This is a genomic window from Lachnoclostridium sp. Marseille-P6806 (assembly GCF_900625025.1).
Classification (GTDB): Bacteria; Bacillota; Clostridia; order Lachnospirales; family Lachnospiraceae; genus CAG-791.
Window position 1 is genome coordinate 346,030 of the sequence record NZ_LR130575.1, and the last position, 57,671, is coordinate 403,700.

At 59.1% G+C, this 57,671-nt stretch carries 45 protein-coding genes, 1 tRNA gene and 1 pseudogene (2 of these 47 only partly in view); 43 read left to right on the plus strand and 4 right to left on the minus strand.

Annotated features, from left to right (window positions below):
* The 17 genes and pseudogenes from E0E20_RS03840 to E0E20_RS03920 all read left to right on the plus strand — a co-directional run.
* Positions 1-191 carry the 3' end of a YebC/PmpR family DNA-binding transcriptional regulator gene (locus E0E20_RS03840; RefSeq protein WP_130836852.1) on the plus strand. Its footprint begins 550 nt before the window's first position, so the window shows 191 of its 741 coding nt (coding positions 551-741); its start codon lies off the left edge, out of view; its stop codon occupies positions 189-191.
* A gap of 198 nt (positions 192-389) precedes the next feature.
* Positions 390-758 (plus strand): hypothetical protein, encoded by a 369-nt coding sequence (locus tag E0E20_RS03845; protein WP_130836853.1) that lies wholly within the window; start codon positions 390-392, stop codon positions 756-758.
* A 56-nt stretch (positions 759-814) separates the two neighbouring features.
* Positions 815-4,120 (plus strand): FtsK/SpoIIIE family DNA translocase, encoded by a 3,306-nt coding sequence (locus E0E20_RS03850; protein ID WP_130836854.1) that lies wholly within the window; start codon positions 815-817, stop codon positions 4,118-4,120.
* Positions 4,121-4,146: 26 nt separating this feature from the next.
* Positions 4,147-4,995 (plus strand): bifunctional methylenetetrahydrofolate dehydrogenase/methenyltetrahydrofolate cyclohydrolase FolD, encoded by an 849-nt coding sequence (gene folD / locus E0E20_RS03855; RefSeq protein ID WP_130836856.1) that lies wholly within the window; start codon positions 4,147-4,149, stop codon positions 4,993-4,995.
* Positions 4,996-4,998: 3 nt separating this feature from the next.
* Entirely contained in the window at positions 4,999-6,432 is a 1,434-nt protein-coding gene (locus E0E20_RS03860) for a chitobiase/beta-hexosaminidase C-terminal domain-containing protein (protein ID WP_130836858.1), read from the plus strand.
* Positions 6,433-6,527: 95 nt separating this feature from the next.
* Positions 6,528-7,409 carry a sulfide/dihydroorotate dehydrogenase-like FAD/NAD-binding protein gene (locus tag E0E20_RS03865; RefSeq protein WP_130836860.1) on the plus strand — a complete coding sequence of 294 codons (882 nt, stop codon included), beginning with the start codon at positions 6,528-6,530 and terminating at the stop codon, positions 7,407-7,409.
* A gap of 124 nt (positions 7,410-7,533) precedes the next feature.
* Positions 7,534-8,925: an NADPH-dependent glutamate synthase gene (gltA, locus tag E0E20_RS03870; RefSeq protein ID WP_130836863.1), complete on the plus strand. Its 1,392-nt coding sequence runs from the start codon at positions 7,534-7,536 to the stop codon at positions 8,923-8,925.
* 67 nt (positions 8,926-8,992) lie between these two features.
* Entirely contained in the window at positions 8,993-9,700 is a 708-nt protein-coding gene (locus E0E20_RS03875; protein ID WP_130836865.1) for a hypothetical protein, read from the plus strand.
* Between the two features lie 118 nt (positions 9,701-9,818).
* Positions 9,819-9,911 (plus strand): annotated as a pseudogene (locus E0E20_RS03880) (23S rRNA (pseudouridine(1915)-N(3))-methyltransferase RlmH); the annotation flags it as partial.
* Between the two features lie 33 nt (positions 9,912-9,944).
* Positions 9,945-10,976, plus strand: a complete 1,032-nt coding sequence (locus tag E0E20_RS03885; RefSeq protein WP_130836867.1) for a PhoH family protein — start codon at positions 9,945-9,947, stop codon at positions 10,974-10,976.
* Positions 10,942-11,460, plus strand: a complete 519-nt coding sequence (gene ybeY, locus E0E20_RS03890) for an rRNA maturation RNase YbeY (protein WP_242622641.1) — start codon at positions 10,942-10,944, stop codon at positions 11,458-11,460. Before E0E20_RS03885 ends, ybeY begins: the two co-directional genes overlap by 35 nt.
* 25 nt (positions 11,461-11,485) lie before the next feature.
* The gene (locus tag E0E20_RS03895; RefSeq protein ID WP_130836869.1) at positions 11,486-13,126 is read left to right on the plus strand and encodes a hypothetical protein; all 1,641 of its coding nucleotides are present in this window, start codon (positions 11,486-11,488) and stop codon (positions 13,124-13,126) included.
* A gap of 181 nt (positions 13,127-13,307) precedes the next feature.
* The gene (locus E0E20_RS03900) at positions 13,308-14,567 is read left to right on the plus strand and encodes an aminoacetone oxidase family FAD-binding enzyme (protein ID WP_165443968.1); all 1,260 of its coding nucleotides are present in this window, start codon (positions 13,308-13,310) and stop codon (positions 14,565-14,567) included.
* A 23-nt stretch (positions 14,568-14,590) separates the two neighbouring features.
* The gene (locus E0E20_RS03905) at positions 14,591-16,303 is read left to right on the plus strand and encodes an NAD(P)/FAD-dependent oxidoreductase (RefSeq protein WP_242622642.1); all 1,713 of its coding nucleotides are present in this window, start codon (positions 14,591-14,593) and stop codon (positions 16,301-16,303) included.
* Complete coding sequence (gene proB / locus E0E20_RS03910; RefSeq protein ID WP_130836873.1) at positions 16,221-17,117, plus strand: glutamate 5-kinase; 897 nt, start codon at positions 16,221-16,223, stop codon at positions 17,115-17,117. The genes E0E20_RS03905 and proB overlap by 83 nt, the downstream gene beginning before the upstream one ends.
* A 46-nt stretch (positions 17,118-17,163) precedes the next feature.
* On the plus strand, positions 17,164-17,763 hold the full coding sequence (locus E0E20_RS03915; protein WP_165443969.1) for a 5-formyltetrahydrofolate cyclo-ligase: 600 nt from the start codon (positions 17,164-17,166) through the stop codon (positions 17,761-17,763).
* 32 nt (positions 17,764-17,795) lie between these two features.
* The gene (locus E0E20_RS03920) at positions 17,796-19,055 is read left to right on the plus strand and encodes a glutamate-5-semialdehyde dehydrogenase (protein ID WP_130836876.1); all 1,260 of its coding nucleotides are present in this window, start codon (positions 17,796-17,798) and stop codon (positions 19,053-19,055) included.
* A gap of 26 nt (positions 19,056-19,081) precedes the next feature.
* On the opposite strand, the gene E0E20_RS03925 is transcribed toward E0E20_RS03920, so the two are convergent.
* Genes E0E20_RS03925 through E0E20_RS03935 form a run of 3 tightly spaced genes read right to left on the minus strand, consistent with a single transcriptional unit; the run spans position 19,082 to position 22,869 of the window.
* On the minus strand, positions 19,082-20,968 hold the full coding sequence (locus tag E0E20_RS03925) for an extracellular solute-binding protein (RefSeq protein WP_130836878.1): 1,887 nt from the start codon (positions 20,966-20,968) through the stop codon (positions 19,082-19,084).
* Between the two features lie 7 nt (positions 20,969-20,975).
* On the minus strand, positions 20,976-21,794 hold the full coding sequence (locus tag E0E20_RS03930) for an ABC transporter permease (protein WP_242622643.1): 819 nt from the start codon (positions 21,792-21,794) through the stop codon (positions 20,976-20,978).
* Complete coding sequence (locus E0E20_RS03935; RefSeq protein WP_242622644.1) at positions 21,778-22,869, minus strand: ABC transporter ATP-binding protein; 1,092 nt, start codon at positions 22,867-22,869, stop codon at positions 21,778-21,780. The genes E0E20_RS03930 and E0E20_RS03935 overlap by 17 nt, the downstream gene beginning before the upstream one ends.
* 283 nt (positions 22,870-23,152) lie before the next feature.
* Between E0E20_RS03935 and E0E20_RS03940 the strand changes: the two genes are divergently transcribed.
* From E0E20_RS03940 to E0E20_RS03995, 12 genes are all read left to right on the plus strand, one after another.
* Complete coding sequence (locus tag E0E20_RS03940) at positions 23,153-24,286, plus strand: lactonase family protein (protein WP_130836885.1); 1,134 nt, start codon at positions 23,153-23,155, stop codon at positions 24,284-24,286.
* 64 nt (positions 24,287-24,350) lie between these two features.
* A complete protein-coding gene (gene aroC, locus E0E20_RS03945) occupies positions 24,351-25,460 on the plus strand; it encodes a chorismate synthase (RefSeq protein ID WP_130836887.1) in 1,110 nt (369 codons plus the stop codon).
* 30 nt (positions 25,461-25,490) lie between these two features.
* A complete protein-coding gene (tgt, locus tag E0E20_RS03950; RefSeq protein ID WP_130836889.1) occupies positions 25,491-26,639 on the plus strand; it encodes a tRNA guanosine(34) transglycosylase Tgt in 1,149 nt (382 codons plus the stop codon).
* Between the two features lie 150 nt (positions 26,640-26,789).
* Positions 26,790-27,137: a preprotein translocase subunit YajC gene (yajC, locus tag E0E20_RS03955; RefSeq protein WP_442911472.1), complete on the plus strand. Its 348-nt coding sequence runs from the start codon at positions 26,790-26,792 to the stop codon at positions 27,135-27,137.
* A gap of 155 nt (positions 27,138-27,292) precedes the next feature.
* On the plus strand, positions 27,293-28,396 hold the full coding sequence (gene leuB / locus E0E20_RS03960) for a 3-isopropylmalate dehydrogenase (protein ID WP_130836893.1): 1,104 nt from the start codon (positions 27,293-27,295) through the stop codon (positions 28,394-28,396).
* A gap of 84 nt (positions 28,397-28,480) precedes the next feature.
* Complete coding sequence (ilvD, locus tag E0E20_RS03965; protein WP_130836895.1) at positions 28,481-30,154, plus strand: dihydroxy-acid dehydratase; 1,674 nt, start codon at positions 28,481-28,483, stop codon at positions 30,152-30,154.
* Positions 30,155-30,177: 23 nt separating this feature from the next.
* Positions 30,178-31,848, plus strand: a complete 1,671-nt coding sequence (gene ilvB, locus E0E20_RS03970; RefSeq protein WP_130836898.1) for a biosynthetic-type acetolactate synthase large subunit — start codon at positions 30,178-30,180, stop codon at positions 31,846-31,848.
* 20 nt (positions 31,849-31,868) lie between these two features.
* Positions 31,869-32,738, plus strand: coding sequence for a L,D-transpeptidase (locus E0E20_RS03975; protein WP_130836899.1), 870 nt, complete (start codon positions 31,869-31,871; stop codon positions 32,736-32,738).
* 32 nt (positions 32,739-32,770) lie between these two features.
* A complete protein-coding gene (serC, locus tag E0E20_RS03980; protein WP_242622645.1) occupies positions 32,771-33,856 on the plus strand; it encodes a 3-phosphoserine/phosphohydroxythreonine transaminase in 1,086 nt (361 codons plus the stop codon).
* Between the two features lie 38 nt (positions 33,857-33,894).
* The gene (locus E0E20_RS03985; RefSeq protein ID WP_130836901.1) at positions 33,895-35,058 is read left to right on the plus strand and encodes a phosphoglycerate dehydrogenase; all 1,164 of its coding nucleotides are present in this window, start codon (positions 33,895-33,897) and stop codon (positions 35,056-35,058) included.
* A gap of 33 nt (positions 35,059-35,091) precedes the next feature.
* Complete coding sequence (locus E0E20_RS03990; protein WP_130836902.1) at positions 35,092-36,330, plus strand: DUF1015 domain-containing protein; 1,239 nt, start codon at positions 35,092-35,094, stop codon at positions 36,328-36,330.
* A 13-nt stretch (positions 36,331-36,343) separates the two neighbouring features.
* The gene (locus E0E20_RS03995; protein ID WP_130836903.1) at positions 36,344-38,461 is read left to right on the plus strand and encodes a GlgB N-terminal domain-containing protein; all 2,118 of its coding nucleotides are present in this window, start codon (positions 36,344-36,346) and stop codon (positions 38,459-38,461) included.
* A 62-nt stretch (positions 38,462-38,523) separates the two neighbouring features.
* On the opposite strand, the gene E0E20_RS04000 is transcribed toward E0E20_RS03995, so the two are convergent.
* Positions 38,524-38,596, minus strand: a tRNA-Thr gene (locus E0E20_RS04000).
* 223 nt (positions 38,597-38,819) lie between these two features.
* Between E0E20_RS04000 and argH the strand changes: the two genes are divergently transcribed.
* The 14 genes from argH to E0E20_RS04070 all read left to right on the plus strand — a co-directional run.
* Positions 38,820-40,199 carry an argininosuccinate lyase gene (argH, locus tag E0E20_RS04005; protein ID WP_130836904.1) on the plus strand — a complete coding sequence of 460 codons (1,380 nt, stop codon included), beginning with the start codon at positions 38,820-38,822 and terminating at the stop codon, positions 40,197-40,199.
* Between the two features lie 111 nt (positions 40,200-40,310).
* Positions 40,311-41,399 carry an aspartate-semialdehyde dehydrogenase gene (gene asd / locus E0E20_RS04010; protein ID WP_130836905.1) on the plus strand — a complete coding sequence of 363 codons (1,089 nt, stop codon included), beginning with the start codon at positions 40,311-40,313 and terminating at the stop codon, positions 41,397-41,399.
* A gap of 193 nt (positions 41,400-41,592) precedes the next feature.
* Positions 41,593-43,722: a DNA topoisomerase gene (locus E0E20_RS04015; RefSeq protein ID WP_130836906.1), complete on the plus strand. Its 2,130-nt coding sequence runs from the start codon at positions 41,593-41,595 to the stop codon at positions 43,720-43,722.
* Positions 43,723-43,724: 2 nt separating this feature from the next.
* On the plus strand, positions 43,725-44,399 hold the full coding sequence (locus E0E20_RS04020; protein ID WP_130836907.1) for a UDP-N-acetylglucosamine pyrophosphorylase: 675 nt from the start codon (positions 43,725-43,727) through the stop codon (positions 44,397-44,399).
* A 15-nt stretch (positions 44,400-44,414) separates the two neighbouring features.
* Complete coding sequence (locus E0E20_RS04025; RefSeq protein WP_130836908.1) at positions 44,415-46,250, plus strand: serine hydrolase domain-containing protein; 1,836 nt, start codon at positions 44,415-44,417, stop codon at positions 46,248-46,250.
* Positions 46,251-46,489: 239 nt separating this feature from the next.
* Positions 46,490-47,302 (plus strand): purine-nucleoside phosphorylase, encoded by an 813-nt coding sequence (locus tag E0E20_RS04030; RefSeq protein ID WP_130836909.1) that lies wholly within the window; start codon positions 46,490-46,492, stop codon positions 47,300-47,302.
* A gap of 56 nt (positions 47,303-47,358) precedes the next feature.
* The gene (locus E0E20_RS04035) at positions 47,359-48,678 is read left to right on the plus strand and encodes an amidohydrolase family protein (RefSeq protein ID WP_130836910.1); all 1,320 of its coding nucleotides are present in this window, start codon (positions 47,359-47,361) and stop codon (positions 48,676-48,678) included.
* Positions 48,679-48,762: 84 nt separating this feature from the next.
* On the plus strand, positions 48,763-50,616 hold the full coding sequence (locus tag E0E20_RS04040) for a MutS-related protein (RefSeq protein WP_165443970.1): 1,854 nt from the start codon (positions 48,763-48,765) through the stop codon (positions 50,614-50,616).
* 19 nt (positions 50,617-50,635) lie between these two features.
* Entirely contained in the window at positions 50,636-51,106 is a 471-nt protein-coding gene (rnhA, locus tag E0E20_RS04045) for a ribonuclease HI (protein ID WP_130836912.1), read from the plus strand.
* Between the two features lie 71 nt (positions 51,107-51,177).
* Positions 51,178-51,615, plus strand: coding sequence for a dUTP diphosphatase (dut, locus tag E0E20_RS04050; protein ID WP_130836913.1), 438 nt, complete (start codon positions 51,178-51,180; stop codon positions 51,613-51,615).
* A 138-nt stretch (positions 51,616-51,753) separates the two neighbouring features.
* On the plus strand, positions 51,754-53,223 hold the full coding sequence (gene gltX, locus E0E20_RS04055; protein ID WP_130836960.1) for a glutamate--tRNA ligase: 1,470 nt from the start codon (positions 51,754-51,756) through the stop codon (positions 53,221-53,223).
* Positions 53,220-55,265, plus strand: a complete 2,046-nt coding sequence (locus E0E20_RS04060) for an ATP-dependent helicase (RefSeq protein ID WP_130836914.1) — start codon at positions 53,220-53,222, stop codon at positions 55,263-55,265. Before gltX ends, E0E20_RS04060 begins: the two co-directional genes overlap by 4 nt.
* A gap of 108 nt (positions 55,266-55,373) precedes the next feature.
* Positions 55,374-57,374: an alpha-amylase family glycosyl hydrolase gene (locus E0E20_RS04065; RefSeq protein ID WP_130836915.1), complete on the plus strand. Its 2,001-nt coding sequence runs from the start codon at positions 55,374-55,376 to the stop codon at positions 57,372-57,374.
* A 20-nt stretch (positions 57,375-57,394) separates the two neighbouring features.
* A protein-coding gene (locus E0E20_RS04070; RefSeq protein WP_130836916.1) for a DUF5662 family protein crosses the window boundary here: on the plus strand, positions 57,395-57,671 show its 5' portion. 281 nt of this gene lie beyond the right edge of the window; 277 of the gene's 558 nt are visible here — the first part of the coding sequence; it begins with the start codon at positions 57,395-57,397; its stop codon lies off the right edge, out of view.

The window sequence follows — 57,671 nt, forward strand, 5'->3', positions numbered from 1 at the left end:
AAGTGAGCCGCGCGCTGGAGGCGGAGAATATTCCGTCCGTCTCTGCCGAAATCACCATGATCCCCCAGAACTATGTGGACCTTGCGGACGAGACCGCGGTGAAAGGGATGCGGCGGATCCTTGATAATCTGGATGATTCCGACGACGTGCAGAACGTGTATCACAACTGGAACGAACCCGAGGAGGACTGATCCGGTTTCTTGGCGGCATGCTTCATATGATTTGTCCGCGGCGGACAGGCACCGGGCAGACGGCGTTTTCACAAACGGAGCCGTCGATGCCGGAACGGCCCCGGAATACAATGACCGGATTTTCTCCGGAAATCCCCTCAGGGCACGGGGATTTCCCGCAGAGGTCCGGCATTGCTGTATACAGGAGGATCGACAGTCATGGAAGAGGAGACGAAAGATACGTTTCCCGGCGCAGACCATAAGGCTGGTGAAGACCGGAAAACGGACGGTGCCGCCACAGAATATACCGAATATGAAAAAATTCCGCCGGAGGTGCTCACCGTCGACCGGCTGATCGGCGCGCGTTTCGATGTCGGGCAGAGAGAGGCGCAGAAACCGGAAAGTGAAAACGGCGGACCGATCGTCAATCCGCTTCCGGAGCCGGTCCGGATCTCCCGCGGCCGCATGGAGTTTGACCATCCGGATGCGGCGGGGGCCGGTGCGCCGTCCGGGAACGGTGCGCCGGTCACGGAACCTGCGTTTACATTCGATGTGGATATCGAAGACGGTGACGATTTCGATATCTGATAAGGAGTGCCTTTCGGCGCGTGCCTCGCATAAGGCGCTTCGGCATGGGGATTATTATGGCAACAGGCAGTCAGAACAACCGAAAGAAAAACGGAACAGCGGGGAGCCGCTCCGGCGCCTCCCGCAGCCGGAGCACGGTCTCGGGGAGAAAGACCTCCGGGAGCCGGAGTGCCGCCGGAAAAGCAGCCCGCCAGAGCGCCGGCTCCCGGAGCTCCCGCCGGACGGCCGGCACACGGAGTGCCTCTGCCGCTCCGCGCCGCAGTGCGTCCGCCGGACAGAGGGGACAGGGGACTTTTTCTTCGGAGGGCATGCTGCCCCGTGAGGATCTCATTCTCATTTTTCTGCTGGCAGGCATGATCTTTCTTTTCTTTGCCAATTTCGGCCGGATGGGAGTGGTCGGCAATGCCGTCAGCGGCTTTTTTTTCGGTCTGTTCGGTTTCTCTCAGTACCTGCTGCCGGTTTTTGTTTTTGTGCTCGCGGCATTCTGGTTTTCCAACCGGGGGCATGAGCAAATCGTGCGGAAGATCGTCTGCCTTGTCGTTCTGTTTCTTTGCTTCGGCATCGCCTGCGAGCTGATGAGCGGAGCTCTTCCGGATGCGGTCAGCTACCGCGCCGCGGAGATCTATAAGCGCTGCAGCACCGGAAAAAGCGGCGGCGGCGTCATCGCGGGCTCGCTCGCCTTTGCTCTGTATCGGATGCTCCGCACCGCGGGAACGGTGCTCATCATGATTGCCGTGGTTCTGGTCTGCTCCGTGCTGCTGAGCGGCCGCTCCCTGGTCGAGCTTTTGCAGCCGGATTACCGCGAGCCGGACGAACGGCGCTATGAGGTTTATGAAGAGGAGGACGCCGGAGACTGGAGCGGTGAGGATGGGCCGGAGAGCTTCCCCCGGGCGGAGGACGGCTCTGCGGAAGAAGATCGCCGCGGACGGGAGCGCATGAAGGAGGATCGGAGACACCGGCAGGAGGAAGAAGATCTCGCCTATGAGGAAATGCTCCGCCGCCGCGAGGCGTCCCGCAGGGAGCGGAGACGCCGGCAGGAGGAAGAACGCTTTCAGCGAGAACAGGAATGGGCGGAGCAGCGGCGCAGGGAAGAGGAGGATGCAAGACGCCGCGCGGAGGAACTCAGGATTGCCGAGGAAAATGAGAGAGAGCTGGCCCGCATCCGCGCGGAGGAGGCCGAGAATGAGCGTGTGCTCCGGAAAGTGGCCCGATACAGCGGCTCTCTGACCGAGACGACGCTGACGGAAGAGACGTCGGAGGCAGAACCGGTACGGGAGGCTTCGGACGCGGGAGCTGCCGGAGCAGCCGGGGCGGCTGTGCTGGCGGCAGGTGCTGCGGGCGTCTTGGCGGAACAGACGACGGTGCATGCGGCCGGGCGGCAGCCGGCGGGATATTTTACCGGCAATGACCTCCATGAAATTACGGTAAGAGGCGCGGATTATACGAAAATTACAGTGAGAGAGGATCTCGGCAGGACCGGTGATGCGCCGTCCGCGCAGAGCTTTTCCGGGATCGGCGTCACGGTGCCTGAGGAAACCTCGCCGGATTATACCTCCGGGGAATTTGCGGACCGCATCATCCGCCATGCCGCGGAGGATGTCGGCGTCATGACACCGGCGGATACTGTACCGGAGAACGTCCCGGATACAGAGGCAACGCTGTCTGCTGAGGGAGAATCGGAGAGTGCGCCGTCTGCCGCCGAAGAATTAGAGGCTCTGGAGCAGATTCAGATCGAGAGAGAGCGGGCAGAGAGCAAAGGCGCGGCTTCATCTGTGGGCGTATCTCACAATTCACCGGCCCCGGCAGGGCATGCCGGTGCTTCCGGATCCGGTGCGCTGTCTGCCGCCGCGGCCCCTGAGGTGAAAAAAGTGCGGCCGCCCTATATCCTCCCTCCGCTCACGCTCCTCAAAGAAGGGGATCACGCCCGGAATCCGGAATCGGACCGGGAGCTTCAGGAAACGGCTCTCCGTCTTCAGAACACGCTCAAGACGTTCGGTGTGGACGTGACCATTCCGCAGGTCAGTCAGGGCCCTGCCGTCACCCGCTATGAGCTGCTCCCGGCGCAGGGCGTCAAGGTCAGCCGCATCGTCTCTTTGCAGGACGACATCAAGCTGAATCTCGCCGCGGCGGACATTCGTATTGAAGCTCCGATTCCCGGCAAGGCCGCCATCGGCATTGAGGTTCCGAACCGCAGCATCCGCGCAGTGGCCCTCCGGGATCTTCTGGAGGCCGATCCGTACCGGAGCTTCCGGGGAAAGCTCGCCTTTGCCGTGGGCAAGGACATCGGTGGAAACGTCATTGTCTCGGATATTGCCAAAATGCCGCATATGCTGATTGCCGGCTCTACCGGCTCCGGAAAGTCGGTATGTATCAACACGCTCATTATGAGCATTCTTTTCCGGTATTCTCCGGAGAATGTCAAGCTCATCATGATCGATCCGAAAATTGTGGAGCTCACGGTCTACAACGGGATTCCGCATCTGCTGCTTCCGGTCGTCACCGACCCGAAAAAAGCGTCCTCGGCGCTCCAGTGGGCTGTACAGGAAATGACAGACCGCTACCGCCGGTTTGCGGAGAACGGCGTGCGTGATCTCAAGGGCTACAATGGGCTGGCAAAGGAGGGGGATGATCTCTCTGTCGAATACCTGCCCCAGATTGTGATTATCGTCGATGAGCTGGCGGATCTGATGATGGTGTCCGCCAAGGAAGTGGAGGATTCCATCTGCCGTCTGGCCCAGCTTGCGCGTGCCGCAGGGATCCACCTCATCATTGCGACGCAGCGGCCGTCGGTGGACGTCATTACGGGACTGATCAAGGCGAACATGCCGAGCCGCGTCGCATTTGCCGTTTCCAGCGGTGTGGATTCCCGGACGATTCTTGATATGTACGGCGCGGAAAAGCTTCTCGGCAAGGGCGACATGCTGTTTTATCCACAGGGCTATCCCAAACCGGCCCGGGTGCAGGGAGCCTTTGTCTCCGACCGGGAGGTGCAGGATGTCGTAAATTACATAAAATATCATAATCCTGCCTACGTCACCGATATGGGCGAGGTGGAGCGGAAGATCGCTTCTCTTCAGAGCGGTCAGGATACCGGCGCTTCCGGCGGCCTCGGCGAGGCCGCTGCGGGCGGACCGGAGATCGACGAGCACTTTGTCGAGGCGGGCTATCTTATTATTGACAAGCAGAAAGCCTCGATCGGCATGCTTCAGCGCGTCTATAAAATCGGCTTCAACCGCGCGGCGCGCATCATGGATCAGCTGAGCGACGCCGGCGTCGTGAGCGGCGAGGAGGGCACCAAGGCCCGGACCGTTCTGATGTCGCGCAGTGATTTTGAAAGCTATATTGAAGAAAACGGGATATAAATCAGACGGACAGGAGAGCGACCGGTATGGCAGAGATCATCGACGGAAAGAAAACAGCGCAGAGCATCAAGGACGAGCTGAGAGCGCGGACAGAGGAGCTGCGGAAACAGGGAAGAGAGGCGACGCTGGCGGTTGTGCTTGTCGGCAGAGACCTCGCGTCGGCGGGATATGTCCGCAACAAGAAAAAGGCATGTGAATACTGTGGCATCCGTTCCCTGTCCTATGAGCTGCCCGAGACGACCTCCGAGCAGGAGCTGCTCTCCCTCATTGCCGGTCTGAATGCGGATCCGGCGGTGAACGGGATTCTGGTACAGCTTCCGCTGCCTCTCCACATGAATGCACAGAAAGTGATCGAAGCGATTTCTCCGGCAAAGGATGTCGACGGATTTCATCCGCAGAGCGTCGGCGCGCTCAGCATCGGTCTTCCCGGCTACCGCTCCTGTACTCCTGCGGGGATCATAGAGCTGCTTCGGCGCTATCATATCGCGATGGCCGGCAAGGAGTGCGTTATCGTCGGGCGCAGCAACATTGTCGGCAAGCCGATGGCCATGTTGATGCTGCGGGAAGACGCCACCGTCACGATCGCGCATTCAAAGACGGCCGACCTCGCGGCGGTAACGCGGAGGGCCGATATTCTGATTGTCGCGGTGGGGAAGGCCGGACTGATTGAGAAGAAGCATGTGAAGCCGGGCGCCGTGGTGATTGACTGCGGAATGAACCGGGACCCGGACGGGACGCTGTGCGGCGATGTGAATTTTGCCGAGGTGGAGGAGCTCTGCTCCGCCATTACGCCGGTTCCCGGCGGCGTAGGACCGATGACCATCGCCATGCTGATGTCGAACTGTCTGGACTCGCTGGCGCTGCAGAGACACTGAGCTATGAAATGTCCGAATTGCGGGGAAGAGATCCCCGAGGGAAAACTTTTATGCGAAAGCTGCGGCCATGAGATCGCCATTGTTCCGGAATATGATACCGTAGAACAGAAGATTTCTGAGAACATGACGCGCATCACGGAGGCGATCGCACGGCAGGAGGCGGCGGAAAGCAGAAGACAGAAGCTCCTCGAGGAAAAGGAACGCAGACACCGCCGCCTGATCCGCATGGAGACGGCAGCCATTGTTTTTCTGCTCCTTTTCGCCGCGGGAACCGGCACGGTTCTCTATTTTCGCCTGCATTCGCAGTCCTATTATGTCGGAGAGGCCTACAAGGCATCACGCCGCGGAGAGAACGACCGGGCGGCGGAGCTGATCGACCGGGCGGTTTCTCTTGAGACGGAGCCCGCCGCGGCTCTCATCATGGAAAAGGCGGATTATCAGCTTCGCGCCGGGCGCTTTGAGGCGGCGGCGGAAACGCTGAAAGCGCTGATTGCCGATCAGGAGGGGGCGCTGTCGGAGGATGAGCTTCACAGAGCCTATGAAGCCCTGATCGATATTTATGCCGCACAGAACCGATACCGTGAGATTGCGGCGCTTCTGGCGGAGAGCAGAGAGAGCATCCGTGAGCTTTTTCCGGATTATCTGGTGTCCCCTCCGATCTTTGATGCGCCGGAGGGAGAATACGAGGATATTCTGTATCTGTCTCTCAGGACGGAATGCACCGGCTCTATTTTCTATACGACAGACGGCTCAGAACCTACCGCGGAGGATCACCTGTATCAGGAGCCGCTTCTCCTGACGGAGGGTGAATATTCCATCGCTGCCGTCGCCGTCAACCGCTACGGTGTATACAGCGACGCCGTGACCATGCACTATGAGGTGGGGACGGCCGTTCCGGATGCCCCGGAGGTGACGACGCGCTCCGGAGGCTACACCTCGCCCACGCTGATCACGGTCAGTCCGCCGTCTTTCGGAACCGTTTACTACACGACGGACGGATCGGACCCCACCGGGGAATCGGAAGAATACACCGACCCCATCGTCATGCCGGCCGGAAGCTCGTTCTATCGCTTCGCAGTCATCGCGGAGAGCGGGGCGAGCAGCGATATCGTCGAGAGACGCTATGAATTTCAGCCCAGCGGAAATCTGTCGATTGAGGAGGGGCCGAACTACATCCTTGTCGCGATGATACGGAGCGGAGAGGTTGTGGATACCGTCGGCACCATCCGGGACGGCAGCGCGCGCTACGCCTATTATTATAAGGGGCTGAAAACCATCGGAAATTACGGCAATTTTTATATTTATTCCGAGATTCTCGTGGATGCCGCCGGGAGCAGTGCGGAAACCGGCAGAAAATTCGCGGTGAATCTGACCAACAAAACGGTCAATCTGTACGATGACAGCGGCGGAAAGGCGGTGCTCACACCATTGGGATAATGATTGCATTGCATCGATTCCCCGAATCATCTAATATATAGAAAATGCGATTTCTGCATAGGAGAACCCGCCGGGACGGCGGGAGGAGAGGACGTATGTACAGAATTCTGGAAAAGGAAAAGCTGTCGGCCAACATTTATCGTATGCTTCTGGAGGCCCCCCGCGTCGCAGAGAACGCGCTGCCCGGTCAGTTTCTGATCGTCCGCGTGGATGAGAACGGTGAGCGCATTCCGCTTACCATCTGCGATTATGATTCCGAGAAGGGAGCGGTCGAGATTGTATTTCAGCCCATCGGCAGCGACACCCTCCGCATGAGCGAGCTGGAGCCGGGAGACAGCTTTCACGATGTTGTCGGCCCGCTCGGCAGGCCGTCCGAGCTCACGGAAATCGATCCGGAGAAGCTGAAAAAAATGAAAATCCTCTTTGTCGCCGGCGGCGTCGGCACGGCGCCTGTCTACCCTCAGCTGAAATGGCTGAAGGAGCACGGTGTTCTGGCCGATGCCATTGAGGGTGCAAAGTCAAAGGATATTGTCATCATGGAGGAGAAAATGAGTTCGGTGGCGGGAAATCTGTATATCACCACCGACGACGGCTCCTACGGCAGAAGCGGCATGGTGACCAAGGTGATTCAGGATCTGTACGACGAGGGGAAGCGCTATGATCTGTGCGTCGCCATCGGTCCGATGATCATGATGAAATTTGTCTGCAAGCTGACGGAGCAGCTCGGAATCCCCACCACGGTCAGCATGAACCCGATTATGGTGGACGGAACGGGCATGTGCGGCGCCTGCCGTCTTATGGTGGACGGAGAGGTGAAGTTCGCCTGCGTTGACGGCCCGGAATTTGACGGCTTCAAGGTTGACTTCGATCAGGCCATGCAGCGAATGAAGCTGTACAAATCCGAAGAGGGACGGGCCATGCTCGAGGCCGAAGAGGGAGATACGCATCACGGCGGCTGCGGCATCTGCACCGCCTGACGGCAGCGGCTTTAGCGGGCGATTTGTGCCTTGATGCAGACGCCCTTGACCGCAGCCGCAGAATCCGCGCAGGCGATTTTGCGGCGCGTGCCTCATATAAAACGCTTCGGCATGGAGGATTCATATGGATATGATGAAGAAAGTACCGGTCCGCGAGCAGGATCCCGCGGTGAGGGCTGCCAATTTCGAGGAGGTATGTCTCGGCTACAATAAGGAAGAAGCGCAGGCGGAGGCTCTCCGCTGCCTGCAGTGCCCGAAGCCGCTGTGCGTGCAGGGCTGCCCGGTGAGCATCAACATTCCCGGGTTTATTGCGAAAATAAAGGAGGATGATATCCCGGGGGCCTACGCGGTCATCGGGGAATCCTCGACGCTTCCGGCGGTCTGCGGACGTGTCTGTCCGCAGGAGACCCAGTGTGAGGGCCGCTGCGTCCGCGGCATCCGCGGCGAGGCGGTCTCCATCGGCAAGCTGGAGCGCTATGTGGCGGACACCGCCCGCGTCATGGGCGTGAGGCCGGAGGGAGCAAAGGAAAAAAGGAGTCAGAACGTTGCGGTGATCGGCTCCGGCCCTGCAGGTCTTGCTTGCGCCTCCGATCTCGCGAAGCTCGGCTACGGCGTGACGATCTTTGAAGCGCTGCACAAGGCCGGGGGCGTTCTGAGCTACGGCATTCCGGAGTTTCGTCTTCCCAAGGAGAAAGTCGTCGACAGGGAGATCGAGAATGTGAAATCTCTCGGCGTCGTCATCGAGACGAACGTCATCATCGGCAAATCGGTCACCATCGACGAGCTGATGGAAAAAGAGGGGTTTGACGCGGTGTTCATCGGCTCCGGAGCGGGACTCCCCAAGTTCATGCACATTCCCGGAGAACAGGCGCTGGGGGTGTTCTCCGCCAATGAGTATCTGACCCGGAGCAATCTGATGCACGCCTATGAGAAAGGCTCCCGCACACCGATTTACCGGGCGAAGAAAGCGGTTGTCGTCGGAGGCGGAAACGTGGCGATGGATGCGGCGAGAACGGCGCGCCGTCTGGGTGCCGAGGTTCATATCGTATACCGCCGCGGCGAGGAGGAGCTCCCCGCACGCCGGGAGGAGGTCGGACATGCCAAAGAAGAGGGCATTATCTTTGACCTGCTGAACAATCCGGTGGAAATTCTGACCGATGAAAACGGCTGGGTGAACGGCGTGAAGTGCATCCGCATGGAGCTCGGCGAACCGGATGCCTCCGGCAGACGGAGTCCCGTCGCGGTCCCCGGCTCGGAATTTGTCATCGACTGCGACTGTGTGATCATGTCGCTTGGAACCTCGCCGAATCCCCTGATCTCCTCTACAACAAAGGGACTGGATGTCACAAAGCGCGGCGGCCTTGTGACAAACGAGGAAAATGAAATGACGACCCGCGAGGGCGTGTTTGCCGGCGGCGACGCCGTGACCGGGGCGGCGACGGTGATCCTCGCCATGGGCGCGGGACGCAAGGCGGCCAGAGGCATTGACGAATATCTGCGGAAACGGAACGCATAACGGGCAGGCGGTTTTACGGCGCGTGCCTCGCACAGGGTGGCACAGGGTGCTTCGGCATGGAGGATTTATGTGGTGTCCCAAATGTCGCAATGAGTATCGGGATGGAATCGTGAAATGTGCCGACTGCGGCTGCGATCTCGTGGAATCTCTCGAGGAATATGACCGCGCCGCGCAGGTGCAGGAGCCGGAGAGGGAGGAACGGGAGGAGGCCGATCCTGTATCCGGAACGGAAACTTCACCCGAAGCTGCCTCTTCGGAGAAGCAGGCTGCGCGGACTTTTGCCTATCACAACAGCATGGAGCGGGCAGAGGAAAACAAATCCTCCGCCTATGCTCTGCTCAGCGTCGGGAGCCTCGGCTTTCTCATGGTGCTTCTCCTCTATTTTGACCATTTGCCGTTTTTCCGTGTGAGCGGCTGGAACCGCTATCTCGTCTGCGGCGTCATGGGCGCGATGTTCATTTTGTTCCTTGTCATGGGTGTCGTTTCGATGCGCTCGGTGCGAGGACTTTGCAGACAGGCGGAATCCGAGCGGTCGCTCGAGGACGAGATCACACGCTGGTGCCGCGATAACCTTGACGCCGCAGGGATTGACACCGCCCTCACGGAAGAACTGCAGGAGCTCCCCGAGGAGCAGAAATATTTTGCAAGAACCGCGTATATGAAGCGCTTCATCAATGAAAAATTTGTGGGCCTCGAGGAGAGCTTCATCGAATATTTTATCGACGGCTATTATGCGTCGCTGTTCGGAGAGACGGAAGATACCCAGGAGGAATAACCCCGGCGGGAGGATGAGACGGATTTGAATGTTGACGTGATCGCCGTGGGCAGGCTCCGCGAGCGTTTTTATCAGGAGGCGGAACGGATACGGAAGTTCTACCGGAACGGCAGCGTTCGTATCCGTTCCGCATCAGCTGATGCGCGTAATTCTTCTGGAACAGATTTACCGCTCATTCCGGATCCTCCGGGGCGAGCCTTACCATAAATAACGGGACGCACGCGGTGCGGAGGATTGACAGCAGGTGACAGAAAAACTGGTTTTGCCGATATCGGCGCAGGAAGATATTTTTGGCAGCCGGGATGCTTATCTCCGCCGTCTGGAGCGTGAGCTCGGCGTGACGGTGGTTCTCCGGGACGGCTTTGTGAGCGTGAGCGGAGAGGAGACGGGCGTGCGCACGGCGCTTCGCATCATGGAACAGCTCGCGGGGATCTCGATGAACGGATCGGATATTGACGAACAGAAAATCGATTATGCGCTCGAGATGAAGAGCGAAGAGCGGGAAGAAAATGTGCTGGAGCGGATCGATCGCACGGTCATCTGCCGGACGGTGAGCGGCAGGCCGGTAAAGCCCAAGACGCTCGGACAGGAAGAGTATATCGAAGCGATCCGGAATCATATGATCACCTTTGCCGGCGGTCCGGCCGGAACCGGGAAAACCTTTCTTGCCATGGCCATGGCGATCACGGCCTTTCAGGCAGGAGAGGTGCAGCGCATCATCCTGACCCGGCCCGCCATTGAGGCGGGAGAGAAGCTGGGCTTTCTCCCCGGCGACCTGCAGCAGAAAATCGATCCCTACCTGCGTCCCCTCTACGACGCGCTGTTTCAGATTATGGGGGCGGAGAATTTTCAGCGCAATCAGGAAAAGGGACTGATCGAGGTCGCGCCTCTTGCCTATATGCGCGGCCGGACGCTGGACAACGCCTATGTGATTCTGGACGAGGCGCAGAACACGACGCCGGAGCAGATGAAAATGTTCCTCACCCGTCTGGGCTTCGGATCCAAGGCGATCATCACCGGCGATCCCACGCAGAAAGATCTTTCGCCGTCTGTCCCGTCGGGCTTTGAGATCGCGGAGCGCGTCCTGAAGAACGTCGAGGGGATCCGCTTCTGCACGCTCACTGCGCGGGATGTGGTCCGTCATCCTCTGGTGCAGAAAATCGTCAAGGCCTATGAGGACTACGACAGCCGCGAGGTAAGGAGCAGACAGCATGAAAAAGCCCGTCATGAAAAAGCTTGTCATGAATACGGAAATAGACGTCGGTCAGCGCTTTGATTTTTCTCTGAAGATCGTTGCGCGGCAGGTGATCCGGGAAGCGCTCAGAGAGGAGAGCTGCCCCTTTGACTGCGAGATTTCTCTTGTCGTCACGGGGGATGAGACGATTCGGGAATATAACCGGACATTCCGGGGGATAGACCGGGAGACGGACGTTCTGTCCTTTCCGGCGCTGTGCTTTGACGCCCCGGCTGATTTTGACAGTGCGGCGGAGGTCGCGGCAGACTGTATCGATCCGGACAACGGCTGCGTCGTTCTGGGGGATATCGTCGTCAATGCGTGCCGCGTGCGCTCACAGGCGCAGGAGTACGGACACAGCGAAAAACGTGAATTTGCTTTTCTTGTGGCGCACAGTATGATGCACCTGTTCGGCTACGATCACGAGACGCCGGAGGAGGCGGAACGGATGGAGCAGCGTCAGGAGGCGGTTCTCGCTTCGCTCGGCATCCGGCGCGGGGAGGCTCCGGCAGCTCCCGGCTGCTGAAAACGCTTCATTATGGAGGATTGAGATGATGATAAAGAGGACAATGCGCGGCGCCCGGAATGGCATGGCTCTCTGCACAGCCGTATTCTTTGCTGCTGCGGCGTCATTCTGCCTTGTCCGCATTCCTCTCTATTCTCTGCTCGGTCCGGAGGGAACCGCCTATATCATCCCCGGCATGGAGCTGTTTGCTCTTTTTTATGCCGCGTTTGTAAGCACCGGTGCGCTCACGGCCCGTCGTATGGTAAGAACACGGCGTCTCCGCGGACGTTTTTCCTCCATTCCCCGCGTGCTGAAAACAGTGCGCTTTCCCACGCTGATCGCGGGACTTGTCCTGACGCTTCTGTGTCTTGCCGGCTGCCGTGTGCTGGCCGCCGCGGCAGGGGCAAATTTTGATCTCTACCTGCTGTTTGTCGCGCTTTCTCCCGCCTTTCTGTTTCTTTCCCTGACGGGTATACTTCGGGGCTATGAGGAGGCCATGCTTTCCTTTCGCGTTTCGGTTATCTGCACCATCGCGGAGGCGGCGCTCCGCATCGCGCTGATGCTTCTGTTTGGAAAGCTCTGCTTCGATTACGGGACAAAAGCGGCGGCGCTTCTTCGGAATCCCTCGGTGGCGCCGCTCTACGGAGCCGCGGGCGCGGCGGCGGGACTCTCTGCGGCGTCGCTCCTCACGCTCCTCCTGTGGCTCTTCTGCCACCGCATCACCGGACAGCTCATCCGGGGGTATCTCGCGGAGCATGAGGACACTCGAACGGAGCAGGAGAGCGACCGGAGCATCCGCCGGGCCTACTGGTCCTCGTTTCTTCTCACGTCCGCGGCGCTTCTGTTCCTTGCGGCTCCGGTGCTTGCCGACTATCGGCTGAGCTTTTATTTTGCGCAGATCAGCGATCCGGAGACGGGCGCTCTCTGGGCCTCCTATTACAGCAAAACCCTCTCCATTGTATTTGCTGCCGTCTTTATTCTGCTGATCCCTTTTGTTACCTATCCGGCAAAGCTCGGAGGACAGATGACGGACCAGAACCTGCGCGAATTTCGCAGAGGCTTCGGCATGGTGATGCGGCTTCTCAGCTATGTGCTGATGCCGGTATCTTTCTTTTTCATTGCCGCGGCCCGCATTCTGACGGCCGTTGGCTACGGAATTGACGACAGCGCGGCAGAGGTCACGCTGGAATGGAGCGGGCCTGCCGTTCTTTTTTTCGGAACTGCTCTTTTTCTCGTCATGCTATGCCTCTCGACCCATGATATCCGCTGCATCCTGATTGCCGTCATTCCCTCCTTTGTGCTTCAGACAGGCCTATTCATTCTCCTCGCCCGCGCTGGGATTTCGCCGGAGCTGGCGGGCGCGGTTTCTTTTCTTGTATTCAGCGTTCTCCTCTGCCTCCTCCTGATGGTGCAGCTCCGGAGCGGAACTCTGCGCAGGAACCGCTGGGCGAGAGAGGCGGTGCTGGCCGCGATCTGTGCCGTGCTGGCCGCTATTCCGGTATTTCTTGCCGGGGACTATCTCTATGAGCATATCGGAGCGGCGCCGGCCCTCCTCGTGCTGGCCGCCGTTTATCTGGCCGCCTATGTTCTTTTGACGATCTTTCTGCGGGTCTGCGATCTGCGCGAGCTGCATCGGATCCCCGGCGGGGATATCATCGTGATGCTTTTCTATCTGTTCGGTAGATAGCCGCCGCGGAGGTTAGTTAGTGTGAAAAATCACGTTGATGCGATGATTTGCTCCGTGAGCGAAACGTGCTGTTACGTAGTGAGAAGGCATGAGCCGCAGAGCGGCTCGGCAGCCTGCGCGCCGGCGCAGGGTGCTTTTACGGCGCGTGCCTCGCACAAAGTGCTTCGGCATGGGGATTGCTATGACCAAGTATGATACAGAGCCTGTGATCGCTGTGATCGGCGGGGGAGCGGCGGGGTGCATGGCGGCGGCAAAGGCCGCGGAATGCCCCGGTGTCCGGGTAATTGTCTTTGACCGCAATGAGCAGCCCTGCCGCAAAATCAGCGCCTCCGGGAACGGACGCTGCAATATCTCCAACGAGTATTTCCCCGAGGACTGTTACTATTCCTCCGGATGCTTTGACCGGGAAAAACGGCTGCAGCACTTCCCGCCGCAGAAACTTCTTTCCTTTTTTGTCTCCGAGGGAGTCTATTTTCACTCGCGGAACGGATATCTCTATCCCCGGACGGATCAGGCGGCCACGATTTCCTCGGCGCTTCTTCGGATACTGCGGGACCGGGGCGTCGTGCTCCGGTCCTCCTGCGGGGTCAGCGGGCTTACGCGGGAGGCGGCGGGCGGCTTTCTGTTGCGGATGCAGAGCGGGGAGACCGTGTCTGCGGACCGTGTCGTTCTGGCCTCGGGGGGAGCGGCCGCTCCGCAGCTCGGCGGGACGCCGGACGGCTATGAATTCAGCCGGGCACTGGGACATCGCATCATTTCGCCGATTCCTGCGCTTACCTCTCTTGTCATCAGAGAATCCACGAAAGCGGCCTCCGGCGTCCGCGCCTTTGCTGCCGTCACGCTGCTGGAGTCTTCGCAGAAGCCGCGTGTCCTCCGCCGGGAGGAGGGCGAGCTGCAGATCGGAAACGGCGTGTTCTCCGGGATTCCCGTCTTTCAGCTCAGCCGTCTCGCCGGGCGCGCTCTTGAGGAGGGAAGAAAAGCGGCGCTGTGCGTTGACTTTCTTCCTGAATTTGCGCCGGAGACGTGGGAAAGAGAACGCGCGCGGCGGCTCGTTCTCGCTGCAGAAAACCGGATGCTCCGCGAGCTCACGGACGGACTGGTTCACCCGAAAATATGCGCGCTCATCGCCGGGCACTGTGGACTTACCGCAGAAAACAAGACCGGACGGCTCTCCGAAAAAACACTGCGGCAGTTTCTTGACAGACTTCGCGATGATCGCTATGAAATCACGGGAACCGGGAGCTTCCGCGAGGCGCAGGTCACGGCGGGAGGCGTCTGTCTGGAGGAGATCGGAGAGGATTTTTCGTCCCTTTGCTGCCCCGGCCTTTATCTGGCCGGAGAGCTGCTGGATGTGGACGGTATCTGCGGCGGCTACAATCTGACCTTTGCCATGTGCAGCGGCGCCGCCGCCGGTATGGCGGCCGCCGCTTCCCTCGGCTGAACGCTTCGGCATGGAGGAGTCATATGCTTCTTTTATCACAGCTCCGTCTCGAGTGCGGACACGCGCCCGGGGCATTGGAACGCAAGCTCCGCCGGACGCTCCGTCTTGCAAAATCCGATCCGCTTTCTTTCCGGATTCACCGTCATTCCCTCGACTGCCGGAAAAAGCCGCTTATTTTTGACGTCTATTCCGTTGTGCTCTCGCTTTCTTCCGCACAGGAGAAACGGCTCCTTGACCGGAAACTCCCCGGACTGAGGGAATATCATGAAAAGCCGTATTCCCCTCCCGTCCCCGGACAGGAGCCGCTGCCTGAGCGTCCCGTCGTCGTCGGCTTCGGCCCCGCCGGCATTTTCGCCGGGCTGATTCTGGCGCAGCATGGCTATCAGCCTCTCATTCTGGAACGGGGGAAGAGTATGGAGGAGCGCTGCCGGGATGTGGAGCGCTTCTGGAAGACCGGAGAGCTTGATCCCGGCTCCAACATCCAGTTCGGCGAGGGCGGTGCCGGCACGTTTTCCGACGGCAAGCTGAATACGCTGGTGAACGACAGGGACGGACGGGAGGACTTCATCCTCCGGGCCTTTGCGGAGGCCGGCGCGCCCGGGGACATTCTCTTTGAAAGTAAACCGCATATCGGCACGGATATTCTGCGCGACGTCATCCGGACGCTGCGCGGCAGAATCATCCGGCTGGGAGGAGAAATCCGCTTCGGCGCCGCCGTCACCGCGCTGGAAGAAAAAAACGGCTGTCTCTCCGGCGTCGTCGTGAACGGCAGCGAGCGCATCCCGGCCTCCGCCGTGATTCTCGCACCGGGGCACAGCGCAAGGGATACCTTTGAGGAGCTGCTCCGCGAGGGAATCACGATGCAGGCCAAGGATTTTGCCGTCGGCTTCCGCGTGGCGCATCCGCAGCGGCTCATCGACGCCGATCAGTACGGCACGGCGGATCCGGAAGCGCTCCGCGCAAAACGGCTCCCGCCGTCGTCCTATAAGCTGACGGAGCGTCTGCGCTCCGGCCGCGGCATATATTCTTTCTGCATGTGTCCCGGCGGCTACGTCGTAAACGCCTCCTCGGAGCCGGGACTCCTCGCGGTCAACGGAATGAGCTATCACGGACGGGACAGCGGACGGGCGAACAGCGCCATCGTCATGACGGTATCGGCCGCGGATTACGGAGAGGACAGTCCGCTGGCCGGCATGGCGTTCCAGCGAAAGCTGGAGAGGGCCTGCCATGAGCTCGGCGGGGGCCGTATCCCGGCGGAGCGCTTCTCGGATTTTGCGCGGCACACGCCATCCCCGGAGCCGCTTCCGGAAGAGCTCTGCATCAAGGGCGCGTTCTGCGCGGCACCGCTGGATCGTCTTCTCCCGGAGCCTCTGACAGAGGACTTTCTCGAGGGTATGCGTGCGTTCGACCGGCGCATGCCCGGCTTTGCCGGAAAAGACGCCTTTGTGATCGGTCTTGAGAGCCGGACGAGCTCGCCGGTGCGCATTCCCCGAGGAGAGACGATGGAGGCCTCGCTGCGAGGGCTTTATCCCTGCGGCGAGGGCGCCGGCTATGCGGGAGGAATCATGTCTGCCGCCATGGACGGCATGCGAATTGCCGAGGCCGTCATCCGAAAATATGCGCCCCCGCAGACACTTTTTCACGGAGGAATTTATGAACCCGAAATTGCTTTCCCATCACGCCGAAAACCTCGCGTACCGCAGCGAATTAAAGCAGCGGAAAAAAATTGTCGTTAAGGTCGGCTCGTCCTCCCTGCTTCATGCGGAGACCGGGCGGATGGATTACCGGCAGATCGATATGCTGACGCGGGAGCTTTCCAATATCAAGAACGGAGGGCGGGAGGTCATTCTGGTATCCTCCGGAGCCACGGCCGTAGGCCGGGAGGTGATTCATTTTGACCGCCGGGATCCCATGGACGACAGCCGCATCACGTTCAAGCAGGCCTGCGCCGCCATCGGGCAGGCACGGCTGATGATGATTTATCAGAAGTTTTTCAGCGACTACAATCAGATCGCCGGGCAGGTGCTCATGACGAAGAACACCGTCACGAACGTGCTCAGCAATTACAATATCCGGAACACCTTTGCAGAGCTCCTGCGGCTCGGCGTCGTCCCGATCGTCAACGAGAACGATTCGGTGGCGACCTACGAATATTCTGTCGGAGATAATGACCATCTCTCTGCAATGGTCTGTTCGCTGGTCGGCGCCGACCTGCTGATTCTTCTGTCGGACATCGAGGGGCTCTACACGGACGATCCGCGCCGTTCGAGCAATGCCGAATTCATTGAATACGTGGACAATCTGACGGAGGAAATGTTGCAGATGGGAAAGGGTTCCACCGGCAGCGAGAGCGGTACGGGCGGCATGAGCACCAAGCTTAGCGCCGCGCAGATCGCCACAAAGAGCGGCTGCGATATGGTGATCGCCAGCAGCCGCGATCTGCATATTCTCGATGACATCATGGAGGGGAAAAATGTGGGAACGCTGTTCCGAAGCAGAAAGGACCCGGATTTTGATCTGCGGGAATATATCGAGGCAACCATGGACTGACAGGGCGGAAGAGCAGGACACCGCGGAAAAGCAGAATGCCGGCAGGATGGAGGAACGGAAGCGGCTCCGGCGCCGCATGAAGCAGCTTCGCAGCGCCATGGCTCCGGAAGAGCGTGAGAGAGCGGACCGGCAGATTTTCTTTCATCTGCAGGAGCTGGAGGCATACCGCTCCGCCCGCATCATTCTGAGCTATATCAGCATCGGCGCCGAGGCGGACACGCGGGCCGTTATCAGGAAAGCACTGGCAGAGGGCAGAACGGTCTGCTGCCCGGTTTCAGACACCCTTGTCCGCGGAGAGGCCGGAATCATGCGCTTTTACCGGATTGAGAATCCGGATGCGCTGCGGCCCGGCGTATTCGGGATCCCGGAGCCGGAGCCCGATTCCGCCGGGGAACTGCGGCCCGAGACGCTCCGGAGTGCAGAGCGGCAGGAGCTCCTGATGCTCATGCCGGGGCTCGCCTTTGACCCGGATCGGAACCGCATCGGCTTCGGCGGAGGCTATTACGACCGCTATCTTCGGGAGCACGGGCCGCTGCCGACTGCGGCTCTGGCCTATGCCGGACAGATCGTTCCCCATATCCCGGTGCTGCCGCACGACCGGCGTCCGGACTGCATCATCACGGAAAACGGCGTGATCGGCCCGTGATTTCCCGAAATTTCTGTATGGAGGTATTCAGCATGACGACTCGTACGAGTGATATCAGGCAGTTATGTCAGAGAGCGAAGAGAGCCTCCGCCGAGGTGCAGCAGCTCCCCGCAGAGAAAAAGAACGCGGTTCTTCTGCGCGCTGCGGAGCTGCTCTGCGCGGAGAGCGGGAAAATTCTGGAAGAAAACCGCGCCGATCTGACGCGGGGACGCGAAAACAATATGCCGCAGGGACTTCTCGACCGTCTCGCGCTCGACCGCGGACGCATCGAGGGTATTGCCGAGGGACTGCGGCAGGTCGCGGCGCTGGAGGACCCCATCGGCGAGGTGCTGGAGGAATATGAACGCCCCAGCGGGATCCGGATCCGCAAGGTGCGCGTTCCTCTCGGCGTGATCGGCATCATCTACGAGAGCCGGCCGAATGTGACGGCGGATGCCTTTGCGCTCTGCTTCAAGTCGGGAAATACTGTCATTTTGAAAGGCGGGAGCGATGCGCTCTGCTCCAACCGCTGTCTGACCGGCATTCTCAGGGAAGCGCTCGCGGCGGAGGGCGTCACGGAGGACGCCGTGAACCTCATTGCATCGACGGACCGGGCGGACACGGCGGAGTTTCTGACCATGCGCGGCGAGGTGGACGTCCTCATTCCCCGCGGCAGCGCCGGCCTCATCCGTTTTGTCACGGAAAATTCCCGCATCCCTGTCATCGAGACGGGAGCGGGAAACTGTCATATCTATGTTGACAGGGATGCGGATATCCAAAAGGCAATCCCGATCATCGTGAACGCCAAGACGCAGCGTATTGGCGTCTGCAATGCGGCGGAGTCACTGGTGGTGCACTGCGGCATCATGGACCGTTTTCTCCCCCTGCTCTCGGAGAGCATGCGGGAGCACGGCGTCCGGCTTCGCGCGGACGCTCCCTCAGCGGCATTTCTGCCGGATTCGCAGCCTGCGACGGAGGAGGACTTCCGTGCGGAATATCTTGATTATATCCTCTCCGTAAAAACCGCGGGCAGCATCGAGGAGGCCATCGCCCATATCAACCGCTGTCATACGGGGCATTCCGACTGCATCGTCACGGAAAATCCGGAGGCGGCGGAGCGGTTCCTGCGCGAGGTCGATTCAGCCTGCGTCTATCACAATGCCTCCACCCGCTTCACGGACGGCTTTGAATTCGGTTTCGGAGCGGAGATCGGCATCTCGACGCAGAAGCTCCACGCCCGGGGGCCGATGGGACTGCGGGAGCTCACCTCCTGCAAATATCTGATCCGCGGAGACGGAACCATACGGAAGTAAAATGAAATGTGTCGGCGTGAAGCGGTTCAGTATGATTTCAGCCGGATCCAGAGATCGTTGTAGTACCGGTCCATCGCCTCCCCGAGGTAAGTAAAGGTCTGGAGGTTGTCATACTGCGAGAGTTCCGGGAACAGCACCGGAGAATTGCGCACCTCTTCATCCTCAATCAGGGCGTGGGCGCCCTCATTCGGGGTGGAGTAATAAATGTAGTCAAAATTCATCAGCGCGATCTCTGGACGGCACAGGAAATCAAGGAAGCGGTGCGCGTTTTCCACATGCTCCGCACCGGCCGGGATAACCCATCCGTCGATCCAGAGATTGGTTCCCTCGCGGGGAATCACATATTCCAGATCCGGATTTTCCTCCTGTGTGTAGAGCGCCTCACCGGAATAGATCACTCCGATCGCCGCTTCTCCGGCGATCATTTTGTCCCGGACCTCGTCGATCACATAGGCCTGCACCAGCGGCTTTTCTTCCATAAGAGAAGAGAGCGCCGCCTCGAGCTCTGCGGGATCAGTGGTATTGGAATCTGCGCCGTTCCGGATGAGAGCAACCATGAAAGCGTCGCGGACCGAGTCCTGCATCAGAATATCGTCCTTGTAGCGGGGATTCCAGAGAATGTCCCAGCTCTCCATATCATCTTCGGGGTCCACCAACGTTTTGTTGTACAGTATTCCGACCGTGCCCCAGCAGTACGGTACGCTGTACCGGTTCCCCGGGTCGAAAGAGCGCGCCTGCGCCATATATTTTTCGCCGATATACCCGGAAGCATTGGGGAGCAGCATCCAGTCGAGCGGCTGAAGAAGCTGATTCTGAATCATTTTCTGTATCATATAATCCGAGGGACAGACAAGATCGTAGCGGGAGGCTCCGGCCGCAACCCGCGGATACATGATTTCGTTTGTCTCAAATTCATCGTATACCACCCGAATCCCCGTCTCCTCCTCGAAGAGTTCAATCACGTCCGGATCGATGTATTCTCCCCAGTTGTAGACATAGACCACATTGCTTTCGGATGCCTCGGCTCCGGCTTCCTCCCCGGCGCTGCCGCACGCGGTCAGAGAGCAGGCGGATACGGCGAGCCCGGCGACAAGGAATGCCGCAGGCGCAATTTCAAGGATGCTTCTTCCTCCGGGTGCTTTTTTCCGTCCCGCCTTGCTCCGACTTCCGTTAAGCAGGAGCAGAAGAATCAGAATGACGACGAAGATCAGCGTGGACAGCGCATACATCTCGGGCTTGATTCCTTTCCTCACCTCTGTGTAGATCTTGGTCGAGAGCGTATCGACGCCGGCACCCTTTGTGAAGTGCGTGATGATGAAATCGTCAATGGACATGGTGAACGCCATCAGCATTCCGGAAATCACTCCGGGCATGAGCTCGGGCAGGACGACGCGGAAAAAGGCCCGGACCGGCGATGCCCCAAGATCGAGCGCCGCCTCAAAGTAGCTCTTGTCAAGGGCGGTGAGGCGGGGCATGATGCTGAGAATCACGTAGGGTATATTGAACGTGATGTGCGCGATCAGAATGGAGCCGTAGCCGAATTTCAGCCCGAAGCTCAAAAAGAGCAGCATCATCGAGATGCCCGTGACAATATCGGCGTTCAGCATGGGAATATTCGTGACGCCCATGACGGCCCGGCGCGTCCTCCGCTTCATCTGCACGATGGCGAGACAGGCGAGCACGCTGATCACGGTCGCGATCAGCGAGGAGAGGAACGCGATCGAAAGCGTGTTGCGGAGCGCCGCCATAATCGATCGGTCCCCGAACATGCTGAGATACCACTGCGTTGTGAAGCCGCCCCAGTGTCCCCTCGATTTGCTCCGGTTGAACGACTGCACGACCATGACCGCAATCGGCGCATACATAAAAAAGACGATCAGGAAAATATAGACCCGCTTCAGAAATTTTGTCATTTCGTCCTCACTTCTCCGGGGCGCGGTCGAGCGCCGCCTCAATGACCATGTTCAGAATAATGAAAATCATCAGAATGATCGAGAGTCCGCTGCCCAGATTCCAGTCGTAGGCCTGTGTGAACTCCTGCTCGATGATGTTGCCGATGAGCAGGATCTTATTGCCGCCCAGCATCTGACTGATGACAAAGGTCGTCAGCGCGGGGATGAACACCATGGTGACGCCGCTCACGATGCCGGGAACGGAGAGGGGCAGAACGACGCGGAGAAAGGTCTGTCTCCGGTCCGCGCCGAGGTCGTGCGCGGCATGAATGACGCTGTCGTCGATCTTTGCCAGCGCGTTGTAAAGGGGCAGCACCATATACGGCAGAAAATTGTATACCATGCCGATGACGATGGCCTGCGGCTTATTGATGATGTAGATGGACGGAAGATGCAGGAAACGCAGGATGGTGTTGAGTATTCCCGTCTTTTCCAGTATGGTCTGCCACGCCATGGTGCGCAGGAGCGTATTCATCCACATCGGAAGAATAAAGAGCAGAACGATAACTGCCGCCCGCCCGGTCTTTTTCTCCGTAAGAATCAGACACAGCGGGTAGGCGATGAGCAGGCACAGCAGCGTGCTCACGAGGGACAGCGCCATGGAAAGCCCCAGTGATTTCAGATACTCGGGCCTTGTGATGATGGCGATATTGGCAAGGCTCAGGCGCCCGGCGCCGTCCGTGAAGCCGTACCAGAACACCATGAGGAGCGGCACGACGATGAAAATAACCGCCCAGCTGAGATAGGGCGCCGCAAAGAGCGCGCGGACTTTATCTGATCTGATCATTTTCCGACACGGCCTCCTCATCCTCTGACGCGGGCTTATTCATGATCTGGATATTGAAAGGATCGACGCCGATCCGGACGCGGGTTCCTTCCCCGAACATCCGTGTGGAATGAACCAGCCATTCAAAGCCCCCGGCCATCACGCACATTTCATAGTGCACGCCCTTGAAAATAACATCGGTCACCTCGCCGGTAAGCCCTCCGTCCGCTTCCCCGGCGGCGGTGAGCTCCACATCCTCCGGACGGATCACGATATCCACCGGCTGCTCCGTTCCGAAGCCGGTATCGACGCAGGGAAATTCCTGCCCGAGAATCCGGACAAGACGGTCGCGGATCATCGTCCCGTCGATGATATTGCTGTCGCCGATAAAGTCCGCGACAAATGCGTTCTCCGGCTCATTGTAGATGTCCTCGGGAGAACCGATCTGCTGGATATAGCCCTGATTCATGACGACGATGGCGTCGGACATGGTGAGGGCCTCCTCCTGATCATGCGTCACGTAAATGAACGTGATTCCCAGCTCGTTCTTGAGGCGGATCAGCTCATACTGCATGTCTTGACGGAGCTTGAGATCGAGTGCGCCGAGCGGCTCGTCGAGCAGAAGAATGCGGGGCTCGTTGACGATGGCCCGCGCAATGGCGACGCGCTGCTGCTGGCCGCCGGAAAGAGAGCTCACGGAGCGGTGTTCAAGACCCTCAAGGTTCACAAGCTTGAGGGCATAATGAATCTTGTCCTCGATGAAAGCCTTGTCCCGGCCTGCAATTTTCAGTCCGAAAGCAATGTTCTCCGCCACATCCATATGCGTGAACAGGGCATACTTCTGAAATACTGTGTTCAGCGGACGCTTGTTGGGTGCAAGAGAGGTGATATCCCGGCCGTCGAGAATGACTCTGCCCGAATCCGGTTTCTCAAAGCCTCCGATGATGCGCAGCGTCGTGGTCTTGCCGCAGCCGCTCGGACCAAGCAGTGTCACGAATTCGTTCTCGTGAATCACAAGATTCAGATCGTCGAGAACGGTCTGTCCGTCAAACGCCTTGGAGACATGCTCCAGCCTGATCAGCTCTTTCCTTTCCAATGCACTCTTTTCCTCCTCAAGGCTCTTCTGCGCCGCCTTGCGGCCGGCGCGCGAACAAGAAGCCGCTTTCCCCTGCGGCCGCGCTTTTTCTGCGCCCGCGGGTCTGCGGCGCATTGCATTTATTGTATCGGAAACACTTCCGGATTTCCATGAAAAGTTTCACCGGAAAGACGATTTATGATAAGATGACAAAAGACCGGTCCTCGCTGCGCAGAGCCGGTTCCCGGCCCCGTATCCGTGCAGGTCCGAAGTGTGGGCGCAGCAGTGCAGTACGAGGGCAGATATGGCAGAAAAAAACAGGAGCCTTACAGAAAAAAACGCGGCCCGCAAAGAGGGCCGCATCGCGGACGGCGCGAAATATGTCGCGTACGTTTCCAGCTATACCTCCGCGCAGAAAGACAAATTCGGCATCCGCATCTATGACGTGGACATGGAGCGCGGTCTTCTTATTGAAAAGGATCAGGTCGAGATCACCAATTCCTCTTATCTGACGATTTCGCACAGCCGGCAGTTTCTCTATTCCATTACGGACGAGGGGGTGGAGAGCTTCCGCATCACGGGCGGAGGGGATCTTGCGTTTATCGGCCGCGCGTCCATCAACGGAATGCGGGGCTCTTATCTCTCCACGGACTATACGGATCGCTGGCTCTTTGTATCCGGCTATCACGACGGGAAAATCACCGTGCTGCGCATCCGCGAGGACGGCTCCGTGGGAGAAATCACGGACGAGGTATATCACAAGGGACTGGGAAGCATCGCCGAGCGCAATTTCCGCCCGCATGTGCAGTGCGTCAAGATGACGAGGGACAATCGCTTTCTGTGCGCCTGCGACTTGGGACTCGACAACACCAGCGTCTATTCCTTTGATCCGGTTCGCGGCAAAATCCGCCATGTGGACACCATCCACAGCGAGCAGGAATCCGCGCCGAGGCACATCAAGTTTTCTCCCAACGGACGCTTTGCGTATATTGTTCATGAGCTCAAGAACGTCATCGACGTCTACCGGTACACGCTGGAGCAGAATGACGACCCGGAATTTGAGAAAATTCAGACTATCTCAACGCTGAACGATTATCACGCGAGCAATTCTGCGGCGAGCGCGCTGAATTTTTCAGAGGATTCCCGATATCTGATCAGCTCCAATGCCGGCGACAACAGCGTCGTCATTTTCCGGATCGATCAGGAGACGGGGCTTCTGCAGCGTGTGCTGTGCCTGCCGGTCAGCGGCGATTATCCGAAAGACGTGGAGATGTTCCCGGACAACCGCCATCTGGTGTCGCTGAATCACGAGTCGAATACCATGACGTTCTTCCGCGTTGATCTGGACAAGGGACTGATCGTCATGTGCGCAAAGGAAATGAAAATCGATCAGCCGAACTGCTGTATTTTCCACCGGCTGACCGAGGGACAGCAATAAAGCGCCCCGCGTCGGGAGCGGGACAACCGGCGGAGTGCCTGTCCGCAGGAGGGAGCAGAACGATATGGCGGGTTCGGTTTTCGGAAGCATATTGAAAGTTACGACATGGGGCGAGTCCCACGGCCCTGCGATCGGAGCGGTGCTGGACGGCTTCCCCGCCGGAATGGAGCTCTGTGAGGCGGACATCCAGCCTTTTCTCGACAGACGCCGGCCGGGACGGACAGCCGTTTCCACGCCGCGGCGAGAGGACGACAGAGTGGAGCTCCTCTCGGGGGTGTTTGAGGGAAAAACGACCGGTACTCCCATCTCCATGCTGATCCGCAGCAATGCGCAGCGCTCCGCGGATTACGGCGATCTGAAAGACTGCTTCCGGCCGGGTCACGCGGATTACGGCTACTATGCGAAATACGGCATCCGCGATTACCGGGGCGGCGGCCGCTCCTCAGGGCGCGAGACGGCGGGGCGCGTGGCAGCCGGTGCCGTTGCCGCGAAGCTCCTGCGGGAGCTCGGAATCGACCTCTTTGCCTACACCGCCGCCATCGGTCCCGTCGCCGCCGATCCGGCGGCGTTTGACCGCTCACTGATTGCGGCGATGCCCACTGCCATGCCTGATGCGGAGGCGAACCGCCGCGCCATGGAATATCTCGCACAGTGCATGGAGGAAAAGGACTCCGCGGGCGGCGTGATCGAAGCGGTGATCCGCGGCGTTCCTGCCGGCATCGGCGACCCCGTGTTTGACAAGCTCGACGCAAGGCTCGCGTCGGCCCTCGTCTCCATCGGAGGCGTCAAGGCCGTCGAGATCGGCGACGGAATGGCGTCGGCCGCCGCAAAGGGCTCTGAAAATAACGATCTATTTATCGCAGACGAGGCCACCGGAGGGATCACCGCCGCCTCGAATCACGCCGGCGGCATTCTGGGCGGCATATCCGACGGCTGCGACATTCTTCTCCGCTGCTCCATCAAGCCGACGCCCTCCATCTTCCGCGAGCAGACGACCGTCGACGAGAGCGGGGCCCCGCGCCGGCTCCTCATCCGCGGCCGCCACGATCCGGTCATTGTACCGCGGGCCGTCGTGGTCGTCGAGGCTATGTGTGCTCTGACAATACTTGACGCCATGCTCTGCGGCATGAGCGCAAGAGCGGAGGATGTCCGCCGCTTTTACCGCAAAAAGTGACAGACCGAAGCAAATGACAGGAAACGGATTATGGCAGAATATGAGCTTCTGAAAAAAGAAGGGACGGCGAAGCGCGCCCGTTTTCACACCGTACACGGCACGATTGAGACTCCGGTGTTCATGAATGTGGCGACCTCCGCTGCGATCAAGGGCGGACTCTCCGGCAAAGACTTGGAGAGCATAGACACGCAGGTCATGCTGTGCAATACCTATCACCTGCATGTCCGCCCCGGAGACGATGTGGTGTATGATCTGGGCGGCCTGCACAGGATGACGCACTGGAGTCATCCGATTCTCACGGATTCGGGAGGATTTCAGGTTTTTTCGCTCTCTGATCTGCGGCGGATCCGGGAGGAGGGAGTCTATTTTCATTCCCATGTCGACGGAAGAAAGCTGTTCATCGGCCCGGAGCAGAGCATGCAGATTCAGTCTCATCTCGCATCCACCATTGCCATGGCGTTCGACGAGTGCCCGAACAGCCGGGCAGAGCGCCGCTATGTGGAGGATTCGTTAGCCCGCACGACACGCTGGCTGCGCCGCTGCCGGGCAGAGCTGACACGGCTGAATGTGCTTGAGGAGACGATCAATAAAGAGCAGCTTCTCTTCGGCATCAATCAGGGCGCCGTGTTCCATGATATCCGCATCGCACACGCAAAGGAAATCGCGGAGATGGAGCTGGACGGCTATGCGATCGGCGGACTGGCGGTCGGCGAGACGGCGGAGGAGATGTATTCCGTGATCGAGTCGACGGTGCCGTATCTGCCGGAGAACAGGCCGACCTATCTGATGGGAGTGGGGACGCCGGAGAACATCATCGAGGGGGTCGCCCGCGGCATCGACTTTTTCGACTGTGTCTATCCCAGCCGCAACGGCCGGCACGGGAATCTCTATACCAACCGCGGGACGCTCCATATCCGGAACAAACGGTATGAGAGAGATCCCAGACCCATTGAGGAGGGCTGTCAGTGCCCGGCCTGCCGGGAGGGGTATTCCCGGGGCTATATCCGCCATCTTCTCAAGGCGGAGGAGGCGCTCGGGCTTCGTCTCTGTGTCATGCACAATCTGTTTTTCTACAATGATCTCATGCGCCAGATCCGGGAGGCTCTGGACGAAGGGCACTTCGCTGCGTTCCGGCGGAAAAAGCTGGACATGCTGGCGCTCGGCGCGGATACTGACTGAGAGCGGCTTCCGTCCGCGATATGCGGACAAATGTTCGGCAAAGAAAGAATTGTCTTGTCAATGCCGAGCTGCGTGGTGTAATATAGACGCACTGATATTTTCTACTTTGGAAAGGTTGGAGTTACAGCTATGTTGAATCAGGGAATCCTAATGACGTCGGCGGCAGGCACGGGGAGCATGGGCATTGTATCCATTGTCTACATTGTTCTTATCGTGGCCTTTTTCTATTTCTTCCTGATCCGTCCCCAGAAGAAAGAGCAGAAGCAGAAAGATGCGCTCCTCTCCACACTGACCATCGGGGACAGCGTCCTCACCACCTCCGGCTTCTACGGGGTCGTGATCGACATTGCCGACGATACGGTGATCGTGGAATTCGGGAATAACAAAAACTGCCGCATCCCCATGCAGAAAGCCGCGATCGTGCAGGTTGAGAAGCCGGAGGACGCCGTCGCCGCCGAGGACAAGGCGGACGACAGGAAGTCAAAGGCAAAGAAATGATCGCTTCATCGGACAGCGTACTGCCCGATGGCGCAGCCGGTGAAAGACCTGTGCAATTCACCGGAACACGCGCATACAGAGGGGGAGGCTGAGAGGCCTCCCCTTTTCTAAAAAGAATCGTCGCCGGAATTTTCAAAAAGACAGGAGAGCGCAGCATGGATATGAACATCGCCCGCATCTGCGGGGACGGCATCGGCCCGGAGATCACAGCCGCGGCATCCGGTGTCCTAGGAGCCATTGCCTTAAAGTACGGACACAGCATCACATATCACGACATTCTGATGGGGGGCTGCTCTATAGACCGGTACGGCGTCCCTCTGACAGAAGAGGCCGTGCGCACCGCAAAGTCCTGCGGCGCCGTTCTGATGGGATCGATCGGAGGGGACCCGGCGGTTTCTCCGTGGTATCAGCTTCCTCCGGATAAACGGCCGGAGGCAGGGCTTCTCGCCATCCGCAGAGAGCTCGGCCTCTACGCCAATCTGCGTCCCGCCTATCTGTTCCCCGAGCTTGCAGCCTCCTGTCCTCTGGCGGCAAGGGACGGAAAACCGCGCAGCTTTGACCTTATCATTGTCCGCGAGCTGACCGGAGGACTCTATTTCGGCGCACGGCGAACGGAAACCGTAAACGGCGTGCTCACCGCGACGGATACCGCGGTCTACAACGAAAATGAGATCCGCCGCATTATGAAGAGCGCCTTTGAAATCGCCCGCCGGAGACGGAAAAAGGTCACCAGTGTGGACAAGGCCAATGTCCTTGATACCTCGCGCCTCTGGAGAAAGATCGCCGCGGCGCAGGCCGCGGACTATCCCGACGTGCGCTTTGAGAACATACTGGTCGACAACTGCGCCATGCAGCTTGTCCGGGAACCGGAGCAGTTTGACGTCATCGTGACGGAAAACATGTTCGGCGATATCTTATCCGACGAGGCCAGCATGATCACCGGATCGATCGGAATGCTGCCCTCGGCATCGCTCGGCGAGGGCAGCTTCGGCCTCTATGAGCCGAGCCACGGCTCCGCGCCCGACATCGCCGGAAAAAATATTGCCAACCCCATTGCGACCATTCTTTCCGCGGCGATGCTGCTGCGCTACTCCTTTGGTCTGCAAAGAGAAGCGGACGCTGTCGAACATGCCGTACGGAGCGTTCTGACAGACGGACTCCGGACAGCGGATCTGCTGCCGAAAGACCCGGAGGAGGCAAAAAAATGCAGGCCTGTCACCTGCTCTGAAATGGGAGAGCAGATTGCCGCCCGCATCTGACGGCATTCCGCAGCGGCAGTGTATCAGCCGCAGGCGGCCTTTTGTGTCTGCCTGAGGGGGCACAAGGCAAAGGAGGAGGGTTTTATGCGCAGTGATAATGTGAAAAAAGGACCGGAGCACGCTCCTCACAGGAGTCTTTTCAACGCGCTCGGCTTTACCGAGGAGGAGATGGAGAAGCCGCTGATCGGCGTTGTGTGCTCATGGAATGAAATCATTCCGGGGCATATGAATCTCGACAAGATTGCCGGCGCCGTGAAGCAGGGCATTTCCGAGGCCGGCGGTATGCCGGTAACTGTCCCGGCCATCGCGGTCTGCGATGGCATCGCCATGGGGCACGTGGGGATGAAGTATTCCCTTGTAACCCGTGATCTGATCGCGGACTCCACGGAATGTCTTGCCCGCGCCCACCAGTTCGACGGGCTTGTGATGATTCCCAACTGCGATAAGAACGTGCCGGGACTTCTGATGGCCGCGGCCCGCGTCAATATTCCCACCATATTTGTATCGGGAGGCCCGATGCTGGCGGGACGGGTGAACGGCAGCCGCTGCAGTCTCTCCTCGATGTTTGAGGCGGTCGGCTCCTATGCCGCGGGAAAGATCACCGCGCAGGAGCTGAAAGATTTTGAGGAGAACGTGTGCCCGACCTGCGGCTCCTGCTCCGGCATGTATACCGCCAATTCCATGAACTGTCTGACCGAGGCAATCGGCATGGCGCTCGGCGGCAACGGTACGATCCCCGCCGTGTACTCGACGCGCATCCGTCTGGCCAAGCATGCCGGCAACAGGATCATGGAGCTGGTGGAAAAGAACATCTGCCCCCGCGACATCATGACGCGCGAGGCGTTTCTGAACGCGCTGACGGTGGATATGGCCCTTGGCTGCTCGACCAACACCATGCTTCACCTCCCCGCCATAGCGCATGAGGCCGGCATAGAGCTCACTCCGGAGCTGGCAAACGGAATCTCCGACCGCACGCCGAATCTGTGCCATCTCGCCCCCGCTGGAGCGCATTATATGGAAGATCTCAATGAGGCCGGCGGCGTTTATGCTGTCATGAAAGAACTCTCGAAGAAAAAGCTCCTTTGCGAGAGCCTCCCCACCGTCACCGGAAAGACCGTCGGAGAGAACATCAAAGATGCCGTCAACCGCAATCCCGAGGTGATCCGCCCAATTGAGCGTCCGTATCTTGAAAACGGCGGAATCGCCGTACTGAAGGGCAATCTTGCGCCGGACACCGGCGTAGTGAAGCGCTCCGCCGTCGCGCCGGAAATGATGGTTCACGAGGGACCTGCGCGCGTATTCGACTGCGAAGAGGATGCCATTGCCGCCATCACCGGCGGGAAAATCGTTGCAGGCGATGTGGTCATCATCCGTTACGAGGGACCGAAAGGCGGCCCCGGCATGCGCGAGATGCTCAGTCCGACCTCTGCCATTGCCGGCATGGGGCTCGGCTCCTCCGTGGCGCTCATCACCGACGGGCGTTTTTCCGGCGCAAGTCGGGGGGCTTCCATCGGCCATGTCTCCCCCGAGGCGGCAGTCGGAGGTCCGATCGCGCTTGTGGAGGAGGGCGACCGCATTCTCATCGACATTCCGAACAACTGTCTGGAAATGAAAGTCCCGGACAAGGAGCTCGAGAGAAGAAGAGCGGCATGGACGCCGCGCGAACCGAAAATACAGGACGGCTATCTCGCCCGTTACTGCACCATGGTGACGAGCGGCAACCGCGGCGCGATCCTCCGGGTGCCCGGAGCAGACTGAGTGAAAACAGCGAGGCTTAGCGTATGGAACTGACAGGTGCACAGATTGTCATCAGATGTCTTGAAGAGCAGGGGGTGGATACCGTGTTCGGCTATCCCGGGGGAACCATCCTCAATGTCTACGACGCGCTGTATCAGACCCCGGCGATCCGCCACATTCTGACGGCGCACGAGCAGGGGGCGGCGCATGCGGCGGACGGATATGCCCGCGCAACCGGCAGGGTCGGCGTCTGCCTTGCAACCAGCGGTCCCGGCGCAACCAATCTCGTTACGGGGATCGCCACCGCCTATATGGACTCCGTTCCGCTGGTAGCCATCACCTGTAATGTCAATCTTCCTCTCCTCGGCAAGGATACCTTTCAGGAGGTGGATATCGTGGGCATCACCATGCCCATCACCAAGCACGGCTATATTGTGAAAGACGTGTCCATCCTTGCAAAGGCCATCCGCCGGGCCTTTGCCATCGCCCGTTCCGGCCGGCCGGGCCCCGTGATCGTCGATATCACCAAGGATGTCACCGCCGCCCGCTGTGAGTACGAGCCGGAGGCGCCTGTGTATGAGGAGCCGGCGGAGCGGTATTCCGATGCGGATATCGAAAAGGCCGCCGCGATGATCACAGCCTCCCGGAAGCCTTTTATCTACGCCGGCGGCGGCGCGGTTCTGTCCGGGGCTGCGGAAGAGGTCCGCGAGCTGGTCCGTCTCATCGACGCACCGGTCTGCGAGACGCTGATGGCGCAGGGAATTGTGGATCAGCACGATCCGCATTACACCGGAATGATCGGGATGCACGGCACCAAAACGACCAATTTCGGCGTCAGTCAGTGCGATCTTCTGATTACGCTGGGCGCGCGCTTTTCCGACCGCGTCACGGGGAACGCGTTCCGTTTTGCCTCGGGCGCAAAAATTCTCCAGATTGACATCGACGCCGCCGAGATCAACAAAAATGTCAAGGCGGATTTCGCCGTTGTCGGGGATCTGAAGCGCGTTCTTAGCCGGATCAACCGGCAGCTCGCACCGCAGGAGCACCGCGAATGGATGGCACAGCTCGAAGAATATAACCGGAAATTCCCTTTGAACTATGATCACTCCCGCTTCACCTGCCCGCAGATCATGGAGACGCTGGATCGCATGACGGAGGGAAAGGCGATCATCACCACCGATGTCGGACAGCATCAGATGTGGGCCGCGCAATTCTACCGCTACTCCGAGCCCCGCACGTTTCTCAGCTCGGGCGGTCTCGGCACCATGGGCTACGGCCTCGGAGCAGCCATCGGCGCAAAGCTCGGCCAGCCGGACCGCATTGTCGTCAATATCGGGGGCGATGGGTGTTTCCGCATGAATCTGAACGAGCTTGCCACCGCGAGCCGGTACAACATACCGATCATTCAGATCGTCATCAACAATCAGGTTCTCGGAATGGTCCGTCAGTGGCAGACTCTCTTTTACGGACAGCGCTACTCGCAGACTGTCCTTGAGGATAAAGTGGACTTTGTCCGCACTGCGGAGGGGCTTGGCTGCCGGGCGTTCCGCGTCACAAATGCGGAAGAGCTTGAGGAGGCTCTGACGGCGGCGCTCCGGCAGGAGGGGCCCGTCGTTCTCGACTGCCGGATTGACCGGGATGACAAGGTCTTCCCTATGGTTTCCCCCGGCGCCTCCATCGACACGGCGTTTGACGCCTCCGATATAGAAAACTGAGCGGAGAGGAAGAAAAATTTATGGATTCAGCACGCAGACAGAAAAACTTTCAGAGATGGCTTGCCGCAGGGCTCGTCCTTGCGGCCGCTGCCGCGGCTCTTGCCTTCACCGGACTCCCGGTACGGGCCGCATCGAAGCAGGACATGCAGTCCGTAAACATTATCTACGATTTCGGAGACGGCGAGTATTACGCCGTCAACGGCATCATCGCCCAGTCACTGCTTGCGGTGAATCCGGACGGAAGCCTCTACGTGGACAAAAAGACAAAGGAATATGTTCCGGACGAGCAGAAGATCCGGATCTTTGTCGAGGCGCTTGACAACCTGTACCCGGAAAACGCAAACGCCGTGGACTTCATCGCGACGGACGGACGCGTCGTCTCTGTACAGGGAGGGGACAATTCCCGCCGCTATATGAATTATGAATACGAAAAGAATTATCTGTTTGCGGCTCTGGAGCAGGGACTTCAGCAGATCCATACGCCGGTCTACGGACTGGGGCAGACCTACGTCGAGATCGACCTGACGGGACAGGTGCTCTATTACTATGAAAACGGCATACAGAAGTTTACCACGCCCGTCGTGACCGGAAATCTCCGGGCCGGAAACGGAACGCCGACCGGCATTTTCCGCGTCAACGCCAAGGCGAGAAACCAGTACCTCGTCGGCGGCTCTGAAAAAAACGGAACGGCCTACCGCTCGTTTGTTAATTACTGGGTCAACATCTACCGCAACGCCATCGGCATCCATGACGCCACATGGCGTTCCCGCTTCGGCGGGGAAATCTATCGGACGGCCGGCTCGCACGGCTGTATCAACGTCCCGCTCTCCAATATGGAACAGCTCTATCCCATGCTCCAGACCGGGACTCCCGTCGTCGTTTTCTATTAAGATAAAAATATTTTATGAGGAGGGTGCAGCAAGTGGGACGAGTATATAATTTTTCTGCCGGACCGGCGGTTCTGCCGGAGGAGGTTCTGCGGACTGCCGCGGAGGAGATGCTGGATTATCACGGCTCCGGACAGTCCGTCATGGAGATGAGCCACCGCAGCAAATTATTTCAGGGCATTCTGGATGAGGCCGAGGCCGGACTCCGTTCCCTTATGAACATTCCGGATCAATACGAGGTTCTGTTCCTGCAGGGCGGCGCGTACCAGCAGTTTGCTGCGGTTCCGATGAATCTGATGAAGAACGGCAGGGCCGCCTACATCATCACCGGGCAGTGGGCGAAAAAGGCGTGGAAAGAGGCGAAGCTCTACGGCGATGCCGTCGCCGTGGCCTCCTCGGAGGACGAGACGTTTTCCTATATCCCCAACTGCAGCGATCTGCCGATTCCGGAGGACGCCGACTACGTCTATATCTGCGAGAACAATACGATCTACGGCACGAAATTCCATGCGCTTCCGAATACAAAGGGACATCCCCTTGTGGCGGACGTCTCCTCCTGCTTCCTCTCCGAACCGGTGAATGTCGGCGACTACGGCGTTATTTACGGCGGCGTGCAGAAAAACATAGGCCCCGCCGGCATGGTCATTTCCATTATCCGCAGGGACCTGATCCCGGAGGAAACCCCGGTGAAAAACACGCCCTCCATGCTCCGCTGGAAAACGCAGGCGGACGCCGGCTCCCTGTTCAATACGCCGAACTGCTGGAATATCTATATCTGCGGTCTGGTTTTCCGCTGGCTGAAAGAGCAGGGCGGGCTGGAAGCCATCCGGGAGCGCAATATAGAGAAAGCAAAGCTCCTCTATGATTTTCTCGACCAGTCCCGTCTGTTCCGCGGCACCGTGAGGCCCGCCGACCGCTCGCTGATGAACGTTCCTTTCGTGACCGGCAGCGAAGAGACGGACGCCCGCTTCGTCGCCGGAGCGGCAGAGCACGGCATCGTCAACATCAAGGGACACCGGAGCGTCGGAGGCATGCGCGCATCGATCTATAACGCGATGCCCATAGAGGGTGTGCGGGCGCTTGTGGAATATATGGACCGCTTTGAGAAAGAAAACCGCTGAGCTTCGCCGCGGCATGTTCCTGCAGGGAGGGAGAAATCATGTTTCAGTATGCTTGTCTCAACAATATCGCAAGGGTAGGCCTCGATGAGTTTACGTCCTGCTATCAGCAGACGGAAGAGCTCTCCGAGGCGCAGGGGATTCTGGTGCGCAGCGCCAAAATGCACGATATGGAGCTTTCGGACGGTCTTCTTGCCATCGCAAGGGCCGGCGCGGGAGTCAATAATATCCCCTTCGACCGCTGTGCGGAAAAAGGCATTGTCGTATTCAATACGCCCGGCGCCAATGCCAACGGCGTAAAGGAGCTGGTGATTGCCGGCATGCTGCTCGCCTCCCGCGAGATTGTGGACGGCGTCGACTGGGTTCGAGGCAGCCGGACCGACCCCGATATCGCCAAGAATGCCGAAGAGGAAAAAAAGAAATTTGCGGGGACGGAGATCGCCGGAAAAAAGCTGGGCATCATCGGGCTCGGAGCCATCGGCGTCCGTGTCGCTAACGCGGCGAAGCACCTTGATATGGAGGTGTACGGCTACGACCCCTACGTCTCCGTCGAGGCGGCATGGCATCTGTCCCGGGATATCCGTCATGTGATCGACGTCAATGAGATCTATGCAAAATGCGATATCATCACCGTGCACGTTCCTCTCCTTGACGCAACAAAAGGCATGATCGGCGCCGAGGCCATTTCCCGTATGAAAGACGGCGTCATTCTCATCAATATGGCCCGCGATCTTCTTGTCGATGAAGAGGCTGTGATCCGTGCCGTCGATGAGGGAAAGATCCGTCGCTATGTGTCCGATTTCCCGAATCCCACGGTCGCCGGACATCCGGGCTGCATCACAACGCCTCATCTCGGGGCCTCCACCGAGGAGTCCGAGGACAACTGCGCGGTCATGGCAGTTCACGAGCTTATGGATTACCTTGAAAACGGCAATATCACCAACAGCGTCAACTATCCCGCCTGCAGCATGGGCGTCTGTGAGAAGCCCGGCCGCGTGGCGATTTTCCATCGGAATATCGCCAACATGATCAGCCGCTTCACGCATGTTTTCGGTGAGAGCGGCATGAATATCGCGGAAATGACGAATAAGTCAAAGGGCGAGGTGGCCTATACCATGATTGATCTGGACGAAAAGGCGTCGGAGGAGCTGATCGGGACGCTTCGCCGCATCGACGGCGTATTCCGCGTCCGTGTCGTCCGATGATCTTTCCGCACCATCCGTCAGATGAGGTGAACTATGGCTGATATCCGTGCCTTTGCGGCGTATCGCCCGAAAGAGGGGCTTGAGTCCGCTGTCGCGGCGCTGCCCTACGACGTGTACAGCAGGGAGGAAGCGCGGCGCTTCGTCCGTTCCCATCCGCTGTCCTTTCTCGGCATCGACCGGGCGGAATCGCAGTTCCCGGACGATATCACGCCTGAGGATCCCCGCGTCTATGCGCGGGCGCGCGATATGCTCCGCGCCGGGATGGAGAACGGTTCGTTTGTGCAGGACCCGGAGCGCTGCTTTTATATCTATGCCCAGACTCGAAACGGACGGACGCAGGCGGGCATCGTCGCGCTCGTTTCGATCGATGATTACAGGAACGGCGTCATCCGGAGACACGAGAATACCCGTCGGGACAAGGAGGATGACAGAACCCGCCACATTGCGGCCTGCGGCGCGCAGACCGGCCCGGTTTTTCTTGCCTATCGGAGTGATGCCGCGATCAGCGATATGGTAATGCGCGCCATGGAGACGCCTCCTGTCTTTGATTTTCTCTCTGAGGGAGGGGTCCGGAACCGGGGCTGGATGATTGCGGATCACGACGAACAGCAGCTTCTTGCAAAGCATCTCTCCCGCATCGATTGTCTTTATATTGCAGACGGACATCATCGCTGCGCCGCCGCGGTCCGGGTGGGACTGGCGCAGCGCGCGGAGAGAGACCGGGACGGGATCGGAGAGAGGGAGGCTGATTATGTTCTCTCGGTCCTGTTTCCGGAAAATCAGCTCGAAATACTTGCCTACAACCGCGTGCTGAAAACCATGAACGGACATTCCCCGGACGAGCTGCTGACGCTGCTGGCCCGCGCATTTCTCGTCTCCGCACCGCAGGCGGAGGCCGTCGTCCCCGTCGAAAAGGGGCAGTTCGGTCTTTATCTCGGGAATCGCTGGTACCACCTCGTTGCAAGACCCGGGATCCGGCGCACGGATCCCGTCGGCGCTCTTGACGTATCCCTTTTGCAGAGGGAGGTTCTGGCGCCGGTCTTTGGCATCACAGACCCCCGCACGGATCCTGCCATTGATTTTGTCGGCGGTATCCGGGGAACCGCCGAGCTGGAGCGCCGCTGCCACGAGGACTGCGTCTGCGCGTTTTCGATGTTCCCGACGTCGATGGGGGAGCTCTTCGCCGTATCGGATATCGGAGAGCTGATGCCGCCGAAGTCGACATGGTTTGAGCCCAAGCTCCTCAGCGGACTGTTCATTCACAGGATATAAGGGGGAAATTTTCATGAACCGGAAATTGTACCGGCTGATGAACTGGCCGGCGATTGAATCGATCATCTATTCTGACGGTGACCGGCCGAACAAGCTTCTGGGAGCGCACCGCGAGGGGAACGGCATACTGATTCAGACCTTTCTGCCGGAGGCGGGCAGCGTGTCCGTAGTCCTGAAAGAGAGCGGAGAGCGCGTTCCCATGGAGCTTGCGGATGAGGACGGGTTTTATGCCTGCTTTCTCCCGCGCAGAAAAGAGAGTACTCTTTCCTACTGCTATGAAATTACGGACCGGAGCGGCGCTGTCCGGACGGCGGAGGACTGCTACCGCTTTCCGTCCCGCTGGAGCCCCGAGGACGAAAAGTCCTTTGCTGCCGGCATTCACTATACGGTCGGCGAAAAGCTGGGCGCGCATCTCATGGAGTACGACGGGATCTCCGGAACCGGCTTTGCCGTCTATGCGCCGGGCTGTGCCCGGGTAAGCGTGGTCGGAGATTTCAACGGCTGGGACGGCCGGGTGCATCAGATGAGCCGCTCCGGGGAGAGCGATGTCTTTGAGCTGTTTATCCCGGGTGTTTCCTCCGGCGCCTGTTACCAGTACGAGCTGCGAAACCGGCGCGGCAGCACGGTGAGGAAATCCGACCCCTATGCCCGTATGACGGGAGGCTCGCCGCTGCATGCCTCGATCGTGACGGAGTCCTCCCGCTTTGCATGGACGGACGCCGTGTTTCTGTCGTCCCGCGCGGAGCGGCGAGGCAGCGAAAAGCCTTTTTCCGTCTACGAATTTGACCCCGCCGCGTTCTCGGACTTCCGGACGGCGCGGAAGATACTTCCCGCCCATGTAAAGGAGCTCGGCTTCACCGCGGTGCAGTTCCGGCCGGGACGGAGCGATTCCAACGCTCTTTTTGCGCCGGATCCCCGTTTCGGATCCCCCGAGGAGCTCCGGACCCTTGTCGACGCGTTCCACGCCGTCGGAGTGGAAGTCCTGTTTGAATGGAATCCCTGCCGCTTTGACCGCAGCCCCGAGGGACTGGAGCAGTTCAGCCTTTCTCCCGTCTATGAGTCCTCCGATCCGCTGCGGGCATTCACACCGGACGGAAGGGGCTGCTATTTTGATGTCGGAAGACCGCAGGTTTCCAATTATCTGCTGGCCGCCGCATTTTTTCAGATCGAAGCGCTGCATGCCGACGGACTGGCCTTCGATGATCTCGCGCCGATGCTGTATCTCGACTACGGCAAGCAGGAGAGCGGCTGGACCCCCAATCTCTACGGCGGTGCGGAAAACCCGGATGCCGTGGAATTTCTGAAGCATCTGAATTCCATGCTGCAGCGGCGCAATCCGGGAGCGGTGACCACAGCGCAGGAATCCGCGGCATGGAGCGGCGTTACCGGAAGCGTCTTTGAAGACAGGCTCGGCTTCTTCTATAAAACGCAGGATGGCTGGAAAAATTCTCACCTCCGCTATCTCTCCGTAGATCCGCTGTTCCGCGAGGGCGTTCACGAGCTCCTGCTGGAGGATCTTCTCTATCAGTATACGGAGAGCTTTCTTCTTCCGCTCACGGCAAAGGATATCGGCCCCGGAGCGGAGACGGTCCTCTCTGCTTTCCCCGGCAGCCGGGAGGAAAAATTCGCGGCCCTGCGGCAGCTCATCGCCATGATGATGGTGCATCCCGGGGCTAAAATGTTGAATCTCGGAGAGACAAAGGCACAGACGAGGCCGGAGCCGAAGAGCCCTGCGGCAGGCGTATTCCGCATGGTCCGAGACCTGAACCGCCTGTACCGGACGCTTCCCGCGCTCCATCTGAACGACAGCCGTCCGGATGGCCTTGAGTGGATCCGCCAGATGGCGGACAGCCGCTGCATGCTCTGTGCCATTCGCCGGGGCGCGAGACCGGGAGAATTTATCTTCATCGTCATAAACAACGCCGGCGTCGAATGGAAGACGGAGGTCGGCGTCCCCTACGACGGAAATTACCGTCAGATTTTCTGCAGTGCGGCAAAAATCTACGGGGGAGAGGCCTCGGTTCCGCGGGCGGCCTCCGCTGCCGTCCGGAAAGAGACGGACGGGAGAGGGTATTCTCTGTCGCTTGTGCTGCCGCCGGTCAGCGTCTCGCTTTATCGCTACGAGGAATAAATCAATGGGAGAGAATACAAAAAGAATGCAAAAGGACTCAGCCATATGGCTGAGCCCGGAAGAGCTGGAAATGGGACTTGAACCCACGACCTACTGATTACGAATCAGTTGCGCTACCAACTGCGCTATTCCAGCATAAACTGCCTGCGAACCGCAAGCACTTTTGTATTATATAGACTTTCGTCAGCTTTGGCAAGCGGATTTTCGCATACTTTTTGCAGGCAGCTTTTCCTATGTTTTTTGCATGCTTTTTCCGGCATATCGTCTGCATCGTTTGATATTGCTGTTCCAATAAAGCCGGCCTGTGCTATAATGGCACACAATCAGCGAAAACGGAATCAGAAAGGAGATCAGCTCGATGGCACAGCTTTGGGGCGGCCGCTTTACGAAGAAAACCGATCAGGAGGTCTTTGACTTTAACGCCTCCATCCGATTTGATCAGCGCTTGTACCGGGAGGATATCACCGGCAGCATGGCGCATGCCGACATGCTCGGGAAGCAGGGCATCATCAGCGGGGAGGAGGCCGTGCATCTCCGGGAGGGTCTCTCGCAGATTCTCGCCGATCTGGAGAGCGGCGCTCTGGAAATCACAGAGGAATATGAGGATATTCACAGCTTCGTGGAGGCCGAGCTGATCCGCCGGATCGGAGATACCGGGAAAAAGCTCCACACCGGGCGCAGCCGTAACGATCAGGTCGCCCTTGACATGCGTCTGTATGTCCGCCGGGAATGCGGCGCCATGGATGAGGCGCTGAAGCATCTGCTCGAAACGCTGCTTGCCATCATGGAGGAGCATACCGAAACCGTCATGCCGGGCTTCACTCACCTCCAGAAAGCGCAGCCGGTCACGCTGGCGCACCACATCGGCGCCTATTTTGAGATGTTCCGCCGCGACAGACAGCGTCTCCGTGATACCGGGAAGCGCCTGAATGAATGTCCTCTCGGGGCCGGCGCGCTGGCGGGAACGACCTATCCGCTCGACCGGGGATATGCCGCGTCGCTCCTCGGTTTTGACCGGCCGACCCGCAACAGCATGGATTCCGTTTCGGACAGGGATTACCTCATCGAATTTCTGGGCGACCTCTCGCTCATTATGCTCCACCTCTCGCGTTTTTCCGAGGAGATTATTCTCTGGAATTCCGACGAGTACCGATTCCTTGAGCTGGACGACGGCTTTTCCACCGGCAGCTCCATCATGCCGCAGAAGAAGAATCCGGATATCGCCGAGCTCGTCCGGGGCAAGACCGGCCGCGTGTACGGCGCGCTCATCACGGTGCTGACGGCCATGAAAGGCATCCCGCTGGCCTATGACAAGGATATGCAGGAGGACAAGGAGGCCGTCTTCGACGCGGCGGATACCTGCCGCGACTGCATCACGCTGTTCGATGCCATGATGGCTTCCGTCGCATTCCGCACGGATGTAATGGAAAAAAGCGCCGCGCGGGGCTTTACAAATGCCACGGACGCCGCCGATTATCTCGTGGGAAAGGGCATTCCTTTCCGGGACGCCCATCGCATCATCGGCCAGCTTGTCCTGTACTGCATCGGGCAGGGCAAGGCGATCGGAGAGCTGTCTCTTCCGGAGTTCCGTGCCCTCTGTCCCGCCTTTGACGAGGATATTTACGAGGCCGTGTCGCTGAAGAGCTGTGTGGAAAAACGTCTCACCTGCGGCGCGCCGGCCCCGGCCGCCATGAAGCAGAGCATTGCGGAGGCAAGGCAGTATCTGAACGAGAGCTGACGCTCCCGCAGGCGGCGCCGCCCCTGTATTGTATCCCGGCCGCGCGGCTGCGTATTATTTTGATACCGGCATCACATATTCCAAATATAACTGATATACGGAGGATCCTTTATGAGTGAGAAACTGAGAGCAGCCATACTTGGCGGCACTGGCATGGTCGGGCAGAGATTCATCTCCCTGCTGGCAGATCATCCGTGGTTCGAGGTCACGGAGATTGCGGCGAGTCCCCGCTCCGCCGGCATGACCTATGCCGAGGCGGTCCAGGGGCGGTGGAAGCTGGATCCGCTGCCGATTCCGGAGAAAGTCCGCAATATCGTCGTGAAAAGCGTTGACGATGTGGCGGCGGTCACGGCGGACGTCGATTTCTGCTTCAGCGCTCTTAACATGTCCAAGGAGGAGATCCGCGCCATCGAGGAGACTTACGCAAAAGCGGAGGTTCCGGTCGTCTCAAACAACAGCGCCCATCGCTGGACGCCGGACGTCCCCATGTGCATTCCGGAGATCAACCCCGAGCATATGGAGGTCATTCCGTTCCAGAGAAAGCGCCTCGCCACGAGCCGCGGCTTTATCGCGGTCAAGCCCAACTGCTCCATTCAGAGCTATACGCCCGCGCTGGCGGCATGGAAATCCCTTGATCCGTACGAGGTCGTCGTCACCACCTATCAGGCCATTTCCGGCGCCGGCAAGAACTTTCAGGACTGGCCGGAGATGAACGGAAATATCATTCCCTACATATCCGGCGAGGAGGAGAAAAGCGAAAAGGAGCCGCTGCGCATCTTCGGAAAGCTCGAGAACGGAGTGATTGTTCCCTCTGCGGGTCCCGTCATCACCAGCCAGTGTCTGCGTGTTCCCGTTATGTACGGACACACCGCCGCGGCGTTTGTCCGCTTCCGGAAGCCGGCAGACAAGGACGAGCTCATCGCGAAGCTCCGTGAGTTTCGGGGCATCCCGCAGCAGCTTGCTCTTCCGAGCGCTCCGAAGCAGTTCATTCGCTATATGGAGGAGGACAACCGGCCGCAGGTACAGCTCGACGTAGATTACGAGCGCGGCATGGGCGTTTCCATCGGACGGCTCCGCGAGGACACCGTGTACGACTGGAAGTTCGTCGGCCTGTCCCATAACACCATCCGTGGAGCAGCCGGCGGAGCGGTGGAATGCGCTGAGCTCCTCAAGGTACAGAATTATATTCAGCACAGGTAAAACGCCCCTCAGGGAACGGTGCCCGGACAGCCGGGCTCCATGCCTGCGGGAGACGGATAAAAATTCTGGTTTTTGGCGGCCTCCTGCCGGCGTACCGACTCGGTCAGCGCGTCTGGCAGGAGGTCTTTGCTTTTTATACGGCTTTGCTTTTCTGCACTGCCGCGGCCGTCTGTGCAGACAGCAGTAAGGGATTATGGGAAAACGTGTTTTTATTGCGGAGAAACCCAGCGTCGCAAGGCAGTTTGCCGATGCGCTGGAGCTCCGTTTTGTGAAAAAAGACGGATTCATGGAGTCCGCAGACGGCGGTACGCTTATCACATGGTGCGTGGGCCATCTTGTCTCCATGAGCTATCCGGACGCCTATGATGAAAAATACAGAAAATGGTCTCTCGACACCATTCCTTTTGTGCCGGCGCCGGGTTCCTATCGGTATCAGGTCATCGAAGACGTGCGGAAGCAGTTTTCCATTGTCAGCGGACTTCTCTGCTCGCCGGACGTGGACACCATCTATATCTGCACCGACTCCGGGAGAGAGGGGGAGTATATCTACCGTCTCGTCGCCGAAAAGGCAGGCGTCCGCGACAAGCGTCAGCTCCGCGTCTGGATCGATTCCCAGACAAAGGAGGAGATTCTGCGCGGAATCCGGGAGGCAAAGGACGATGCGGCCTACGACGCCCTCGGCGCCTCCGCGTATCTGCGCGCCAAGGAAGACTATCTCATGGGGATCAATTTTTCCCGCGCGCTGACGCTGCGCTACGGCAGCACCATCCGTGGCTTTCTCGGGACGGATCGCTGTGTGATCGCCGTCGGGCGCGTCATGACCTGTGTGCTCGGTATGGTCGTGGGACGGGAGAGGGAAATCCGCTCCTTTGTTCGGACGTCGTTCTACCGCGTGCTCTGCCTGCTGGAAACGCCGGACGGGGCCCGGTTTCAGGCCGAATGGCACAGCTCTGAGGGCTCCGTCGTGACCGACCCGGTCAAGCTGTACAATGAGAAAGGCTTCCGAAAGAGGGAGGACGCTGAGGAGCTGATCCGGATTCTCTGCGGGGCGCCTGACGATCCGCCGCTTCCGGCTGTGGATTCCGTCACTCGCAAAAAAGAAACCAAAAATCCTCCGCTTCTCTATAATCTGGCGGAGCTTCAAAACGACTGTTCCCGTTTTTTCAAGATCAGTCCGGACGATACGCTGAAAATCGCGCAGGAGCTCTATGAAAAAAAACTGACCACCTACCCGAGAACCGACGCCCGCGTGCTTTCCTCCGCCGTGGCAAAGGAGATCACAAAAAATCTGAACGGTCTGTATTCCCAGCCGATGTACAAGGCGGCGGTCGCGGAAATCGCTGTCATGGGCAGCGCACAGAAAATTGCCGGAACCCGTTACACGGATGACAAGGCGATCACCGACCACTACGCCATTATCCCGACGGGACAGGGCTTTTCCGCGCTGTCCTCCTGTTCGGAGACCGCGCAGAAGGTCTATGAGCTGATCGTCCGGCGCTTTCTCGCCGTCTTTTATCCCGCGGCGGTTTTTGATAAAATATCCATGCAGATCCGGATCCGCACCGAACTTTTTTCAGCATCGGTCCGGAGCTGCCGGGAGGAAGGCTATCAGAAAGTAATGCAGTTCTCCTTTTCCCGCGGACGGGAAGATGAAAAAAAGGACGACGCGGAGAGAGGCGACGAATTCGGGGAAAATGAGCTCTCCGGCAGTCTTTCCGCCCGCTTTGCCGGGCTGAAAAAGGGAAACGCTCTGTCTCTGCAGAAGCTTGACCTTCGCGAGGGCGAGACCAAGCCGCCGTCCCGATACAATTCCGGCAGCATGATTCTTGCCATGGAAAACGCAGGACAGCTGATCGAGGACGAGGAGCTCCGCGAGCAGATCCGGGGAAGCGGGATCGGAACCAGCGCAACCCGCGCGGGAATCCTCACGAAGCTCGAAAAGAACCGCTATCTCTCCCTCAATAAAAAAACGCAGATCATCACGCCGACGCAGCTCGGAGAAATGATCTGCGACACGGTTTCCTGCTCCCTGCGCCCGCTCCTTGATCCCAGACTGACGGCAAGCTGGGAAAAAGGGCTGACCGGTGTGGCGGGAGGAGAGGTCTCGGAAGACGACTACATGACAAAGCTCACGGAATTTGTCGTGCGCCGCACCAATCACGTCAAAGATACCGATTACCGCGACGCGCTGAACGTACAGTTCCGTCATCTCGCCCGGTTTTATCCGGAAAAGCCCCCGCGCGGCAAAGGCTCCGGGAGCTCCGGAAAAAGCTCCGGCAGAGGCTCCGGAAAAACAGGTAGAAAGCATCAGGAGGCAAAATAGATATGGCAATTCAGGATTATACCTGCGACAAACTGCTGGATCTGAAAGAGACCATTGCCGCAGCGCTGTTCGATGGCGTTTCTTATCCATGGGAGGTGCTGGAGAGGATCGGGGCGTTCATTTCCGAGCTCGGAGCCACGCTTCCCGCGGATCGCTTTGAAAAGAGAGGGGAGAACATCTGGGTCGCAAGGAGCGCGGTGATCTGCGACAGCGTCAGCATCACCGGCCCCTGCATCGTGGACGAGGATGCGGATCTTCGGCACGGCGCCTTTATCCGCGGCAAGGCCATCATCGGAAAGGGCTGTGTCGTGGGAAACTCCTGCGAGCTGAAAAACGTCATTCTCTTCAATCGCTGCGAGGTGCCGCATTACAATTATGTCGGCGACAGCGTGCTCGGCTTTCACGCCCATATGGGTGCGGGAGCCATTACATCCAACATCAAGAGCGACCGGACGGATGTCGTGATCCATGACGGCGGGGAGCAGATCTCTCTGGGACTCCGGAAAATGGGGGCCATATTGGGGGATTATGCGGAAATCGGCTGTAACTCGGTTCTGAATCCGGGTACGGTCATCGGCAGGCATACCAATATTTATCCGCTTTCCATGGTGCGCGGCTGCGTTCCGGCGGAGCACATTTACAAGAGCCGGACAGAGGTGACTCTGAAAAAGAAATAAGCGGGAGGATGCGGGATGGCGAATACCGATCTGGCAGTCATACAGCTGCTTTGGGACATCATCAACCAGAAGACGGGAGAGCTCGGAAAAGTTGATTTTCTTCCGGAGAAACCGGCCTTTGACTTCCTTGCTCCCACGGAGCAGCCGCTTCCCCGCAGCACGCCGGAGGAGCAGGGCGTGCACTCCGGGTATATCGCGGATTTTGTCCGCGAGCTGATGGAGGATCGGGCGCTCCGCATGCATCAGCTTCTTCTCATCCGCCACGGACATGTCATCTACGAGGGAGGCTTTGATCCGTATCCCGCCGGCCTGTGGCACGCCAGCTACTCAATGTGCAAGAGCTTTGCCGGCATGGCGACGGGGCTCCTGATCGACGAGGGAAAGCTCCGTCTTGAGGACCGCGTCATCGAGCTTCTCGCAAAGGAATGGAGCTCCTCCATCCCGAATCTCCTGACCGTGCTCCGTTTCCGCGAGCTGACCGTCCGCCACCTGCTCACCATGTCCTCCGGCGTCGCATTCAACGAGGCGGGCGCCGTATCCGGCAACGACTGGGTGAAGAACTATTTTGAATCCCCCGTAAAGTTCGCGCCCGGAAGCCGCTTTGAGTACAACAGCATGAACACGCTGATGCTCTCGGCTATTGTGACAAAGCTCACGGGGAAAACCATGGTCCGCTATCTGCAGGAAAAGCTGTTCGTTCCCATGGGCATACGGAAAATATTCTGGGAAACCAGTCCCAAGGGCTACACCAAAGGGGGCTGGGGCCTGTTTATCACCCCCGAGGACGCGGCAAAGCTGGGGCTGCTCTATCTGAACGGAGGCCGCTGGAACGGGAAGCCCCTGATCTCTGAGCACTGGGTGGCGGAATCGACCCGGACGCAGATCGAGACCGGACAGCCGGCCAACCCCGGCTACGGCTATCAGCTCTGGCCCGGCGAGATGCACGGGAGCTTTGTCTACAACGGGATGCTGGGGCAGAACGTCTATGTCTGGCCTGCGCTGGATACGATACTCGTCACCAATGCGGGGAATGAGGAGGTCTTTCAGGACGGCCGGATGACCAGGCTTGTCCGCCGGTATTTTTCAAAGGACACATCCTTTTCAGCCGTTCCGCTGCCAAAGGACCGCGAAGCGGAGAGGCGGCTTGCGGCCGTCCGGCGAAAGGCCGAGGGCAGAGAGTCCTCGGCGCTGCCGATTGTGTGCGGCGGATGGAAGAGGGAAAGCCGCCGGAGCGCAGCCGGAGCCCGTGCCGCGCGGGAGGAACTCCTGCGCAGAGACTTTCTCCGCTCTCTGGACGGCACGGAATGGCAGCTCGACAGGAGCGGCGTGGGACTGTTTCCGCTGATTCTTCAGGTCGTCCACAACAACTATACGAAGGGCATCTCGCGCCTTGCTTTCCATCTTGAAAACGGGGAGCTGACGCTTGACATCACCGAGGGAGGACAGCGCCACGCCATTCCCGTCGGTTTCGGGAGAGGACGCCGGGTTCTCCTCAATATGAACGGGGAGGATTATCTCGTCGGGACAAAGGGACGCTTCGGGCAGAACGAAAACGGCGTTCCCGTCATCACACTGCAGATCGCTTTCATCGAGGAAGCGGCAGAGCGCGAGCTCCGGATCCTCTTCCCTGACAGGGAGCATATCGTGCTGTACTGGAGCGAGCATCCCGGCGACGTGCTCATTGCGGGCCTCTTGGAACAGATCACCGTCGGCTCCGGAAATACGAACCCGCTTGTCGGGCAGCTTCTTGGCATGATGAATCCGGATACGCTCTCCCGGGCCATCCAGAGCTTTATCGAACCGGTCGTGCCGGCATTTTACATCCCGCCGGCGCCTGTTTCTGAAAACTGAGGAGAATAGTGCGAAAAGTCACGCTGATGCGCTGATTTTTCGCAAGGCTATTTGCACCGAAGCCCAAATAGCCTTTCATCGCAGCTGCAAAACCGCCTGCGCGGACCTTTCAGCAAAAGAAAAATGCTGTCAGGCAGCGGGACGACATGAGCCGCAGAGCGGCTCGGCACACTGCGCGCCGGCGCAGAGTGCTTGCGGCGCGTGCCTCGCACTAAAGTGCTTCGCCATAGAGGGTTACCATGTCTCAAACTGTTGAATCCATTGTCCGCTGTATCCGTGAAAAAACCGGCTTCGTTCCTCGCGTCGCACTGACGCTGGGCTCGGGCCTCGGAGATTACGCCGGCCAGCTGCGGGATGCGTCCGAAATTCCGTACCGGGAGCTTCCCGGCTTTCCGGTTTCGACCGCGCCGGGACATGCGGGGCGTTTCCTGCTCGGCTATGTCGGCGAGGTTCCTGTCATCTGTATGCAGGGCCGTGTCCACTACTATGAGGGCTATTCCATGGACGAGGTCGTGCTGCCGGTTCGGGTCATGCGCGCTCTGGGAGCGGAAACTCTGTTTCTCACCAACGCGGCAGGCGGCATCCGGGCCGATTACCGTCCCGGAGACCTTGCCATGCTGACTGACCACATCTCATGCTTTGTGCCGAATCCTCTGATCGGCCCCAACGACGATGCGGAGGGCGTGCGGTTTCCGGATATGAGCCATGTCTATGAACCGGAGCTGCAGGAGCTCCTTATGAGCGCGGCAAGAGAAACCGGCGTCACGCTGAAAACCGGCGTCTACGCACAGCTCACCGGCCCCTCCTTTGAGACCCCCGCGGAGATCCGCATGCTGCGGACGCTCGGGGCGGATCTCGCCGGCATGAGCACCGTCGTCGAGGCCATCACCGCGGCATATGCCGGCATGCGCATCTGCGGCATTTCGCTTGTGAGCAACCTCGCGGCGGGCATCACCGGCCAGCCCCTCTCAGAGGAAGAGGTGATCGAAGCGGGTCGGGAGGCTTCCGACCGCTTCACAAGACTTGTGACCGCCGCCGTCCGGAAGATGTGACATATCCGTCATTGCTTACATGAAATATCATACATTGCTTCGAAAGGGCAATTCGCATGAACATTCGTTTTTACAATGCAAGAATACTGACCATGCAGGAGGGACAGCCTGTCTTTTCCGGCGAGCTGTGGACCGCGGAGGACCGGATCCTCTATGTCGGAGATACGCCGCCTGCCGGGACACCCCGCGCGCAGGCGGGAGACAGGCCCGCTTGCTGGGACAGGGAGATCGACTGCCGCGGAAATCTTCTGATGCCGGGCTTCAAAAACGCGCATACGCACAGCGCCATGACCTTTCTCCGCTCCCATGCCGACGACATGCCGCTGGACCGCTGGCTGAACGAGCAGGTTTTTCCCTTTGAGGCGAAGCTCACGCCGCAGGATATCGGCACGCTGACGAAGCTCGCCATCCTCGAATATCTGACCGGCGGCGTGACCGGAATCATGGAGATGTATCTTACGCCCGAGACCATCGCCGCGGCCTGTTCCGGCTGCGGTATGCGCGTTGTGCAGGTGGGGGGCTGCAACAATTTCAGCCAGTCTCCGGAGCTTCTGGAAAAATGGTATGAGGAGCTGAATCATGCCGATCCTCTCACCAGTTTCCAGCTCGGCTTCCACGCGGAATATACCTGTTCCCCGGATCTGCTTGAAACGATCGCCGGGCTGGCGCATCGCTTCCGGGCGCCCGTCTTCACGCACTGCGAGGAGACCCTTGCCGAGACGCAGGGCTGCATGGAACGCTACGGAAAAACGCCGGTCGCTCTGCTTTCCGAATTAGGAATCTGGGATTTCGGGGGAGCGGGCTATCACCTCGTCCACACCAATGAGGAGGACCGGAGGATTCTTAAAGAAAAGAACATCGGCGTCGTCACGAATCCCGCCTCCAACGCCAAGCTCGCGAGCGGCATCGCGCCGCTTTCCGAATACCTTACAGACGGAATCCCGGTCGCAATCGGAACCGACGGACCGGCGAGCAATAACTGTCTTGACATGTTCCGCGAGATGTTCCTTGCCACCGCTCTGGCCAAGCTCCGGACCGGGGACGCCTCGGCGGTGCCGGCTCTCGAGGTTCTCCGAATGGCTACGGTGAACGGAGCGCATATCATGCGTCTTCCGGAGACCGACGTCCTTGCCGCGGGAAAGCTCGCCGACCTCATCCTGCTCGACCTGCAGCAGCCGAATATGCAGCCCGTCTGGGATATTCCGAACAATATCGTATATTCCGGGAGCAAAAGCAACGTCATGCTGACCATGATCGGCGGCGTGATCCGCTATGAGCTCTGCGGCGGAGAGCAGCGCTTCCATATCGGAGAGGAGCCTGCGGATATCTACCGCGAGGTTGAAGCGATACAGCGCAGGATCTTTATGGAGAAATAGCCCTGATCGCAGCCGCAAAACCGCCTGCGCGGATTTTGCGGCGCGTGCCTCGCTGAAAACGCTTCGGCATGGAGGATAATGTCCTTGAATTCCAGCACACTTTACAGCAACCTCACGTTTTTTGCCTTTCTCTGCGCCGCCCTTGTCATTGCGGGAATCATCGGATACCGGGAAAAGCGGAGAGCGGAGACATCTCTCCTGCGCAGGCTCAGGGACGGTTACGGGAAGCCCCCGGGGCCGTCTCTTTCTCCGGAGGAAAACAGGGAACACATCCCCGGATATTACCGGCACCATCCGGAGGAGTGGCAGATCGATGACATTACATGGAACGATCTGGATATGGACCGCGTCTACCGTCGCATGAATTACTGCGGAAGCGCCGCCGGTGAGGAGTATCTCTACTGGCAGCTTCGCACCCCGGCCCTGAAGCCCGGCGATCCCCGGATCAGCTCCGAAAAGATGCGGCTCTGCGACAGAAATCCGGAGCAGCGTCTGCGCTATCAGAAGATCTTTTTTGCGCTGGGGCAGACCGGCAGGCATTCTCTGGCCGACTATCTTGAAACGCTGGATGCACTCGGAAAAAGAAGCAACGCATTCCACTATCTGTGCGCCGCCGCCTTTGCCGCATCTCTCGTTCTGACGACCGTTGAGACAAGGACCGGTGTCGTCGCGCTGTTCTCTGTGATTGCGTTCAACATTCTCAGTTACTACCGCCAGAAGAATGAAAACGACACTTTTCTGATTCCGTTCCGCTATCTGCTCCGCCTCCTCCGCTGCATCGATCTGCTGCAGAAAGGACAGCCGCGCCCGGCGCGCCGCCGAAGGAACGGGTTCCGCGGTAAGAAGAACGATGCCGGAAGCGCCATGGGAGACGATGCCGGAAGCACTTTCGAAAGTGGGATCATCAGCGATAAAAAAGAAGAGGATCCCTTTCCAGATGAAACACAGGAGCTGGCCGCACTGGCAAAGAACCTCAGCCGTTTCCGCCGGGGGGCGGAGCTCCTGATGACCGCCGGCGGAGGCGGCAACCCTCTTGATATTATCCTCGATTATATTCGTATCATCCTGCACCTTGATCTCATCAAATTCAACAGTATGCTCGCGGAGATCCGTGCGCACCGGGAGGAAATCGACCGTATTCTCACGCTGATCGGCGGAATGGACGCGACCATCGCCGCCGCCTGCTTTCGCGCCTCCCTCCCCCTCGCTTCCGAACCGGAGCTTTGGTCTGCGGAGACGGCAGGGGAAAAAGAGAGCGGGAAAAACGGCAGAGCGGAGCGGTTTTTCGCTGACCGTCTGTATCATCCGCTCGTTTCCGGCGCCGTTCCCAATTCCATTCAGACGGCCGCCCATGTGCTGATCACCGGCTCCAACGCCTCCGGAAAGTCCACCTTTCTGAAAGCCACTGCACTGTGCGCCCTCCTTTCCCAGACCGTCTCCATCGCACCGGCCGACTGCTATCGGGCGCCCTTTTACCGCCTGTATTCCTCGATGGCGCTCCGGGACAATCTGCAGGGCGGGGAGAGCTATTTCATCGTAGAAATACGCTCACTCAAGCGGATTCTTGACGCCGCGGAAAAGAAGAACACGGCGCCCGTGCTGTGCTTTGTCGACGAGGTGCTGCGTGGCACGAATACCGTCGAGCGGATCGCCGCCTCCTCGGAGATCCTCGCCAGCTTTCCGGAGCGTGGAATTACCTGCTTTGCCGCGACGCACGACATCGAGCTCACGGGACTTCTGGCAGAGTGCTACGACAATTATCATTTCACCGAGACGATGGAGAACGGCGACGTCCGCTTTGACTACCGCCTGCTGGCGGGCAGAGCGGCCTCGCGCAACGCGATCCGGTTGCTGGAGGCCATCGGCTACGACAGCGCCCTGATCCGGCGGGCGGAGGAGCGGGCCGGGCATTTCATCGAGACAGGAGAGTGGCAATGACCATAACGGGAGAAGCACAATGAGCAAGGTGACGATCTACACCGACGGTGCGGCGCGGGGAAATCCCGACGGGCCGGGCGGCTACGGGACCATTCTGCAATTCGTCGACTCCGCCGGGGTTCTTCATGAAAAGGAATTTTCGCAGGGCTTTGAGAAGACCTCAAACAACCGCATGGAGCTTCTCGCCGCCATTGTGGGACTGGAAGCCCTGAACCGCCCCTGCGAGGTCGAGCTGTATTCCGATTCCCGCTATCTCATCGATGCGCACAACCAGCGCTGGCTCGCCAACTGGCAGAAAAATGGCTGGAAGACGGCCGGAAAGGCGCCGGTTCGGAATCAGGACCTCTGGGAGAGGCTCCTGCGTGCCGAGGAGGGACACCGCATCTGCTGGCACTGGGTAAAGGGACACAACGGGCATCCGGAAAACGAGCGCTGCGATAAGCTCGCCACGGACGCCGCAGACGCCTTTTCCGCAGGGAAACAGGAATAGCGAAAAATAAAACAGAAAAAAGCCAGAATATGGAAACAATAATATAAAGCAGAAATTAAGGATAGATATCAATGAAAATCAAAGTGAAAAGAACAAGTGAAACCGCCGTTCTCCCGACGCACGGGAGCAGCGCGGCGGCGGGCTACGACCTGCATGCCGATGTGGCGGAGCCGGTGCGGATCGGCCCCGGAGAGACAAAACTGATCGACACCGGCCTCCGCTTCGAACTGCCGGAGGGGTATTTCGCGGGAATTTTTGCCCGGAGCGGGCTGGCCAGTCGGGAGGGACTCCGTCCCGCCAACTGCGTCGGCGTCTGCGACAGCGATTACCGTGGCAACTATATGGTTTCTCTCCACAACGACAGCTCCGAGCCCCGTGTGATCACAGCGGGGGAAAAGATCGCGCAGATGATCGTGATGGCCTATCTTCCTCTCGAATTTGAGGAGACGGCGGCGCTTTCGGAAACCGCACGCGGCGAGGGAGGCTTCGGCTCGACCGGCAGGCAGTAAACAGCTGTGAAATCGAACGATGAAATCGGAACGCGGACGGCTTGCGAAGCGGACGGCAGGCCGCTATACTGAAAAACAGTGCGCCCGCACCGGCAGCCTGCCGCATGCGCACAGCGCACAGAATGCCGCCATGGAGGAATCATGAAAATCAGAACAAGATATGCGCCCAGTCCCACGGGACGTATGCACGTGGGAAACCTGAGAACCGCTCTCTATGCCTATCTCATCGCCAAGCATGAGGGCGGAGATTACATTCTCCGCATCGAGGACACCGATCAGGAGCGCTTTTTTGAGGGAGCGATCGACATTATTTATCACACGCTGTCGGAGACCGGACTTTCCTATGACGAGGGCCCGGACCGCGACGGCGGCGTCGGCCCCTATGTCCAGAGCGTCCGCCAGAAGCAGGGCATCTATCTGCGCTATGCCAAAGAGCTTGTTGACAGGGGCGAGGCCTATTACTGCTTCTGCACGCCCGAGCGTCTCCGGACGCTGACGCAAGTCGTGGACGGCAAGGAAATCTCTGTCTATGACAAGCACTGCCTCTCCCTCACCAAAAAAGAGGTTCAGGCAAAGCTGGAGGCAGGGTTTCCCTATGTGATCCGTCAGAACAACCCCCGCACGGGAACCACCTCATTCCACGACGAGCTTTACGGAGATGTCACCTTTGACAACAGCGAGCTGGACGACATGATCCTCATCAAGTCCGACGGCTTCCCGACCTATAATTTTGCCAACGTGGTCGACGACCATCTCATGGGCATCACGCATGTCGTCCGGGGCAATGAATATCTGTCCTCCTCGCCGAAATACAACCGTCTGTACGAAGCGTTCGGCTGGGAAATTCCGAAGTATATCCACTGTCCTCTGATCACCGACGAGGAACATCACAAGCTCAGCAAACGGAGCGGGCACTCCTCCTACGAAGATCTGATCGAGCAGGGCTTTCTTCCCGAGGCTGTCGTGAACTTTGTGGCTCTTCTCGGCTGGTCGCCGGACGGAGAGCGGGAGCTTTTTTCTCTCGAAGATCTCGTGCGCGAATTTGATTACCGCCGTATCGGCAAATCACCGGCGGTCTTCGATTACACAAAGCTCCGTTGGATGAACGGAGAGTACATCAGGGCGATGGACGGGGACGCGTTTTTTGAAAAAGCCCTCCCGTACCTGAAAGAGGCGATTCACCGGGATCTGGATCTGCGCCGGATCGCCGGCATGGTACAGTCGAGGATCGAGGTGTTCCCGGACATTCCGGACATGGTCCGCTTCTTCGACGAGCTGCCGGAATACGACATCGCCATGTATACCCACAAAAAAATGAAAACCGACGCCGCCGGCTCCCTCTCGATTCTGGAGGAGCTGCTTCCGCTGTTTGAGAAACAGGAGGATTACAGCAACGACGCTCTCTACGGGCTGCTGACGCGCTATATCGAGGAAAAGGGCTGCAAAAACGGATATGTGCTCTGGCCGGTCCGCACGGCTGTCTCCGGCAGACAGACCACCCCTGCGGGAGCGACGGAGATCATGGAGATCCTCGGAAAAGAAGAGGCTTTGAAACGGCTTCGCACGGGGATTGAAAAGCTGAAAAAGGGGTTCTCGCCGTCCGCATGACACAGCGCGGCAATCCCGCACAGCGGGAGGCCATTGCCCATGCCGCGGGGCCCTGCCAGATTCTGGCGGGTCCCGGAAGCGGCAAAACCTTTGTTCTTACAGAGCACATCCGTTATCTCATTCTGCAGCTTCATGCAGCTCCCTCCTCGATTCTGGTTCTTACCTTTTCCCGCGCCGCCGCTCTGGAAATGAAACGGCGCTTTCAGGCTCTCTGCGGCGCTTTTCCCGATTCTTCTCTTTCCTCTGCCGCCGCATCCGTCGTTTTCGGAACCTTTCACTCTGTCTTTTTTCATATTCTGCGGCAGTCGCTTCCTCACCCGCCCTCTGTGCTTGGCGCCGCCGAAAGGCAGGCCCTTATCCTGCACCTCATCCGCTGTCATGTTCCCCGTTGTCCGGAGGAGGAGCTTCCGCATCTTCTGGAGCTCTGTCTTCCGATGATCGCCCGGATAAAAGCCCGCCCGGATGTTTATTCCGGAAGTGATGCACTTCCAAACGATGAGACCTTTCAGAACTTCCTCGACGCTTTTCCGGGGCCGGAATGCTTTCTCAGGATATACCGTGACTACTGCCGCTTTCTCGAGGAAAATCACAAGACTGATTTTGAGGGCATGATTCTCGGCTGCCTCCGCCTGTTCCAGCAGGACCCGGAACTGCTTTCCCGGTGGAGAAATCGCTTTCGCTGGATTCTTGTCGACGAGTTTCAGGATATCGATCCCCCGCAGTACGAGCTGCTCCGCCTCCTCTCCGGATCGGAAAATCCCGGTCTTTTTGTCGTGGGAGACGACGATCAGGCGATTTACGGTTTCCGCGGAGCGGATTCCTCGGTCATGCGGCGAATGACAGAGGATTATCCTCTGACAAGACGGATTTTTCTTGATGTCAATTACCGCTGCAGTGAATCCATCGTCCGTTTTTCCCAGCTCCTCATACAGGAAAACCGCCTCCGCGTGCCGAAACGGATGCAGGCAGGGGGACAGGGCGGCGCGCCGGTTCTCATCCTGCCGTTTTCTGATGCCGGAGCGGAATATGCCTTTCTCTGCGGCACCCTGCAGGCGCTTACTCCCGAAGCGCTGGCGCAGACCGCCGTCATCTGCCGGAGCCGTGCGCAGACGGCCTCGCTGAAAAGAGTGCTGTGCCGTCGCGGACTATCTGCGGGGGACAGTGCGGAAGCCCCGGATCCTCTCCGCCGATCCGTTTTTCTGGATATCCTCAGCTACCTGCGGCTCGCACAGTGTCTGTCCTGCGGGCGTCCGCTTTCCTGCGCCGATTTTTTCCGCGTCATGAACCGGCCACAGCGCTTTCTTTCAAGACGCGCCGTCGCAGGAGACGCATCTCACGGGGAAGCGGCGTTCCGCATCGGAGAGGTGTTCTGCATGGAAGAGCTGAAGCGATTTTACCGAGGACAGCCGCCCATGCTGCGCAGCATCCGAACTCTGGAGCAGGATCTTTCCTGCCTTGCATTGCTTCGCCCGGCGCTTGCCGTCCGCTATCTGCGGCACGCAGTCGGCTATGAGGCGGCCGCGGCAGACTGCAGCACACGTTCTCCGGAGGCGTATACGACGCCTCCCGGCAAAGAGGCGGCGCCGGGAAGAGGCCCGGCCGCGGAGCTCTCCGGACAGAGGCGGGAGAGGGTCCACGCGGCGTTGGATGAAGCGGAACGCTGCGTTTCAAGGGCAGAAACGGCAGAGGAGGCCGCGGCAGCGCTTTCTGCCCTTATCGCGGCAGCTTCCCCGAATGAAACAGTGAGAAAGGAACCGCCGCCCTGCCGCGCCCTCGGCCCGCAGGTGATCACTATGCACGCCTCCAAGGGACTTGAATTTGACCGCGTATTTCTTCCGGATTTGAATGAGGGTATTCTCCCGGGACGGCAGATCCGAAGCGAAGAGGGGATGGAAGAGGAGAGGAGGCTCCTCTACGTTGCCATGACGAGGGCAAAGCGGGAGCTTACACTGCTCTACCTGTCCGGAACGCCCGAAAATCCCCGGAGACCATCCCGTTTTCTGCGCGTTCTGGGCGTTGAAGATCCCATGGAAAAAAGCTGAAATCTTTAGTTATTTATGATAAACTATATTCGCTTTTTTACAGTGGTGTCTGCCGGCAGCTCCGGCGGCACATCTCTCCATCTCATGCGACACACACGGGGCCGTCCGATGAAAAAAACTGTAATATACCATAAAACAGAACCGGATTCCGCTCTTCTCATCGAGCCGGCCTGCGCGCAGAGCCCCGGGTGCTTTGCGCGGGGCAGGGGCATGGTCTTTGCCGCCGCGATCGCTCCGGAGGCGGCGGAGCGCTTTCCCGGCACGTTCGGGCTCCGCCTGTATGATCTGGAGACGCATACGCGGTGCGATATTCCGTTCCGGGACGAATACCGCACCGGCAGTCTGTACTCCGTCTATATCGAGGGACTGTGCGCTCCATCGACCGCCTATTGCTTTTTTATCGGCGGGGAGACCCTTTCCGATCCCTTTTCCTGCCGTCTGGGAGTGGTGGATGACGCTTCTCCCGTTCCTGCGGCTCTCCCCGGAGAGCTCGGCCCCCGGCCGCGGGTTTCGCCGCTCCGCGGACGGTACCGCTGGCCGGACCGCGTATGGTATATCCTGAATGTGCGCGCCTTTACTATGGGTTCTCATTCCGGCGTGAAGAAGCGGGGCAGCTTTGCCGGACTTTCGGAGAAGATTCCTTATCTGAAAGAGCTCGGCGTCACCACCGTGGAGTTGATGCCCGTTTTTGCACTGCTTCCCTCAAGGGATCATGACAGACCGAATCTCTGGGGCTTCGGGGACGCGTATCTGCGGGCCCTCCGCCCGGAGCTGGCCTCCGTTCCTGCCCATGCGGAGACGGAATTTCTTGCTCTGGTGCAGTCGTTTCATGACGCCGGGCTGGAGCTCATTCTTCAGATGTGCTTTTCTGCGGCGATCCCGGACGGAATCATCATCGAGACCGTCCGCTACTGGGCCGCCCGCTACGGAATCGACGGCGTCCATCTCATGGGCCCCCGCATTCCTCTTGAGGCTCTGGCGGCCGATCCTCTGCTGGCCGACCTCCTCCTCACCGCGGACCGTATTCCCGCTCCGGCCCCGTCTGCCGAAGAGCCGGGCCGCTTTGTGCTCGCTCCGACGTCTCCTCCCGGTGGCCCCAGGGAAACGGGAGAAGCGGCGCTTCACTGCGCGGAATACAGCGATCGCTTCCTGTATCTTGTCCGCGCTTTCGTAAAGGGCGATGATCTGGTTCTGTCTGACTTTATCCGCGCCTTTCTCGATGTCCCGAAAGGACACGGAAAGCTCCGCTACGCCGCAACCTACCACGGCTTCACGCTCCGTGATCTCGTGACGTACAGCCGCAAGCACAACGAAGCGAACGGAGAGGACAACCGGGACGGCAGCGACAACAACGTGAGTTGGAACTGCGGCGTTGAGGGAAACACCCGCCGAAAGGATGTCCTTGCTCTGCGCAGGCGGCAGCTCCGCAATTTTCTGGCGCTCGTGCTGCTCTCGCAGGGGACGCCCCTCCTGTTTGCCGGAGATGAGCGCGGCAACAGTCAGGGCGGCAACAACAACCCTTACTGTCAGGACAACGAGACGGGCTGGACCTCATGGCAGGAGAATGCGGAGAGCCGCGCTCTGCACAGCTTCTGTCAGGAGCTTCTTTGGTACCGCAGAGAGCATCCGGTATTCCGGCGCAGGGAACCGTTTCGCTTCAGCGATTACCGCAGCGTCGGCTTTCCGGATCTGTCCTATCACGGACGGGACGCATGGAAGCCGGATCTCACCGGGAGCAGTCACTCCGTGGGCCTGCTCTACTGCGAGAATTACGGGAGCGGCGCGCCGGACGAGGCGCAGAATACGGAGGGAAGCGCAGAGCGTCTCCCCCGCCTGCTGTACCTTGCCGTAAACATGTACTGGCAGAGCAGTCCGTTCGGCCTGCCTCACCTCAAAGAGCAATCATGGCAACTTATTATAGATACCTCGCGGGAGCATCCCTTTCTGGATGAAAAGGAAGAAATCGGGGAAGCCTCTCTGACGGTTCCCGCCCGCTCCATCATGCTGCTTCAGACCGTTCCCGCGCCGGGGCTTTCCCAGGCAGAGGAAACGGGCTGCGCTGTCCCGAAAGCAGACAGTCCCGACGAAAGGCACAGAAAACGGCAATGACATCCATTCCGAAAAATAAAATGAAAACCGCACCGCCCATCACGATCGCAAAGACGCTCGCCCATTTCCGGACCATTACCGCGCACCGGCACCATGTCATGCGAGAGTGCTTCCGCCTCGGCCTCTACCGGCAGGGACTCGCGCACGATCTCTCCAAGTATTCCCCGGAGGAGTTCCTTGTGGGAGCGCGCTACTATACCGGAACGGAGAGCCCAAACAACGGGGAGCGCCGCGTCACCGGCTATTCCTCCTCGTGGCTCCATCACAAGGGCCGCAACCGCCACCACTACGAATACT

Bases quoted from the DNA above. Each gene is read 5' to 3' on its own strand.
- dut (WP_130836913.1), top strand. From the start codon at position 51,178: ATGAAAATCAAAGTGAAAAGAACAAGTGAAACCGCCGTTCTCCCGACG.
- gltA (WP_130836863.1), top strand. From the start codon at position 7,534: ATGGATATGATGAAGAAAGTACCGGTCCGCGAGCAGGATCCCGCGGTG.
- ilvB (WP_130836898.1), top strand. From the start codon at position 30,178: ATGGAACTGACAGGTGCACAGATTGTCATCAGATGTCTTGAAGAGCAG.
- E0E20_RS03875 (WP_130836865.1), top strand. From the start codon at position 8,993: ATGTGGTGTCCCAAATGTCGCAATGAGTATCGGGATGGAATCGTGAAA.
- E0E20_RS03900 (WP_165443968.1), top strand. From the start codon at position 13,308: ATGACCAAGTATGATACAGAGCCTGTGATCGCTGTGATCGGCGGGGGA.
- E0E20_RS04015 (WP_130836906.1), top strand. From the start codon at position 41,593: ATGGGAAAACGTGTTTTTATTGCGGAGAAACCCAGCGTCGCAAGGCAG.
- E0E20_RS03845 (WP_130836853.1), top strand. From the start codon at position 390: ATGGAAGAGGAGACGAAAGATACGTTTCCCGGCGCAGACCATAAGGCT.
- rnhA (WP_130836912.1), top strand. From the start codon at position 50,636: ATGAGCAAGGTGACGATCTACACCGACGGTGCGGCGCGGGGAAATCCC.
- E0E20_RS03850 (WP_130836854.1), top strand. From the start codon at position 815: ATGGCAACAGGCAGTCAGAACAACCGAAAGAAAAACGGAACAGCGGGG.
- E0E20_RS04035 (WP_130836910.1), top strand. From the start codon at position 47,359: ATGAACATTCGTTTTTACAATGCAAGAATACTGACCATGCAGGAGGGA.
- E0E20_RS04020 (WP_130836907.1), top strand. From the start codon at position 43,725: ATGGCAATTCAGGATTATACCTGCGACAAACTGCTGGATCTGAAAGAG.
- ilvD (WP_130836895.1), top strand. From the start codon at position 28,481: ATGCGCAGTGATAATGTGAAAAAAGGACCGGAGCACGCTCCTCACAGG.
- E0E20_RS03905 (WP_242622642.1), top strand. From the start codon at position 14,591: ATGCTTCTTTTATCACAGCTCCGTCTCGAGTGCGGACACGCGCCCGGG.
- E0E20_RS03985 (WP_130836901.1), top strand. From the start codon at position 33,895: ATGTTTCAGTATGCTTGTCTCAACAATATCGCAAGGGTAGGCCTCGAT.
- argH (WP_130836904.1), top strand. From the start codon at position 38,820: ATGGCACAGCTTTGGGGCGGCCGCTTTACGAAGAAAACCGATCAGGAG.
- E0E20_RS04030 (WP_130836909.1), top strand. From the start codon at position 46,490: ATGTCTCAAACTGTTGAATCCATTGTCCGCTGTATCCGTGAAAAAACC.
- E0E20_RS03860 (WP_130836858.1), top strand. From the start codon at position 4,999: ATGAAATGTCCGAATTGCGGGGAAGAGATCCCCGAGGGAAAACTTTTA.
- proB (WP_130836873.1), top strand. From the start codon at position 16,221: ATGAACCCGAAATTGCTTTCCCATCACGCCGAAAACCTCGCGTACCGC.
- folD (WP_130836856.1), top strand. From the start codon at position 4,147: ATGGCAGAGATCATCGACGGAAAGAAAACAGCGCAGAGCATCAAGGAC.
- E0E20_RS03990 (WP_130836902.1), top strand. From the start codon at position 35,092: ATGGCTGATATCCGTGCCTTTGCGGCGTATCGCCCGAAAGAGGGGCTT.
- E0E20_RS03925 (WP_130836878.1), bottom strand. From the start codon at position 20,968: ATGACAAAATTTCTGAAGCGGGTCTATATTTTCCTGATCGTCTTTTTT.
- asd (WP_130836905.1), top strand. From the start codon at position 40,311: ATGAGTGAGAAACTGAGAGCAGCCATACTTGGCGGCACTGGCATGGTC.
- E0E20_RS04025 (WP_130836908.1), top strand. From the start codon at position 44,415: ATGGCGAATACCGATCTGGCAGTCATACAGCTGCTTTGGGACATCATC.
- E0E20_RS03940 (WP_130836885.1), top strand. From the start codon at position 23,153: ATGGCAGAAAAAAACAGGAGCCTTACAGAAAAAAACGCGGCCCGCAAA.
- E0E20_RS03920 (WP_130836876.1), top strand. From the start codon at position 17,796: ATGACGACTCGTACGAGTGATATCAGGCAGTTATGTCAGAGAGCGAAG.
- E0E20_RS03995 (WP_130836903.1), top strand. From the start codon at position 36,344: ATGAACCGGAAATTGTACCGGCTGATGAACTGGCCGGCGATTGAATCG.
- yajC (WP_442911472.1), top strand. From the start codon at position 26,790: ATGACGTCGGCGGCAGGCACGGGGAGCATGGGCATTGTATCCATTGTC.
- E0E20_RS03930 (WP_242622643.1), bottom strand. From the start codon at position 21,794: ATGATCAGATCAGATAAAGTCCGCGCGCTCTTTGCGGCGCCCTATCTC.
- E0E20_RS03975 (WP_130836899.1), top strand. From the start codon at position 31,869: ATGGATTCAGCACGCAGACAGAAAAACTTTCAGAGATGGCTTGCCGCA.
- E0E20_RS04060 (WP_130836914.1), top strand. From the start codon at position 53,220: ATGACACAGCGCGGCAATCCCGCACAGCGGGAGGCCATTGCCCATGCC.
- E0E20_RS04065 (WP_130836915.1), top strand. From the start codon at position 55,374: ATGAAAAAAACTGTAATATACCATAAAACAGAACCGGATTCCGCTCTT.
- ybeY (WP_242622641.1), top strand. From the start codon at position 10,942: ATGAATACGGAAATAGACGTCGGTCAGCGCTTTGATTTTTCTCTGAAG.
- E0E20_RS03895 (WP_130836869.1), top strand. From the start codon at position 11,486: ATGATGATAAAGAGGACAATGCGCGGCGCCCGGAATGGCATGGCTCTC.
- E0E20_RS03915 (WP_165443969.1), top strand. From the start codon at position 17,164: ATGGAGGAACGGAAGCGGCTCCGGCGCCGCATGAAGCAGCTTCGCAGC.
- leuB (WP_130836893.1), top strand. From the start codon at position 27,293: ATGGATATGAACATCGCCCGCATCTGCGGGGACGGCATCGGCCCGGAG.
- aroC (WP_130836887.1), top strand. From the start codon at position 24,351: ATGGCGGGTTCGGTTTTCGGAAGCATATTGAAAGTTACGACATGGGGC.
- tgt (WP_130836889.1), top strand. From the start codon at position 25,491: ATGGCAGAATATGAGCTTCTGAAAAAAGAAGGGACGGCGAAGCGCGCC.
- E0E20_RS03865 (WP_130836860.1), top strand. From the start codon at position 6,528: ATGTACAGAATTCTGGAAAAGGAAAAGCTGTCGGCCAACATTTATCGT.